At 69.4% G+C, this 56,290-nt stretch carries 55 protein-coding genes and 1 tRNA gene (1 of these 56 cut by a window edge); 42 read left to right on the plus strand and 14 right to left on the minus strand.

All coding sequences use genetic code 11. The features are described 5' to 3' along the window. Window positions 1-283: 283 nt before the first annotated feature. From I6N91_RS13415 to I6N91_RS13435, 5 genes are all read left to right on the plus strand, one after another. Window positions 284-1,636, plus strand: a complete 1,353-nt coding sequence (locus I6N91_RS13415; RefSeq protein WP_198813463.1) for a hemolysin family protein — start codon at window positions 284-286, stop codon at window positions 1,634-1,636. Continuing rightward, entirely contained in the window at window positions 1,633-2,739 is a 1,107-nt protein-coding gene (locus I6N91_RS13420; RefSeq protein ID WP_198813465.1) for a hemolysin family protein, read from the plus strand. Before I6N91_RS13415 ends, I6N91_RS13420 begins: the two co-directional genes overlap by 4 nt. A gap of 75 nt (window positions 2,740-2,814) precedes the next feature. Beyond that, window positions 2,815-3,807: a metal ABC transporter solute-binding protein, Zn/Mn family gene (locus I6N91_RS13425; protein ID WP_233091849.1), complete on the plus strand. Its 993-nt coding sequence runs from the start codon at window positions 2,815-2,817 to the stop codon at window positions 3,805-3,807. A gap of 41 nt (window positions 3,808-3,848) precedes the next feature. After that, window positions 3,849-4,637: a metal ABC transporter ATP-binding protein gene (locus I6N91_RS13430; RefSeq protein ID WP_198813466.1), complete on the plus strand. Its 789-nt coding sequence runs from the start codon at window positions 3,849-3,851 to the stop codon at window positions 4,635-4,637. Window positions 4,638-4,639: 2 nt separating this feature from the next. After that, on the plus strand, window positions 4,640-5,512 hold the full coding sequence (locus I6N91_RS13435; RefSeq protein ID WP_198813467.1) for a metal ABC transporter permease: 873 nt from the start codon (window positions 4,640-4,642) through the stop codon (window positions 5,510-5,512). Window positions 5,513-5,534: 22 nt separating this feature from the next. Here the strand turns inward: I6N91_RS13435 and I6N91_RS13440 are convergent, their stop codons facing one another. After that, window positions 5,535-5,969: a Fur family transcriptional regulator gene (locus tag I6N91_RS13440; RefSeq protein ID WP_198813468.1), complete on the minus strand. Its 435-nt coding sequence runs from the start codon at window positions 5,967-5,969 to the stop codon at window positions 5,535-5,537. 77 nt (window positions 5,970-6,046) lie between these two features. On the opposite strand from I6N91_RS13440, the gene I6N91_RS13445 reads away from it, so the two are divergent. From I6N91_RS13445 to I6N91_RS13455, 3 genes are all read left to right on the plus strand, one after another. Next, window positions 6,047-6,706, plus strand: coding sequence for an MBL fold metallo-hydrolase (locus I6N91_RS13445; protein WP_198813470.1), 660 nt, complete (start codon window positions 6,047-6,049; stop codon window positions 6,704-6,706). A gap of 123 nt (window positions 6,707-6,829) precedes the next feature. Further along, window positions 6,830-7,009, plus strand: a complete 180-nt coding sequence (locus I6N91_RS13450) for a DUF1508 domain-containing protein (protein WP_198813472.1) — start codon at window positions 6,830-6,832, stop codon at window positions 7,007-7,009. 146 nt (window positions 7,010-7,155) lie between these two features. Continuing rightward, window positions 7,156-7,590, plus strand: coding sequence for a hypothetical protein (locus tag I6N91_RS13455; protein ID WP_198813475.1), 435 nt, complete (start codon window positions 7,156-7,158; stop codon window positions 7,588-7,590). 193 nt (window positions 7,591-7,783) lie between these two features. Here I6N91_RS13455 and I6N91_RS13460 read toward each other — a convergent pair whose 3' ends face one another. Together I6N91_RS13460 and I6N91_RS13465 are read right to left on the minus strand one after the other, a co-directional pair. Then, window positions 7,784-8,467: a response regulator transcription factor gene (locus tag I6N91_RS13460; RefSeq protein WP_198813479.1), complete on the minus strand. Its 684-nt coding sequence runs from the start codon at window positions 8,465-8,467 to the stop codon at window positions 7,784-7,786. 213 nt (window positions 8,468-8,680) lie between these two features. Beyond that, on the minus strand, window positions 8,681-9,130 hold the full coding sequence (locus I6N91_RS13465; protein WP_198813482.1) for a DUF4383 domain-containing protein: 450 nt from the start codon (window positions 9,128-9,130) through the stop codon (window positions 8,681-8,683). 170 nt (window positions 9,131-9,300) lie between these two features. On the opposite strand from I6N91_RS13465, the gene I6N91_RS13470 reads away from it, so the two are divergent. After that, window positions 9,301-9,564 carry a DUF6221 family protein gene (locus tag I6N91_RS13470; RefSeq protein WP_198813484.1) on the plus strand — a complete coding sequence of 88 codons (264 nt, stop codon included), beginning with the start codon at window positions 9,301-9,303 and terminating at the stop codon, window positions 9,562-9,564. 52 nt (window positions 9,565-9,616) lie between these two features. Here I6N91_RS13470 and I6N91_RS13475 read toward each other — a convergent pair whose 3' ends face one another. After that, window positions 9,617-10,699 (minus strand): PLP-dependent cysteine synthase family protein, encoded by a 1,083-nt coding sequence (locus tag I6N91_RS13475; RefSeq protein ID WP_198813486.1) that lies wholly within the window; start codon window positions 10,697-10,699, stop codon window positions 9,617-9,619. 103 nt (window positions 10,700-10,802) lie between these two features. Between I6N91_RS13475 and I6N91_RS13480 the strand changes: the two genes are divergently transcribed. The 3 genes from I6N91_RS13480 to I6N91_RS13490 all read left to right on the plus strand — a co-directional run bounded on the left by I6N91_RS13480 (window position 10,803) and on the right by I6N91_RS13490 (window position 12,572). Beyond that, window positions 10,803-11,636: a sulfurtransferase gene (locus I6N91_RS13480; protein ID WP_198813488.1), complete on the plus strand. Its 834-nt coding sequence runs from the start codon at window positions 10,803-10,805 to the stop codon at window positions 11,634-11,636. 164 nt (window positions 11,637-11,800) lie between these two features. After that, window positions 11,801-12,226, plus strand: a complete 426-nt coding sequence (locus I6N91_RS13485; protein WP_198813491.1) for an HIT family protein — start codon at window positions 11,801-11,803, stop codon at window positions 12,224-12,226. Window positions 12,227-12,272: 46 nt separating this feature from the next. Then, window positions 12,273-12,572 (plus strand): DUF503 domain-containing protein, encoded by a 300-nt coding sequence (locus tag I6N91_RS13490; RefSeq protein ID WP_198813493.1) that lies wholly within the window; start codon window positions 12,273-12,275, stop codon window positions 12,570-12,572. Between the two features lie 31 nt (window positions 12,573-12,603). On the opposite strand, the gene hrpA is transcribed toward I6N91_RS13490, so the two are convergent. Continuing rightward, window positions 12,604-16,572, minus strand: coding sequence for an ATP-dependent RNA helicase HrpA (gene hrpA, locus I6N91_RS13495; RefSeq protein ID WP_198813495.1), 3,969 nt, complete (start codon window positions 16,570-16,572; stop codon window positions 12,604-12,606). Window positions 16,573-16,694: 122 nt separating this feature from the next. Further along, window positions 16,695-17,672: a YafY family protein gene (locus I6N91_RS13500; RefSeq protein ID WP_198813498.1), complete on the minus strand. Its 978-nt coding sequence runs from the start codon at window positions 17,670-17,672 to the stop codon at window positions 16,695-16,697. Window positions 17,673-17,784: 112 nt separating this feature from the next. Between I6N91_RS13500 and I6N91_RS13505 the strand changes: the two genes are divergently transcribed. Further along, a complete protein-coding gene (locus tag I6N91_RS13505; RefSeq protein WP_198813501.1) occupies window positions 17,785-18,414 on the plus strand; it encodes a type 1 glutamine amidotransferase family protein in 630 nt (209 codons plus the stop codon). Further along, the gene (locus I6N91_RS13510; RefSeq protein WP_198813503.1) at window positions 18,411-18,971 is read left to right on the plus strand and encodes a DinB family protein; all 561 of its coding nucleotides are present in this window, start codon (window positions 18,411-18,413) and stop codon (window positions 18,969-18,971) included. The genes I6N91_RS13505 and I6N91_RS13510 overlap by 4 nt, the downstream gene beginning before the upstream one ends. Before the next feature lie 86 nt (window positions 18,972-19,057). Here the strand turns inward: I6N91_RS13510 and I6N91_RS13515 are convergent. The 4 genes from I6N91_RS13515 to I6N91_RS13530 all read right to left on the minus strand — a co-directional run bounded on the left by I6N91_RS13515 (window position 19,058) and on the right by I6N91_RS13530 (window position 22,155). Further along, window positions 19,058-19,133 (minus strand) — tRNA-Arg (locus I6N91_RS13515). 98 nt (window positions 19,134-19,231) lie between these two features. Then, complete coding sequence (locus I6N91_RS13520) at window positions 19,232-20,749, minus strand: FAD-dependent oxidoreductase (protein ID WP_198813505.1); 1,518 nt, start codon at window positions 20,747-20,749, stop codon at window positions 19,232-19,234. Beyond that, window positions 20,746-21,615 (minus strand): FAD:protein FMN transferase, encoded by an 870-nt coding sequence (locus I6N91_RS13525; protein WP_198813507.1) that lies wholly within the window; start codon window positions 21,613-21,615, stop codon window positions 20,746-20,748. Before I6N91_RS13525 ends, I6N91_RS13520 begins: the two co-directional genes overlap by 4 nt. A gap of 3 nt (window positions 21,616-21,618) precedes the next feature. Then, complete coding sequence (locus I6N91_RS13530; protein ID WP_307843360.1) at window positions 21,619-22,155, minus strand: hypothetical protein; 537 nt, start codon at window positions 22,153-22,155, stop codon at window positions 21,619-21,621. Between the two features lie 225 nt (window positions 22,156-22,380). Between I6N91_RS13530 and argS the strand changes: the two genes are divergently transcribed. From argS to I6N91_RS13580, 10 genes are all read left to right on the plus strand, one after another. Beyond that, complete coding sequence (argS, locus tag I6N91_RS13535; protein WP_198813509.1) at window positions 22,381-24,030, plus strand: arginine--tRNA ligase; 1,650 nt, start codon at window positions 22,381-22,383, stop codon at window positions 24,028-24,030. 2 nt (window positions 24,031-24,032) lie between these two features. Beyond that, entirely contained in the window at window positions 24,033-25,517 is a 1,485-nt protein-coding gene (gene lysA, locus I6N91_RS13540) for a diaminopimelate decarboxylase (RefSeq protein WP_198813511.1), read from the plus strand. Then, on the plus strand, window positions 25,514-26,842 hold the full coding sequence (locus I6N91_RS13545; RefSeq protein ID WP_198813516.1) for a homoserine dehydrogenase: 1,329 nt from the start codon (window positions 25,514-25,516) through the stop codon (window positions 26,840-26,842). The genes lysA and I6N91_RS13545 overlap by 4 nt, the downstream gene beginning before the upstream one ends. After that, the gene (gene thrC, locus I6N91_RS13550) at window positions 26,843-27,964 is read left to right on the plus strand and encodes a threonine synthase (protein WP_198813519.1); all 1,122 of its coding nucleotides are present in this window, start codon (window positions 26,843-26,845) and stop codon (window positions 27,962-27,964) included. Further along, window positions 27,957-28,931 (plus strand): homoserine kinase, encoded by a 975-nt coding sequence (gene thrB / locus I6N91_RS13555; protein ID WP_198813522.1) that lies wholly within the window; start codon window positions 27,957-27,959, stop codon window positions 28,929-28,931. Before thrC ends, thrB begins: the two co-directional genes overlap by 8 nt. A 294-nt stretch (window positions 28,932-29,225) precedes the next feature. After that, the gene (gene rho / locus I6N91_RS13560; protein ID WP_198813524.1) at window positions 29,226-31,310 is read left to right on the plus strand and encodes a transcription termination factor Rho; all 2,085 of its coding nucleotides are present in this window, start codon (window positions 29,226-29,228) and stop codon (window positions 31,308-31,310) included. Between the two features lie 222 nt (window positions 31,311-31,532). Continuing rightward, on the plus strand, window positions 31,533-32,612 hold the full coding sequence (prfA, locus tag I6N91_RS13565; protein WP_198813526.1) for a peptide chain release factor 1: 1,080 nt from the start codon (window positions 31,533-31,535) through the stop codon (window positions 32,610-32,612). 4 nt (window positions 32,613-32,616) lie between these two features. Then, window positions 32,617-33,606: a peptide chain release factor N(5)-glutamine methyltransferase gene (prmC, locus tag I6N91_RS13570; RefSeq protein WP_198813529.1), complete on the plus strand. Its 990-nt coding sequence runs from the start codon at window positions 32,617-32,619 to the stop codon at window positions 33,604-33,606. Beyond that, complete coding sequence (locus I6N91_RS13575; protein WP_198813531.1) at window positions 33,603-34,511, plus strand: glycosyltransferase; 909 nt, start codon at window positions 33,603-33,605, stop codon at window positions 34,509-34,511. Before prmC ends, I6N91_RS13575 begins: the two co-directional genes overlap by 4 nt. 96 nt (window positions 34,512-34,607) lie before the next feature. Beyond that, a complete protein-coding gene (locus I6N91_RS13580; protein WP_198813532.1) occupies window positions 34,608-35,468 on the plus strand; it encodes an L-threonylcarbamoyladenylate synthase in 861 nt (286 codons plus the stop codon). A 5-nt stretch (window positions 35,469-35,473) separates the two neighbouring features. Here the strand turns inward: I6N91_RS13580 and I6N91_RS13585 are convergent, their stop codons facing one another. After that, the gene (locus I6N91_RS13585) at window positions 35,474-36,460 is read right to left on the minus strand and encodes a glycosyltransferase (protein ID WP_198813533.1); all 987 of its coding nucleotides are present in this window, start codon (window positions 36,458-36,460) and stop codon (window positions 35,474-35,476) included. Between the two features lie 170 nt (window positions 36,461-36,630). Between I6N91_RS13585 and I6N91_RS13590 the strand changes: the two genes are divergently transcribed. The 13 genes from I6N91_RS13590 (at window position 36,631) to I6N91_RS13645 (ending at window position 48,009) form a co-directional block, all read left to right on the plus strand. After that, window positions 36,631-38,496, plus strand: a complete 1,866-nt coding sequence (locus I6N91_RS13590; RefSeq protein ID WP_198813534.1) for a nucleoside-diphosphate sugar epimerase/dehydratase — start codon at window positions 36,631-36,633, stop codon at window positions 38,494-38,496. Further along, the gene (locus tag I6N91_RS13595) at window positions 38,493-39,512 is read left to right on the plus strand and encodes a UDP-phosphate glycosyltransferase (RefSeq protein WP_307843361.1); all 1,020 of its coding nucleotides are present in this window, start codon (window positions 38,493-38,495) and stop codon (window positions 39,510-39,512) included. The genes I6N91_RS13590 and I6N91_RS13595 overlap by 4 nt, the downstream gene beginning before the upstream one ends. A gap of 142 nt (window positions 39,513-39,654) precedes the next feature. Continuing rightward, window positions 39,655-40,134, plus strand: a complete 480-nt coding sequence (locus tag I6N91_RS13600; protein ID WP_198813536.1) for a hypothetical protein — start codon at window positions 39,655-39,657, stop codon at window positions 40,132-40,134. Further along, a complete protein-coding gene (locus I6N91_RS17200) occupies window positions 40,124-40,432 on the plus strand; it encodes a hypothetical protein (RefSeq protein WP_307843362.1) in 309 nt (102 codons plus the stop codon). Before I6N91_RS13600 ends, I6N91_RS17200 begins: the two co-directional genes overlap by 11 nt. Window positions 40,433-40,517: 85 nt before the next feature. Continuing rightward, the gene (gene atpB / locus I6N91_RS13605) at window positions 40,518-41,339 is read left to right on the plus strand and encodes a F0F1 ATP synthase subunit A (RefSeq protein WP_198813537.1); all 822 of its coding nucleotides are present in this window, start codon (window positions 40,518-40,520) and stop codon (window positions 41,337-41,339) included. Between the two features lie 73 nt (window positions 41,340-41,412). Continuing rightward, window positions 41,413-41,628 (plus strand): ATP synthase F0 subunit C, encoded by a 216-nt coding sequence (locus I6N91_RS13610; RefSeq protein WP_019481292.1) that lies wholly within the window; start codon window positions 41,413-41,415, stop codon window positions 41,626-41,628. A 50-nt stretch (window positions 41,629-41,678) separates the two neighbouring features. Beyond that, on the plus strand, window positions 41,679-42,227 hold the full coding sequence (locus I6N91_RS13615; protein ID WP_120165201.1) for a F0F1 ATP synthase subunit B: 549 nt from the start codon (window positions 41,679-41,681) through the stop codon (window positions 42,225-42,227). After that, window positions 42,227-43,042, plus strand: a complete 816-nt coding sequence (locus I6N91_RS13620; protein WP_198813539.1) for a F0F1 ATP synthase subunit delta — start codon at window positions 42,227-42,229, stop codon at window positions 43,040-43,042. The genes I6N91_RS13615 and I6N91_RS13620 overlap by 1 nt, the downstream gene beginning before the upstream one ends. A 93-nt stretch (window positions 43,043-43,135) precedes the next feature. After that, window positions 43,136-44,767, plus strand: a complete 1,632-nt coding sequence (gene atpA / locus I6N91_RS13625) for a F0F1 ATP synthase subunit alpha (protein WP_120165203.1) — start codon at window positions 43,136-43,138, stop codon at window positions 44,765-44,767. Window positions 44,768-44,862: 95 nt separating this feature from the next. Next, window positions 44,863-45,756, plus strand: a complete 894-nt coding sequence (locus tag I6N91_RS13630) for a F0F1 ATP synthase subunit gamma (protein ID WP_198813540.1) — start codon at window positions 44,863-44,865, stop codon at window positions 45,754-45,756. Between the two features lie 51 nt (window positions 45,757-45,807). After that, window positions 45,808-47,271 (plus strand): F0F1 ATP synthase subunit beta, encoded by a 1,464-nt coding sequence (gene atpD / locus I6N91_RS13635; protein WP_120165205.1) that lies wholly within the window; start codon window positions 45,808-45,810, stop codon window positions 47,269-47,271. A gap of 5 nt (window positions 47,272-47,276) precedes the next feature. After that, complete coding sequence (locus I6N91_RS13640; protein ID WP_198813541.1) at window positions 47,277-47,567, plus strand: F0F1 ATP synthase subunit epsilon; 291 nt, start codon at window positions 47,277-47,279, stop codon at window positions 47,565-47,567. Between the two features lie 10 nt (window positions 47,568-47,577). Then, window positions 47,578-48,009 carry a DUF2550 domain-containing protein gene (locus I6N91_RS13645; RefSeq protein WP_120165207.1) on the plus strand — a complete coding sequence of 144 codons (432 nt, stop codon included), beginning with the start codon at window positions 47,578-47,580 and terminating at the stop codon, window positions 48,007-48,009. Window positions 48,010-48,023: 14 nt separating this feature from the next. Here the strand turns inward: I6N91_RS13645 and I6N91_RS13650 are convergent, their stop codons facing one another. Together I6N91_RS13650 and nucS are read right to left on the minus strand one after the other, a co-directional pair. Beyond that, window positions 48,024-49,232, minus strand: coding sequence for an N-acetylglucosamine-6-phosphate deacetylase (locus tag I6N91_RS13650; protein ID WP_198813542.1), 1,209 nt, complete (start codon window positions 49,230-49,232; stop codon window positions 48,024-48,026). A 50-nt stretch (window positions 49,233-49,282) separates the two neighbouring features. After that, on the minus strand, window positions 49,283-49,978 hold the full coding sequence (gene nucS, locus I6N91_RS13655; RefSeq protein WP_198813543.1) for an endonuclease NucS: 696 nt from the start codon (window positions 49,976-49,978) through the stop codon (window positions 49,283-49,285). A gap of 123 nt (window positions 49,979-50,101) precedes the next feature. On the opposite strand from nucS, the gene I6N91_RS13660 reads away from it, so the two are divergent. Together I6N91_RS13660 and I6N91_RS13665 are read left to right on the plus strand one after the other, a co-directional pair. Beyond that, window positions 50,102-50,425 carry a hypothetical protein gene (locus I6N91_RS13660; protein ID WP_198813544.1) on the plus strand — a complete coding sequence of 108 codons (324 nt, stop codon included), beginning with the start codon at window positions 50,102-50,104 and terminating at the stop codon, window positions 50,423-50,425. A 52-nt stretch (window positions 50,426-50,477) separates the two neighbouring features. Continuing rightward, entirely contained in the window at window positions 50,478-51,269 is a 792-nt protein-coding gene (locus tag I6N91_RS13665) for an alpha/beta hydrolase (protein WP_198813545.1), read from the plus strand. Between the two features lie 16 nt (window positions 51,270-51,285). On the opposite strand, the gene I6N91_RS13670 is transcribed toward I6N91_RS13665, so the two are convergent. Then, window positions 51,286-52,644 (minus strand): AI-2E family transporter, encoded by a 1,359-nt coding sequence (locus I6N91_RS13670; RefSeq protein WP_374058951.1) that lies wholly within the window; start codon window positions 52,642-52,644, stop codon window positions 51,286-51,288. Window positions 52,645-52,937: 293 nt separating this feature from the next. Between I6N91_RS13670 and I6N91_RS13675 the strand changes: the two genes are divergently transcribed. The 3 genes in view from I6N91_RS13675 to I6N91_RS13685 are tightly spaced (at most 49 nt apart) and all read left to right on the plus strand, a layout consistent with a single transcriptional unit that may run on beyond the window. Continuing rightward, window positions 52,938-54,656: a hypothetical protein gene (locus tag I6N91_RS13675; RefSeq protein ID WP_198813547.1), complete on the plus strand. Its 1,719-nt coding sequence runs from the start codon at window positions 52,938-52,940 to the stop codon at window positions 54,654-54,656. 49 nt (window positions 54,657-54,705) lie between these two features. Continuing rightward, the gene (locus I6N91_RS13680; protein WP_198813549.1) at window positions 54,706-55,656 is read left to right on the plus strand and encodes a co-chaperone YbbN; all 951 of its coding nucleotides are present in this window, start codon (window positions 54,706-54,708) and stop codon (window positions 55,654-55,656) included. A gap of 45 nt (window positions 55,657-55,701) precedes the next feature. Beyond that, a protein-coding gene (locus I6N91_RS13685) for an NADH:flavin oxidoreductase/NADH oxidase (RefSeq protein WP_198813551.1) crosses the window boundary here: on the plus strand, window positions 55,702-56,290 show its 5' portion. 527 nt of this gene lie beyond the right edge of the window; 589 of the gene's 1,116 nt are visible here — the first part of the coding sequence; its start codon is at window positions 55,702-55,704; its stop codon lies beyond the right edge, outside the window.

Here is a 56,290-nt window from a genome sequence, read left to right on the forward strand (position 1 = left end):
GCGCCCTGGTCGGCATCCAATCCGCCGCCGGCTACGAAGAAGGCCGCCCCCTCCCACAAAGCTGGTAACCGCACCGCCCCGGGCGGGAATCCGTTTCCCGCCCGGGGGGCCTGGGGTAAACTGAAGCCCTTATGGACAGCTCCTCTAGGGGCCGGCCGACGAAGCAGCAGGCGTCACGGAACCGTGACCGCGCCCGCCGGGCTTCGTCCGAGGCCGGCGAACCCCGACTTAATGCCCATCACCCTCTTTCTGCTGCCGTCCCCGGCCGGGCGGTGAACCGTTCATGGAGTGGCTCTATCTAGCGGCGGGCCTCCTGCTGATCCTCGGCACCGGCTTTTTCGTCGCCGTCGAGTTCGCCCTCGTCGCCCTCGACCAGACCTCCGTCCAGCGGGCCGTCGAGCAGGGCGATAAGAAGGCCGAACCGCTGCTGCGCTGCCTCAAGTCGCTCTCCACCCAGCTCTCGAGCTGCCAGATCGGCATCACCCTGACCACGCTGCTCACCGGCTATGTCATGGAGCCGTCGGTCGGCCGCCTCCTGGAGGGCCCGCTGGCCGCGCTCGGGCTTTCCGAGGGCCTGGCGTCTTCGGCGTCGCTGATCATCGCGATCGCCCTGGCAACGCTGCTCTCCATGCTGCTGGGCGAACTGGTGCCCAAGAACATGTCGATTGCCCTGCCCTTCAAGATCGGCCGCGCCCTGGCGCGGCCGCAGCTGATGGTCACGGCGGTCTTCCGGCCGGCTATCTTCGTGCTCAACGGGTTCTCCAACCGCGTGCTGAACATCTTCGGGCTCGAGGCCAAGGAGGAGATTTCCGGTGCGCGTTCGCCGGCCGAACTCTCCTCGCTGGTGCGCCGGTCGGCCCAGTTGGGCACGCTCGACCAGGGCACGGCGAACTTCCTTGCCCGCACCTTCAGCTTTTCCGACCGGACGGCGGCCGATGTCATGACCCCGCGCATCCGGATGGAAACCATCGATTCCGAGCAGACCGTCGCCGACGTCGTCGAGGCGGCCCGGCGCACCGGGTACTCCCGGTTCCCCCTGATCGGGGAGTCGGCCGACGACATCCGGGGCGTCGTCCACGTCAAGAAGGCCGTTGCGGTGCCGCGCGACCGCCGGGCGTCCCTGCCGGCGGGCACCATCATGACCGATGTCCTGCGGGTCCCCGAGACCGTCCACCTTGACTCCCTGCTGCGCGAGCTGCGCGACGCGAACCTGCAGCTGGCCGTGGTGCTCGATGAGTACGGCGGAACCGCGGGGGTTGCGACGCTTGAGGACCTCGTCGAGGAGATCGTCGGCGAGGTCGCGGACGAGCACGACAAGCTCAAGCCCGGGGTGCTGCAGAGCGCCTCCGGCACCTGGTACTTCCCGGGAATGCTTCGCCCCGATGAGGTCACCGAGCAGATTCCCCTGCTCACCGTGCCCGACGATGCGGGCTACGAAACCGTTGGAGGCTTCATGATGGCCGAACTCGGCCGGATCGCCGCCGTGGGGGACACCGTCCCGGTCTCCGGAGGCACCCTCGAGGTGGAGCGGATGGACGGGCGCCGGATCGACCGCGTCCGCTTCCTGCCCGGCCCGCCCGGGGAGCAGGCCACCCGCACCGGCGCCCACGCCCTGGGCGAGGGGGGCCTCCGATGAGCGACTGGGCCGGAATTGCCTGGCTGGTGGTGCTGCTGATCGGCAATGCGTTCTTCGTGGGTGCCGAATTCGCCATCATGTCCGCGCGGCGGAGCCAGATCGAGCCGCGTGCCGATGCGGGGTCCAAACCTGCCCAGACCACGCTGTGGGCCATGGAGCACGTCTCACTCATGCTGGCCTGCGCACAGCTGGGCATCACCGTGTGTTCGCTGCTCATCCTCCAGGTCGCCGAACCCGCGATCCACCACCTCTTCGTGGTGCCGCTGGAAGCGCTGGGGATTCCCGCAGGGGTGGCCGACGGCGCCGCCTTCGGCATCGCCCTGCTGATCGTGACCTTCCTCCACGTCACCTTCGGCGAGATGGTGCCGAAGAACATCTCGGTCTCCGCGGCCGACCGGGCGGCGCTGATCCTTGCGCCGCCGCTGGTGATGATCGCCCGCATCGTGCATCCGGTGATCTCGACGCTGAACTGGCTGGCGAACCAGATCCTGCGCGCCTTGAAGGTCGAGCCGAAGGACGAGGTCACCTCCTCGTACACGCTCGAGGAGGTGCAGTCGATGGTTGAGGAGTCGACCAAGCACGGCCTCGTCGACGACGATTCCGGCCTGATCACCAGCGCCCTGGAATTCTCCGGCCAGACCGCCGAGACGACGATGGTGCCCCTGGATAACCTCGTCACCCTCAGCACCGACGCAACGCCGGAGGAGTTCGAGCGGGCCGTAGGGCGCACCGGCTTTTCGCGGTTCGCCCTGGTTGACGAGAAGGAGAATCTCACCGGATACCTGCACCTGAAGGACATCATGTCCATTCCGCAGGCGCTCTACCAGAAGCCGATCACGGAGAACAAGGTCCGGGCCCTTGCCAACCTGAGTCTCTCCGACGAGATCGAGGACGCCCTCGCGGTAATGCAGAAGACCGGCTCCCACCTCGCGCGGGTGCTCGGCCCGGGCGGGGAGACCAGAGGCGTCCTCTTCCTCGAGGACGTGATCGAACAGCTCGTTGGGGAGATCCGCGACGCCACCCAGAACCAGGGTGCACGCCGGCTCGGCGAGGCGATGACGGAGCACAGCGGCAACCCGCTGCAGGAGGGGCGGCTGCCGTAGGGCGGGCGTGCGGCGATCTAGGCTAGACTTGATCCGCTAACGTAAACAATTCTCATTAGAGTGGATCGAGGCAGTATGTCCCGCGCACCCATGCGCCGCACGGCTTCACTGGCAGGACTCGCCGTACTGGCACTGACGGCTTCGGCCTGTGGAGGGAACGCCGGCGCGGGGAACGCCGCGGACACCGGATCGCAGCCGCTTCAGGTGGTTACCGGCACCAATGTGTACGGGAGCATCGTCGAAGCGATCGGCGGGGACCGGGTGAAGGTCACGGCGATCGTCGACAGCCTGAGCCAGGACCCGCACTCGTACGAGGCGACCGTCCAGGACAAGCTTGCGGTCTCGAAGGCCGACCTGCTGGTGGAGAACGGCGGAGGGTACGACGCCTTCCTGCACCGCCTCGCCGACGAGACAGGCCTCGACCACGACCGGGTGGTGACCGCCGTCAGCGTCTCAGGCATTGAGGGCGCACCGGCGGAGGACGAGCATGCTGCAGAGGACGAGCATGCCGAGGAGCAGCACGCCGAAGGCGAGGAGGGTCACGGACACGGCTCGTTCAACGAGCACGTCTGGTACAGCCCGACGGCGATGAAGGCCCTCGCCGGTGCCATCGGCGACAGGCTCGGCTCCCTCGATGAAGCGAATGCCGCCGACTACGAGGAGCGGGCGGAGAGCTTCCAAAACTCCCTCACGGAAATTGAGGACCGTCTCGCGGCAGGGGGCGAGGGCAAATTCGCGGCCACCGAGCCCGTCCCGGTCTACCTCCTGGAGGCGGCCGGGCTCACCGACGCCACGGTGCCCGAGTACACCGAGGCGGTCGAGGAGGGTAACGACGTGCCGGTGGGGGTGCTGAACGAGATGCGGGAACTGCTCGGCTCGGGGAGCGTTGAATTCCTCGCCTACAACGAACAGACCGAAGGGCCGCAGACGCAGTCAGTGCGTTCGGCCGCGGAGCAGGCCGGCGTGCCCGTCGTGGACTTCACCGAGACACTGCCGGAGGGACAGGACTACCTGGCCTGGATGGAGGCCAACGCGGAGTCGGTCCTCGAGGCGATGAACGCCGGGTGAGCGCCGAAGCGGGCCCCGGAGGGCCGGGACGTGCACCGGTTGTGAGCCTGCGAAACGCCGGACTTTCCTTCGGTGAGCGCGTGCTGTGGGAGGGCCTGGACCTCGACATCCACCCGGGCGAGTTCTTCGCCGTGCTGGGTCCGAACGGCTCCGGCAAGACAAGCTTCCTCAAGGTGCTCCTGGGGCTGCAGGCCCTCGGCTCCGGCACCGCCACCATCAATGGCGGACCGCTGCAGCGCGGCAACCGCGGCATCGGCTACATCCCCCAGCAGCGTCCGTTCGCCCCTGACACGCCGCTGCGGGCGCGGGACCTCGTGGGCCTGGGCGTGGACGGCCACCGCTGGGGGGTCCGCCTCGGGGGCCGCGGACACCGGGACACGGTCGACGCGCTGCTCGCCGAGGTCGGCTCCTCCTCCTACGCCGACGCCCCCGTCGGAAGGCTGTCGGGCGGGGAACAGCAGCGCCTGCGCGTGGCCCAGGCGCTGGCCACCGAGCCGCGCGTCCTGCTGTGCGACGAACCGCTGCTCTCCCTCGACCTGCACCACCAGCAGGCGGTCAGCGGGCTGATCAACCGCCAGTGCCACGAGAAGAACAGCGCTGTCGTCTTCGTCACCCACGAGATCAATCCCATCATCGACTACGTCGACCGCGTGCTCTACCTTGCCGGCGGCCGGTTCAGGGTCGGGGCGCCGGAGGAAGTGATGACCAGCGAGGTGCTCTCCGACCTTTACGGCAGCCCCGTGGAGGTGCTCCACCACGAGGGGCGGATCATCGTGGTCGGGCTGCCGGGCACTGAAGCCCACCACCACCATCCCGCGGGAGAGGTCTGATCATGGATTTCCAGTCGTTCATGGAGGCGGCCTTCAACTTCGACAACTATTCCGAGCTGCTGCCGCTGGTGCGCAACTCGATCTGGGCGGGCGCCGTGCTGGGCCTGCTCGGCGGGCTGATCGGGACCTTCGTGATGATGCGGGATCTCGCCTTCGCCGTCCACGGCATCGCCGAGCTCTCCTTTGCGGGGGCGGCCTTCGCGCTCCTGGTCGGGGCGAACGTCGTCCTGGGTTCGCTGGTGGGTTCGGTGCTCGCGGCCCTGGTGCTCGGGGTGATGGGGATCCGGGCCCGGGACCGCAACTCGATCATCGGCGTCGTCATGCCCTTCGGGCTGGGGCTTGGCATCCTGTTCCTCGCCCTGTACGAGGGGCGGGCGGCGAACAAGTTCGGCCTGCTCACCGGGCAGATCGTCTCCGTGGACAATGTGCAGCTGAACCTGCTCGCGGGCTGCGCCGTCGTAGTGATGGCCGCCCTGGCCCTGATCTGGCGTCCGTTGACCTTCGCGAGCGCCGACCCGGACCTGGCCGAGGCCCGCGGCGTGCCGGTGCGGGCCCTGTCCATCCTGTTCATGGTGCTGCTGGGCGTTTCGGTCGCGCTGTCCATCCAGGTGGTGGGTGCGCTGCTGGTGCTGGCGCTGCTGATCACCCCGGCCGCGGCCGCGCTGAAGGTCACCTCAACGCCGCTGTTCGTAGTGCTCCTGAGCATCGCGTTCGCCTGCGTGTCGGTGGTCGGCGGGATCCTGCTGGCCCTCGGCGGCCGCATCCCGATCAGCCCCTACGTGACGACGATTTCCTTCGCGATCTACCTCGGGTGCCGGATCCTGGGCAACCGGAGGAGCAGCGCCCGGCCGGCGCGCGTCCGCGCGGCGGCCTGACCCGGGCCCCTGGCGTTCGAGGTCAGCGCATCGCCTTCGCCGCGGTGCACTCGGGGCACAGCCCGAAGATCTCGACGGTGTGGGCCGCCTCGGTGAATCCGTGCGCGGCCGCCGTCCGTACCGCCCACTGCTCCACCGCAGGGGCCTCGACCTCCACGGTGCGCCCGCAGTTCCGGCACAGCAGGTGGTGGTGGTGATGCTGGACGGCGCACCGGCGGTAGACGACCTCGCCGTCGCCCCGGCGCAGGACATCCACCAGGCCGTCGTCGGCCATCGACTGGAGGACCCGGTAGACCGTGGGGAGGGAGACTGAGTCTCCCCGGGTGCCCAGGAGCCGGTGGAGTTCCTGGGTGCTCACGAAGTCCTCGAGCTCGTCAAGGGCGGCGCTGACGGCCAGCCGCTGACGGGTGACCCGCTGTTCGGAGCCCTTGCGCGGGTGCTCCACTTCGGATCGCATGGTGTGCCCTTTCGGCGGAGAGTAAGGAGGAACCAGCATCAAGATTATCAGCAGGGGCTGGAGGTATCCTGTGCGCTATGAAGCTCACCAAGTACACCCACGCCTGCGTCCGGCTCGACCAGGACGGATCGGCCCTCGTGATCGACCCAGGGAGCTTCTCCGAGGTCGAGGAGGCGCTCCGGGGAGCGTCGGCGGTGCTCATCACCCATGAACACCCCGACCACCTCGACGTCGAACGGGTCGCGGAGGCAATGGCCGCCGACCCGGGGCTGCAGCTGTGGGCCCCCGCAGCGGCGGCAGCCGCCTTGAGTGCGCGGCTCGGAGCCGGTGCCGCGGACCGCGTGCACGTCAGCGAGCCTGCCATCCAGTTCACCGCGGGGGGATTCAACGTCCGGACCTTCGGCGGCCAGCATGCGCTGATCCATCCGCACGTGCCCATGATCGCGAACGTCGGCTACCTCATCAACGACAACGTGTACCATCCGGGGGATTCCTTCATCGTGCCCGACGCCACCGAGGTGCGGACCCTGCTGGTCCCGGTCCACGCGCCGTGGTCGAAGACCGCTGAGGTGATCGACTTCATTGCCTCCGTCCGTGCGGCCAAGGCATACCCCATCCACGACTCGCTGCTCACGGTCGGCGGGATCGGTCTGGTCGAGTCCCTGGTCTCCCGGTTCGGGGGGTCCGCCGGATCGCGCTACGAGCACCTGTCGCCCGGCCAGACCACCGAGGTGTAGGAGGCCCGGGACAGCGCCGACCCGGCCGGTCAAGCAGGAATTCCGGGCGGGGCGGGCCTTCCTTCCGTTGCGGGCCGCGGTTAGCCTCGGGGGACAACGGCAGTTGGGACGCAAGGGGGCGTGATGGCAGGCAGGTTCGAAATCTTCCGCGACGACGAGGAACGGTTTCGCTTCCGGCTCACGGATGAGGACGGGGCGACCCTCATCACCAGCGAGCCCTTTCAGGACAAGGAGACGACGGTCGACGGAATCAATGGGCTCCGGGACTGCGCGTCGATGGCCCTGGTCGCCGATCTGACCTGACCCGCCCGCTCCGCAGGCCTTCGCAGCGGAGCGGAAGCGGGCCGGTCGAGGCGAATTAGGGCCTTTCGCCCCTGTAGTTCCGGGCGGTGCGCAGACGAACCTTAGAAGGGATCGTTGCGCACGCACGAACCGGAAGAGGAACTGCAATGGCACAAACGACCCCGCCCGGTGGACGGATCGGCCGGGACGCAGGGTTTGCCCGGCCCGCCCTTGACGGGAGCCCGGGGGGCCATGCCCGGCGGCGGGCGATGGAGAACCACCCATCGAGCATCGGGGCGCGCAAGCTAAGGATCCTTGTACGCCTGGATCCGGAACTCGCGTCGGCGCGCATCTGCGTCCGGGGCGTTCTCACCCCGGCCAACCTTTATGCGCTCTACTGCATTGCCCGGCGCACCAACGGCCTGCAGCCTGGGATGCCCATCACTGTTGACCTCACAGGAGCCCAGGCCCAGGCCGACGCGCTCGAGGCGCTCCACCTGAGCGCGGCCGAACGGCGCCTTCCGGCCACCGTCGATCCGACCGGCAGCCCCTGCTGGCTCACCGTGCTCGAGCCGGGTCCCGGGACCGGCAGCCCGCGGTAGTCCACGCCTCGTCCGCCCCTGCCGTACCCGCGCGTCAGGGCGATCGGGGTGAGGAGGGTCAGGCGAGGAGGGTCAGGCGGGGAGGGTCAGGCGAGGACGGGCAAGGGACCCGGCCCGGCCTCAGTCCCCGGGGTCCGTCAGTCGTCGAGGCCCGCGGTCAGTCCCCGGGCCGCTGTCACTCTTGGGGCCGCCGTCACTCTTCGGGCCAGCCGCGCGCGGTCGCGATGAAGACGGCGGCCTGGGTCCGGCGTTGGAACCCGAGTTTGGCCAGCAGCGAGGACACATAGTTCTTCACGGTCTTCTCCGCAAGGAACATGGTCTGGCCGATTTCCTTATTGGTCAGCCCCTCGCCGATGTAATGGAGCACCTTGCGTTCCTGTGCCGTCAGGGCATCGAACCGGGGGTCTTCGCCCTCCGACTCGGCGAGTCCGGCGGAGATCTTCGCCTTGACCTCCGGGTTGAACAGCGATTCGCCCAGGGCGGCCCGGCGCACCTTGTGCACCAGATCGGTGCCCAGGACCTCCTTGAGGATGTACCCGGCGGCACCGGCCAGGACCGCACCGCGCAGGGCCTGCTCGTCGTCGTAACTGGTGAGGATCACGCAGCGGAGGCTTTCGTCGACGGAGCGGACGTTGCGGCACACTTCGATGCCGGTGCCGTCGGGCAGCCGGGCGTCAAGGATGGCGACGTCGGGGTTCAGGGCGGGGATCCGGCGGGCGGCCTCCTCGGCGGACCCGGACTCGCCCAGGACGGCGAATCCCTCGCCCTCGAGCAGGTCCCGCAGGCCGCGCCGCACCAGTTCGTGGTCGTCGAGGATGAACACCGTGGTGGCTCCGGTCGGCTCCGGCTGCGGGTCGCCCGGTTCGTGGCGGTTCATCGCGCCTCCTCATCCAGCATCGGATTCCCGGCACATCCGGAATTCCGGACGCTGCCGTGCTCCCCATGATCCACCCGGACGGGCGGTTGCGGCAGGGCCAAAAGTCCGCAGGGCCCCGGGGCGGCCGGGCGGTCGTTGGAGGCGCGCGGACGGTTAACGCACAGCGGCCGGGTACCGGATGCAGACCCCGGTCCCCGGCCGCTGCGGGTTTCCTCAGACGCGGGCGGTGGTCTTCTTGCCCAGCACCAGGGCAAGGGCGATCATGCCGACGCCGAGGAGCAGGTGCAGCCAGTTATCGGCCGCATTCAGCGGTACGAAGTTGCCCGCCGACTCCTGGTCGATTACGAGGCCGTAGATCCAGAGCACGAGGTAGATGATGCCCCCGACGAGCAGGTAGGACCGGGCACCCGACGCGCTGCGGGCGAGCATAATCCCGGCGACGCCGAACAGCAGGTGGACGACGTTGTGCAGCACGGAAACCTGGAACAGGCCCAGCAGCAGCGCGCCGGAGTGGTGTCCGGCGAAGGCGAGCTGGTCGTACTGAGCGGTGATCCCCGGAACGAAGCCGAGGAGCCCGACGAGAAGGAAGACGGCGCCGACGGCCAGGGCCGCCTTCTGGACGGCCGTCCTCGAGGTTGTGCGCGAGTGCTGTGATGTTGTCATTAGTCTTCTCCTGAAGGTGTGCGGAATGGGAACTTGTGGTTTCCACCGCTTATTCGCACTCGGGCGGGCTCCGGATGGGACAGTGAGGCAATCATCGGCGGACTGTTGCAGGACCGTTACCGCACCGGTTCAGGGAGACGCGCGGGCGGAGGGTCTGTAGGGTCGGAGGCATGAGCGACCTCATCGAGTTCCTCCTGGCGCGCATCGAGGAGGACGAAGAGAACGTCCACTCCTGGTGGCACCAGCAGTCGGTCGCCGTGCTGGACCGGGCGCTCGCCGAATGCGAGGCCAAGCGCCGGATGGTGACCCACTACTGCAGCATCGACTGGACCGGGAGCAAGCCGGACGGACGGGACGACGCCGTCGTCTTCATGCGGCTGCTGGCCCTGCCGTATGCCGGGCACCCCGGCTACCGCAGGGAATGGCGCCCCTAGTACGGAGCCGGGGCCGGGTGCCCGCCCTGCCCTCCCGCGGTGCAGGCGGCCCTCACTCGGGCCAGCGGCCGGTGGCGAAGAACTCCTCAAGGACCGCCTCGAACGGTTCCGGGTCCAGCCCCCGGCCCTTCAGCCAGGCGTCGTCCTCGTAGGACCCGGCATATCGATCCCCGGAATCGCACATCAGCGACACGATGCTCCCGGCCCGCCCCTCGGCCCGCAGGGCCGCGGCGAGCTGCCACACCCCCCACAGGTTCGTTCCCGTCGACGGCCCGGCGTGCAGCCCGGTGAGGCGCTTGAGGTGCCGCGCAGCCGCCACGGAGGCCGAATCGGGGACCTGGATCATTGCATCGATGACCCCGGGGACGAAGCTCGGCTCCTGCCGCGGCCGCCCGATGCCCTCGATCCGCGACGCTCGGCCGGCCGCCGGCACCGACGGGTCCGCCCAGGCGGGAAAGAACGCCGAGTTTTCGGGGTCGACCACGGCAAGCCGCGTCGAGTGGCAGTTGTAGCGCAGGTATCTGCCGATGGTCGCCGAGGTGCCGCCCGTGCCCGCGCCGACGACGATCCACTCGGGGATCGGGTGCTCCTCGAGGGCCAGCTGGCCGAAGATCGACTCGGCGATGTTGTTGTTTCCCCGCCAGTCCGTGGCGCGCTCGGCGTAGGTGAACTGGTCCAGGTAGTGGCCCCCGGTCTCGCGGGCGATCCGCTCGGCCTCGGCGTAGACCTGGCCGGCGTCGTCGACGAAGGAGCAGGTCCCGCCGTACTGCTGGATCAGGGAGATCTTCTCGGAGCTCGTGGTGCGGGGCATCACCGCGACGAACGGCAGGCCGAGCAGCTGGGCGAAGTAGGCCTCGGAGACGGCGGTCGACCCGCTTGAGGCCTCAACGATGGTCGTGCCCTCGGTGATCCACCCGTTGACCAGCCCGAAGAGGAACAGGGAACGGGCCAGCCGGTGCTTCAGGCTACCGGTGCGGTGCGTCGATTCGTCCTTCAGGTAGACCGAGATCTGCCAGCCGGGCGGGAGGGGGACGGCGAAGAGGTGCGTGTCGGCGGACCGGCGATTTTCGGCCTCGATCCTTTGGACAGCGTCTGCGGTCCAGGTGCGGCCGGCGGAGGCGCTATAGGTGATCATTGGATCAGCCTACAAGCGCTACTGGTGTCGGCCCGGTGCCTGTGGTGGACTGGCGTGCATCAGGACCGGCCCGGTGCCGGCTCAATTTTCTAAGGAGATCTTGATGAAGACTCTGATGGACGTGCAGACGCTGCGGGACCGGATGACCTCCGGGCTGCAGACAGTGCTGCTCGATGTCCGGTGGTCGCTGGGTGATCCCCACGGCCATGGGCATTACCGCTCATCGCATATCCCCGGGGCCATGTACGTGGATCTGGAGGAGCAGCTGTGCTCCCGCCCGGCTCCGGCCCTGGGACGGCACCCGCTCCCGGACCCGGATGCGTTCCAGGAGACGGCCCGGCAGTGGGGCATCAACCGGCCCGACGACGTCGTCGTCGCCTACGATGACTCGGGCAACCTCGCCGCCGCACGCCTGTGGTGGCTGCTGCGCGATGCCGGGCTGCGCTCGGTCCACCTCCTTGACGGCGGCCTGACCGCTTGGCGCGCCGCAGGGTACGAACTCGAGGGCGGCGAGGAACAGCACTGCCTGGGTTCGGTCGAACTCGGCCGGGGCGCGATGCCCGTGGTCGACCTCGACGGCGTGCGCCGCGGCGGGGAGGACCTGCTGCTGCTCGACGCGCGGGCCCCGGAACGCTTCAGCGGCGAATACGAGCCTGTCGATTCCAAGGCCGGGCACATCCCCGGGGCGCGCAGCGCACCCACGACGGACAACCTTCGGGCCGACAAGACCTTCCGGCCGCCAGCGGAGCTGCGGGAGCGGTTCGCCCGCCTCGGAGTAGCGGGAACCGGCAGCGTCGCCGTCTACTGCGGCTCCGGCATCACGGCCGCCCACGAGATCGCCGCCCTGGAGATCGCCGGCATCCCCGCCGCCCTCTACCCGGGCTCCTGGTCCCAGTGGTCCTCCCGGCCCGACCTTCCGGTCGCCACGGGAGCCTGAGCTCCAGGCCGGGGCGGGGACGGGCGCCGTCTCCGCCCCGGCTGGCAGGGACGGTGCCCAGCGAGTAGCGTCGAGGCATGAACCCCGGACGTCCCTCGCCCCCGCCGCTGCGGGGAACCATCCCGCCCAGGGGAGCGGGGCGCGCCCCTGGCGAAGGAGAGCCTGTGAGCACTGTTTTTACCCGGATCATCCGCGGCGAGATCCCCGGCCGCTTCGTCTGGGCCGACGACGACGTCGTCGCGTTCCTCACCGCCGCCCCGATCACCCCCGGACACACCCTGGTGGTGCCGCGCCGGGAGGTTCCGCACTGGCTCGAGGCCGACCCGGAGACGCTCACCCGGGTGATGGCCGTGGCCCAGGCCATCGGCAAGGCCCAGGAGCAGGCGTTCGGCGCCAAGCGGGTGGGAGTGCTGCTCGAAGGCTTCGAGGTGCCCCACCTCCACGTGCACGTCTGGCCGGCACAGGGCCCTGAGGACTTCGACGTCCACAACGTCGACCGGAACCCGGACCCGGCCGCCCTCGACGCTGCCGCCGACTCCCTCCGGCAGGCGCTGCGCGCGGCCGGCTCCACCGCCGTCCCCTCGGCCTGAGCCGTCCGGTGCCCCTCGTCCCGCACCGCCGGTGGAAGGAGCTGACATGTGGATCGGCACCATCGAATTCGACCTGCTGCTCGGCGACGTCCATTCGCTCAAGGGCAAACGCTCGGTGGTCCGCCCGCTGGTGGCCGACCTGCGGCGCAGGTTCGACGTCGCCGCAGCGGAGGTCGAAAGCCTCGACCTGCACCGCCGCGCCGGGATCGGCGCCTCGGTCGTGGCGGCCGACCGGCGGCACGCCGTCGACGTGCTCGACGCCGTTGAGCGTTTCGTCGCGGCCCGCCCCGAACTGGACCTGCTCAGCGCCCGCCGCCGGCTGCTGAGCTCGGAGGACCTCGGCTGAACCCGCCTGGGATTCTCGGCCGCTGGTACCCTCAGGCGGCGAGTGCTTCGCCGAGGGCTGCCCGGATGCGCTTTTCGGAGACGCTGTAGGCGGTGCCCAGCTCCTGGGCGAACAGGCTGATCCGCAGCTCCTCAAGCATCCAGCGCACCCGCTGCAGGTCCGGCGCAGTCTTGCGCGCGCCGGCCGCCAGCGCCGCCACGGCGTCGTCGTATTCGTCCTCGAGCCGCTGCACGACGGCGGTGCCCGCATTGTCGCGGGCGACGTTCGATGCGAGCTTCTCGAGGCGCATCTCGATTCCCCGGAGATAGCGGGGGAGATGGCTGAGCTGGGCGTAGCCGGTCTTCGCGACGAAGCCCGGGTAGACGAGGTGTTCGAGCTGGCTGCGGATGTCGTTGAGTGCGGTGATCATCGCCAGGCTCGTGGTGCCCTTGAGCTGCTTGGAGATCCTGCGGTGGCTTGAGAGGATCTTCTCCACCGTGGCCGTCACGGTGAACACCGTGTCGATCAGCTCGGCCCGCACGAGCTCGTAGAGGGCGTCGAACTCCTTCTGTGTCCAGGGCAGCTGTTCCGGGACCAGCTTGTCGATCGCGGCCAGCGAGCAGTCGGAGATGAGCGCCGCGACGGACCCGTGCGGGTTCTGGCTGAAGGTGAGCTTCTCGGTGTTGCTCAGGTGCTCAAGGACGTACTTTGCCGGGCTGGGCACGCGCAGGGACAGCAGCCGGATGACGCCGCCGCGCATGGCCCCGGCCTGTTCGGCCGGACTCGGGAGGACCCGCAGGCCCACCGAGGTGGTCTCGTCGACGAGGGCGGGATAGCCGGTCACGAGGTGCCCGGCTACGGTGCGGGACACCTCGCGCGGCACGGTCCCGAAGGTCCACGCCGTCGCCCCGGCCACTTCCGCAAGTCCCGGCGTGCCACCGGCCGACGGCGTGCCGCGTCCGGGCCCACCGGCAGCCTGCGGCGCCGCGGCGGTGCCGCCGTCTGCCGCCGCTGCCCGGCCGCCGCGGCTGCCCTTGCCGCCGGCCGCGCCCGCGCCTTCCGGGCGGGTGCTCGACGGGGTCGCCCCGAGGGACGCGGCGATGGCCCGGCTCACGGCGGGCGCCAGGGTGGCCTTGAGGGCGTCAAGGTCCTGGCCCTCGTCGAGGACCTTCCCCGTTGAATCGACGACGGAGAAGGTCATCGACAGGTGCGGGGGCAGCACCGACCAGTTCCACGAACCGGGCGGGATGATGTGCCCCTTCAGGCGGCGCAGGACGAGTTCGAGGGAGGCCTCGAGGTCGTCCCGCGCCGGGTCGAAGTCGGCCTCGAGCGCGGCGACGGCGGACCGGGCGACGTCCGGCGCCGGGATGAAGTTCTTGCGGATGCCCTTGGGCAGGGACTTGATGAGCGCCGTGACCAGCTCCACCCGCAGGCCGGGGATCTGCCAGCGGAACGGCGCGGACTCCAGCTGGTTGAGGAACAGCACGGGGATGCGCACCGTGACGCCGTCGGCAGCGCCGGGAGCGCCGGGGGAGAATTCGTAGTTCAGGGGCAGTTCGAATCCGCCCTGGTGCCAGGTGGTAGGGAAGGCCGAATCGTCGAGCGCGTCGGCGTCCTCGGCGAGCAGGTCCTCCGGATCGAAGTCGAGCAGGTCCGGGTCCGCCTGGCGGGCCTGCTTCCACCACGAGTCGAAGTGCCGTTCGGAGACGACCTCCCGGCCCACCCGGGCGTTGTAGAAGTCGAAGAGGGTCTCGTCGTCGACCCTCAGGTCGCGGCGGCGCAGCCGGTTCTCGAGCTCCTCGATCTCCGCCAGCCGGGCCTTGTTGCGGTGGAAGAACTTGTGGTGGGTCTTCCAGTCGCCTTCAACCAGGGCGTGCCGGATGAACAGTTCGCGCGCGACCTCCCGGTCGACTCGGCCGTAGTTGATGCGCCGCTGCGGCACGATCGGCACCCCGTAGAGGGTGACCTTCTCGTACGCCATGACCGACCCCTGCCGGCTTGACCAGTGCGGTTCGCTGTAGCTGCGCTTCACCAGGTGGGGAGCGACCTGCTCGGCCCACAGCGGGTCGAACCGGGCCGCGACCCGGGCCCACAGCCGCGAGGTCTCGACGAGTTCGGCGGCCATGACCCAGTCGGGGGACTTCTTGAACAGGGCCGAGCCGGGGAAGACCGCGAAGCGGGTCCCGCGGGCGCCGGCGTACTCGCGCTTGCGCTGGTCGTAGAGCCCGATGTGGCTCAGCAGGCCCGAGAGCAGGCTGATATGGATGGCGTCGCTGTTGCCCACCGGGTCGACGGCGCCCGGGGCGAGGGTGATGCCCAGCGGCTTGGCGAGCTGGCGCAGCTGCGCGAAGAGGTCCTGCCACTCGCGCACCCGAAGGTAGTTGATGAACTCATTGCGGCACAGCCTGCGGAACTGGGTCGAGGACAGTTCCTTCTGCTGCTCCTCGAGGTAGCGCCACAGGTTCAGGAAGCCGGTGAAGTCGGAGTGTTCGTCGACGAAGCGCTTGTGTTTCTCGGCGGCGCTCTGCTGCTTGGCCGGCTGGTCGGCGGACGGGCGCTCGCGGGGGTCCTGGATGGTCAGGGCCGCCGCCAGGATCATGACCTCCTTGGCGCAGCCCCGGCCGGCCGCCTCGACGATCATGCGGCCCAGCCGCGGATCGACCGGCAGCTGGGCGAGCTTGCGGCCGACGCCGGAGAGCCCGCCGTCGTCGTTCAGGGCACCGAGTTCACGCAGCAGGGCCACGCCGTCGGTGATGGCCTTTGCGTCGGGGGGCTCGACGAAGGGGAACTCGGCGATGTCGCGCGGGCTCTTCGTGACGCCCATGGCGGTCATCTGCAGGATCACCGCGGCCAGGCTGGTCCTCAGGATCTCGGGCTCGGTGAACGGGCGCCGGGACTCGAAGTCCTCCTCGGAGTAGAGGCGGATCGCGATGCCGTCGGAGACACGGCCCGAACGCCCGGAGCGCTGGTTGGCCGAGGCCTGCGACACGCGTTCGATCGGCAGCCGCTGCACCTTGGTGCGGTGGGAGTACCGGGAGATGCGGGCCGTGCCGGTGTCGATCACGTACTTGATGCCCGGAACGGTCAGGGAGGTTTCGGCGACGTTCGTGGCCAGCACGATCCGCCGGTTGGAGCCGCCGGCGCTGAACACGCGGTGCTGCTCCTGCAGGGACAGGCGGGCGAACAGGGGCAGCACCTCGGTGCCGCGCAGGCGCTGCGTGTTCTGGATCCGGGCCCGAAGGGCGTCGGCCGCGTCGCGGATCTCGCGCTCGCCGGAGAAGAACACGAGGATGTCCCCGGGGGCCTCGCGGGACAGTTCGTCGACGGCGTCGCACACCGCGTCGACCGGGTCGCGTGCCTCCTCGAGGTCATCGTCGGAGTCATTGTCCCCGACGGGCTGATCCAGCGGCCGGTACCGGATCTCCACCGGGAAGGTGCGCCCGGAGACCTCGATGATCGGTGCCGGTGAGGTGTCCTCGACGGCGGCGTCGGCGGCGAAGTGCTTGGCGAAGCGCTCGGGGTCGATGGTCGCCGAGGTGATGATGACCTTTAGATCCGGGCGCTGCGGCAGGATGCGCTTCAGGTAGCCGAGGATGAAGTCGATATTGAGGCTGCGCTCGTGGGCCTCGTCGATGATGATGGTGCTGTACTTACGCAGCATGCGGTCGTGCTGGATCTCCGCCAGGAGGATGCCGTCGGTCATGATCTTGATCTTGGTGCTGCGGCCCATCTGGCCGGTGAACCGGACCTGGAAGCCGACCTCCTCGCCGAGCTGGACGTCGAGCTCCTCGGCGATGCGTTCGGCCACGGTGCGTGCCGCGAGGCGGCGAGGCTGGGTGTGGCCGATCAGCCCGGAGTCGGCCAGGCCGAGCTCCAGGCACATCTTGGGGATCTGGGTGGTCTTACCCGAGCCGGTCTCGCCGGCGATGATGGTGACCTGGTTCGCGGCGATGGCCGCCATGATGTCCGAGCGGCGGGCCGAGACGGGAAGATCCGCGGGGTAGGAAATTGTCAGTGCCATAGTTGCCTCCCAGTCTAGTGCTCCGGCGCCGGAAGGGCCGGGGCGGGAAGGCGAGCGGCCGGAAGGGAGCGTGCCCGGCGTCCGGGATCCCTGCGGCGTACCTCTCCGCCGTCCGGAACCCGTCAGCGGGCGTACACGGTTCCGGCGCGGCCGGCGGCCCGCCGCAGCCGCCCCGCGAGCTCGGCGGCCCGTACCCTCATGGCCTCGGGCTCCAGAATCTCAAACTCGACATCGAGGGAGGCCAGCTGCATCAGGGGGTAGTCGAGCGAATCGAAGCCCGCCCGAAGGATCGTGGCGTCGGGGCCGTCGCTGGTCAGCTCGGCGATCTCCGCCGGAATCCGCTGTTCAATCTCCCGGATCCCCGCCGAGAGGCGGATGACGGCGTCGTAGCTGTAGGGGGAGCGGGTGATCGACTTCTGCACATACCGGGCCAGGTCCGTCGCCGGCAGCGGCCGGCCCGTGAACCGCGCGCGGGGGGAGGGGATGCTCCGGCAGCGGTCCACCCGGAACGTGCGCCAGTCCTCCCGGACCGTGTCCCAGGCCACCAGGTACCAGCGCCGCCCGGTGTCCACGAGCCGGTACGGTTCGGCGAGGCGGCGGGAGGATTCGCCGTCGTGCCGCTCATAGCGGAAGGCCACGATACGGCGTTCCGTGATTGCGGCCGACAGGGCTGTCAGGACCGCAGGATCGACCGGGGTGCTGGGCGCGGCCATGCGGGTCACCGCCGACCGCAGTCCGGAAAAGCGGGGCCGCAGCCGCGCGGGCAGCACCTGTTCCAGCTTGGTGAGCGCCCGCACCGAGGCTTCCCCAACGCCGGCCACGGGGCTGGCGGTGACGGCGGTCAGCCCGATCGCCACGGCGAGGGCCTCGTCATCATCGAGCAGCAGCGGCGGAAGCTGCGCCCCGGCACCGAGCTGATAGCCGCCGGCGATACCCGGCGACGCCGAAATGGGGTAGCCAAGGGTGCGCAGCTTGCCGATGTCCCGGCGCACCGTCCGCTCGGTCACCTCCATGCGCTGGGCGAGGGCGGGGCCCGTCCACTCCCTGCGCATCTGCAGGAGGGAGAGCAGGTGGAGGAGGCGGGCCGAGGTTTCCAGCATGAACCCAAAATACCGCGGACCGAGGACAGAACCTGTCCTCATCGCTTTTTAGGCTGGGGGAAGATTCACACCGGGTGGCCTGCGCCGCAGGCCCACGACTCTAGGAGACGCCATGGGCTCACCATTGAACGTTCTGCTGTACCTTCCCGAGGGGATGGCCGACTGGGAGGTCGGGTATGCGTCCGCGGAACTCTCCGGCGGACAGTTCCTGCGCCCGGAGCGGCAGGTGTCCCTCTCCACCGCATCCGCCGGCGGCGGCCCGATCCGCACCATGGGCGGCATGACGGTCGTCCCGGACACGGCGCTCGCCGACACCCCAGGCGAGCAGATCGACGCGCTGATCCTGCCCGGCGGGACGAGCTGGGACTCCGCCGCCAACGCCGACGTGCTCGACCTCGCCGCGCGGCTGAAGGACCGGGGTGCCCCCGTAGCGGCCATCTGCGGCGCCGTCGATGCCCTGGCCGGCGCGGGGCTGCTCAACGACGTCGCGCACACCGGCAACAGCGCCGACTCCCTCGCGTCCCACGAGGGGTACTCGGGGTCCGCACTGTACCGGGAGGAACTCACCGTGAGCGACGGCGGGGTCGTCACCGCGGGGTCCTGGGCACCCGTGGAGTTCGCCGCCGAAATCTTTCGCACGCTCGACGTGATGGACGAGGAAATCCTCGGAAGCTGGCTGCTGTTCTGGGGAAAGCGCGATGTCCGCGGGATCTACCAGCTGATGGAGGCGCAGGCCGAATGAGCACCGCCGGAGAACTCGCCGAGCAGCTCTCCTGGCACTGGGAGAACCAGGCGCGGCCGCGGCTCGAGGGGCTGACCGACGCCGAGTACTTCTGGGAACCCGTACCCGGCTGCTGGAGCCTTCGTCCGCGGGAGGAGGCGCGCGCGCCGGTCGCCGCGGGCGTAGGACGGTTCGTCCTCGAGTACGCGGTTCCGGCGCCCGAGCCCGCCCCGGTCACCACCATCGCCTGGCGGCTGTGCCACCTGATCGTGGGTGTGCTGGGGGAGCGGGTCGGCTCGCACTTCGGCGGGGAACCGATCACCTACCGCGGTTTCGACTACCCGGAAACCGCCGAGGCCGCCCTGGCGCGCCTCGACGGGCTTTACGGGCAGTGGATCGGTGCCGTGTCGGGCCTCAGCGGGGAGGAACTCGCCCGCCCCGTCGGTCCCGCCGAGGGCCCGTTCGCCGAGTACCCGATGTCGGCCCTGGTGCTCCATATCAACCGGGAGATGATCCACCACCTCGCGGAGGTCGCCCTGCTGCGCGACCTGTACCGCGACGGCCCGGCAAAGGAGTAAGGGCGCAAGGGCGCACCGGGGGAAAACAAAGCGCCGCCGTCCCGAAGGACGGCGGCGCTTGAATGCCGGTTTTTCCACCCGGCCGGTGGTGCCCTCGATAGGATTCGAACCTACGACCTTCTGCTCCGGAGGCAGACGCTCTATCCCCTGAGCTACGAAGGCATGGGACGGTTTTTCTCCGTCTCCGTAAGGGACTTAATGAGCTTAGCAGGTGCACTCGGCGGAGTGGAAACGCGCGGTTCCCCGGCGCGCGGACGGGGCTAGTAGCCGAGGAACGCGTCGGTGGTGACCCTGCCTCCGCCGGCCTTCCGCACCGCGGCGCGCAGGTGCGAAATGATCAGCGGCGAGCCCGAGACGTAGACCCGCCGGGAGGCCAGGTCGGGCACCTCGGCGGACAGCTGTTCCGCGCTCGGGTAGCCCGCCCCGGCGTAGCGCCAGCGCGCCGGCAGGCTGACGCCGTCGTCGGCCGGGTCGTGCGGGGCGAAGAGGATGACGGGCGTGCCGAGCTCCGCGAGCTCCTCCCGGTAGGCGATCTCGTCCGCCGACCGCACCACGTACACCAGCACGACGTCGCGGTCCTGGCCGCGCCGGGCCACGTCGCGGAGCTGGCTGATGAACGGGGTGATGCCGATCCCGCCCGCCGCGAGCAGCAGCGGAACCGATGGGTCCTTCGGCAGCCGGAAGTCTCCGCCGACCAGGGTGCCGGTCACCATGGCGCCTGACTTCAGGCCCAGCAGCGCCTTTTTGAAGCTGCTTCCCGGTTCGCTGACGCGCAGCCCGAAGCTGAGGGTGTCCCGGTCCTGCGGGGCGGAGGTGATGCTGAAGACGCGCCGGGAGCCGCGCCCGTCGGTGCGTTCGTGCGGCAGGTTCAGCTCCATGTACTGGCCCGCCTCGAACCGCACCGGGTGCGACGGGGCGAACACCAGCTCCGAACTCGTCGGGGTGAGGTCCCGGCGGGCGGTGAACCTCAGGCGGACGCTGCGCCGCTGCCCCATGAGGAAGGCGACGGCGTTGCCGATGACGAGCGCGAATTCCGGCCCGAGGAACACCGGGCCGAGCGAGGGCTGGGCGGCGAAGACGAGGGCGACGACGGCGGCGGTGACGAGCTGCTGCCAGCGCAGCGGCGGCAGGGTGAGCGGTTCGGTCAGCATGAACCCGACGAGGAAGAGCACCGGGTAGGAGACCAGGACCAGCTGCACTGCGGCCAGCGGCGCAAGTCCGCCCGCGGCCAGGCCCGCGACGAGGATGCCGGCGCTCAGCACCACGAAGACGGCGCCCATGATGAGCTTGCGCGTCCGGTACAGGAGCACAAGGGTGCCTACCAGCACGAAGGGGAGCAGGTAAGGGTTCGCTACCCACCAGCCGGCTGCGGACAGTCCGAACAGCGTCGCGACAACGGCGCCGGCGGCCGCCGGGTTGAAGATGTGCCGGCCGCGGACCGCGAGGAGGAATTTCGAGGCCGCGGCGGCGAACCCGGCGACGGCGATACCGCCGAGCCCGGGCCCGTCCAGGGTGGGGAACATGATGAAGAACAGGATGAAGCCGGTGATCAGCGCCGACTCATTGTGCGGGCGCATCCGCAGAATCATCGCCATGATCCGGGTGCCGCCCCAGGTGGAGACCAGGGCGGTGGCCAGGGTGGCGGTGAGCTCCGCGGGGCGGAAGGCGAGCAGTCCCGCGGCCGAGAAGCCCAGCGAGGCCACAGTGAGCAGGATCAGGAGGGAGAGGGTCAGCCGGTACATCGAGATCCGGCCCAGCAGCTGGTCGATACCGTTCATGGGGTGAACAGTGCTCCGTTCAGGGTCGGGGAAAAGCGGGCGTGCCCGTCGGAGAACACCTGCACGAAATCGAAGGCGAATTCCGCGGCCAGCACTTCGGGTTCGGCGAGGAACAGTGCCGTGGCCAGGGCATCGGCGGTCATGGTGTCCGCCGCGAGGACCCAGGTCGCCACCACGGTCGAGACGCTGGTGCCGGTGCGGGCGTCGATCACGTGGTGGAGGCCGTCGCCCCAGGCCCTGCGGTTCGAGGCGGAGGCGCACAGCGCCCGGCCGTGGAGCTGCACGGTGCCGATTGCCCGCGCGGGATCATAGGGATGTTCGAGCCCCACGGTGAGGGCCGTGGCGCCCGTGTGGAGCATATCGCCGCTGGCGTCGACGAGGAATTCGGTATGGCCCGCGTCGGTGAGCAGCCCGCCCACGAGGTCGACGAGCTGGCCTTTTCCGGCGGCGCCGACGTCGAGGGTGACGGGCCCGTGCGCCGTGACGACCGGGCCCTCCCAGTCGAGTGCCTCATCCCAGACCCGGGCAGGGGCGGGCGGGCCCTTGGGGGTGAAGCTGTAGAGAGCGTCGTAGCCCTGGTGCTCGAGGACGGACCCGACCAGGGGTGACATCGAGCCGTTCGTGAGCCGGTACAGCTTTTGGTACAGCCGGCCCAGCGCCGCGCCGTGTGCGGGAAGCGCGAGCCGCCCGCCGCCGGCGGCGAGGGCGGCCACCGCGGAGTCGGGGCGGAAGCGCGAATACAGGGCGTCGTAGTCCTCAATGAGTCCGGCGATGGCGGCCCGGACCTCTGGCTCCAGCGCAACGGCAGTGTCGATCTGCCAGCGGGTCCCGATGGCCTCGAAGATGAAGCTGCCCCCGACCGCCATGAACTAGAGCTTGGCTTCGCTCTTGATTCGATCCGTCGCCTCGGCGAAGCCACCGCTGGTGAGGGAGGACCCGGCCACCTTGTCGACCTTCAGCTCGTCGAGCTTCTTGCCGACGATCTCCTCCTGGATGCCGCCGCTGAAACGCTCCTGGTACAGCTTGGCCGTGGGGTTGGACGGCATCGGCTCGGTGGTCACCGCCGTCACGACGTCCTTCTCCAGGGTCAGGGTCACCCCGATCTCCTCGGTGCCGCCGGGGGAGACATACGAGCCGACCTGGGTGAAGTCGCCGTCCTCGTACGCCTGGTCGGACGCGGCGGGCGCCGCTTCGGTGGGCTCGGCGCTGGCCGGTGCCTCGGGTGCCGCGCTGCTGGCCGGGGCACTGCTCGCGCCCTCCCCTGCGGGTTCCGAGCCCGGCGAGGGGGCCGTTCCGGCGCAGCCCGCCACACCCAGGAGCGACGCCGCCGCCAGTGCGTGGAGCATGCGCTTCCCGGTGATGCTGCGGGTGCGGGTGTCGGCGGGTCCGGCTTCGAGGTCTTTCACGGCGGTTCTCTCCTTGACGGTAGGGCCCGGGGATCGCCCGGCTGGTTGTGCCGGGCGGACACTGGTAACTCAACAATTGTGCAGCAGCCCGGCGGGGAACAACCCGGCTGACCTGTATTCGTTCCCGGAGGGGGTCCGGATGGCGTCCGGAGGCCCAATGCTGCCCCGGCTGTCCCACCCGTCACACAAAACGGCAGCCGCGGCGCACGCCGTTATGCTGGACGGGTGACTCCTGAAGAACTCTCCTCCGCTATTTCCGCCTGCCTGAAGACCGCCGTCGCCGACGGGGAGTTCGACATCGAGCTCCCGGCGGAAGTGCGCGTCGAGCGGCCGAAGAACCGCGAGCACGGGGACTGGGCCACGAACATCGCCCTGCAGCTGTCCAAGAAGGCCGGCATGAACCCCCGCGAGTTCGCCGGGATCCTCAAGAACCGCCTCGAGGCGATCGACGGCGTCGCCTCGGTGGACATCGCCGGACCGGGCTTCCTCAACATCACCCTCGACGCCGGAGCCGCCGGCGAACTCGCCCGCACCATCGTCGAGGCGGGCCCCGCCTACGGGACGAACACCACCCTTGCCGGCCGCAGGATCAACCTCGAGTTTGTCTCGGCCAACCCGACCGGGCCGATCCACATCGGCGGCACCCGCTGGGCGGCCGTGGGCGATGCGCTGGCGCGCATCCTTCAGTCGCAGGGCGCCGACGTCACCCGCGAGTACTACTTCAACGACCACGGGGCGCAGATCGACCGTTTCGCCCGCTCCCTCTACGCCAGCGCGCTGGGCCAGCCGGCGCCCGAGGACGGCTATGGCGGGGACTACATCGTCGACATCGCCAACCGGGTGCTCGCGAAGGACCCCTCGATTCCGTCCCTGGACGAGGCCGACGCGCTCGAGCAGTTCCGCGCCATCGGCGTGGACCTCATGTTCGGCGACATCAAGAAGTCACTCCACGAGTTCGGCGTCGACTTCGACGTCTACTTCCACGAGCACTCCCTGTTCGAGAACAACTTCGTCGAGGGCCTGCTCGAGCAGCTCAAGGGCTCGGGCAACCTCTTCTTCGAGGACGGCGCCTGGTGGCTGAAGTCGACCGACTTCGGCGACGACCGCGACCGCGTCGTCATCCGCTCCGACGGCACGCCCGCCTACATCGCCGGCGACATCGGCTACATGGTGAGCAAGCGCCAGCGCGGGTTCGACCTGAACATCATCATGCTCGGCGCCGACCACCACGGCTACGTGGCCCGGCTCAAGGCCGCCGCCGCGGCGCTCGGCGACGATCCCGACACCATCGAGGTGATGATCGGCCAGCTCGTGAACCTGGTGAAGGACGGCACGCCCGTGCGGATGTCCAAGCGTGCCGGAACGGTCGTCTCTTTGGAGGACCTCGTCGAGGCGGTGGGCGTCGACGCCGCCCGCTACACCCTCGCGCGGTTCTCGGCCGATTCGAACATCGACATTGACCTCGACCTGCTGACCAAGCGCAGCAACGAGAACCCCGTCTTCTACGTCCAGTACGCCCACGCCCGCACCCACGCCGTGGAGCGCAACGCCGTCTCCGCCGGTGTCGACACGAGCAGCTTCGACGCCTCGACCCTGGGCCACCCCACCGAGGGCGAGCTCCTGGCCGCCCTCGGACAGTTCCCCGGCGTGGTGGCGCAGGCTGCGGCCTTCCGGGAGCCGCACCGCGTCGCCCGCCACCTCGAGGTCATCGCCGGCACCTACCACCGCTGGTACGACGCCTGCCGCATCGCGCCCATCGGCGGGGAGCCCGTCGAGGAGGTCCACCGCAGCCGGCTCTGGCTGAACAACGCCACCCAGCAGGTGCTTGCGAACGGACTGTCGCTGCTCGGCGTCTCCGCCCCGGAAAGGATGTAGGCATGGCGGCCGGATCACCCCTCGCCCCGGACTGGCTCACGGTCCCCGCCGACCCCGCCGCGCTGGAGCGCAAGCTGTGGGCCCGCGACGTGGCGCGCTCCGCCGACGGGGTGCTCGCCGTCGGCGGCGTGTCCGTCAAGGAGTTGGCCGCCGAGTTCGGCACGCCGCTGTTCGTGGTCTCGGAGGCCGACTTCCGCGCCCGCGCCGCCGGCTTCCGGGACGCGTTCCGTGCCGCCTTCGCCGCCATCGGCGGGGAAGTGGACGTCTACTACGCCGGCAAGTCCTTCCTCTGCTCGGAGATCGCCCACTGGGTGTCCGAGGAGGGGCTGAACCTCGACACCTGCTCCGGCGGTGAGCTCGCCGTCGCCATGCGCGCCGGGCTGCCCGGGGAGCGGCTGGGCCTTCACGGGAACAACAAGTCGGCCGCGGAGATCGGCCGGGCGCTGGACCTGGACCTTGGCCGGATCGTCGTCGACAGTCTCCAGGAGATCGCGATCGTCGGCGACCTGGCCGCGGCCCGCGGGGTGCGTGCCAACGTGCTGCTGCGCCTGACCCCGGGCGTCCACGCCTCCACCCACGAATTCATCGCCACCGCGCATGAGGACCAGAAGTTCGGCCTGTCCCTGGGCGCGGACCCCTTCGATGCCGAGGGCGCCTCCCCGGCCTCCCGCGCCGTCGACGCCGCGCTCGCCCACCCCGGCCTGCGCCTGCTCGGGGTCCACTGCCACATCGGCTCGCAGATCTTCGAGGCCGAAGGCTTCGAACTCGCCGCCCGCCGCCTGCTCGGCTTCCTGGCCGCCGTCCGGGACCGGCACGGCGTCGAACTTCCCGAACTCGACCTCGGCGGCGGCTACGGCATCGCCTACACCGAGGCCGACGAGCCGCGCGGACCGGAGGAGATCGCCGGGGCGATGGCCGCCGTCGTCGGCTCCACCTGCGCCGACCTTGGGCTCGCCGTCCCGCGGATCTCGATCGAGCCGGGGCGGGCGATCGTCGGCCCGTCGACCTTCACCCTCTACACCACCGGCACGACAAAGACGGTCCACGTCGACACCGTCCCGGCGGGGCCCGGGCAGCCGTCCACCGAGCCGCGGCGCTACGTCTCGGTCGACGGCGGAATGAGCGACAACGCCCGGCCCGTGCTCTACGACGCCGACTACTCCGCGGTGCTCGCCTCGCGCGTCTCCGGCGCCGACCCGGCGCTGTCCCGCGTCGTCGGCAAGCACTGCGAAAGCGGAGACATCGTGGTGCGCGATGTCTACCTTCCCGGCGACACCGGGGCGGGGGACCTGCTCGCCGTGCCCGGCACCGGTGCCTACTGCTGGGCGCTCTCGAGCAACTACAACTACCTCGGCCGCCCGCCGGTGGTGGCCGTCGCCGGCGGCACCGCCCGGCTGATCGTCCGCGGCGAGACCGAGGCGGACCTGCTGGCCCGCGACGTCCAGCGCGCCGCCACCCCAACCCCAGGAGCCCGATCCAGCGCATGAATCTCACCGATGCCCCCGCCAAGCCCCTGCGCGTCGCCCTGCTCGGCGCCGGAAACGTCGGCTCCCAGGTCGCCCGCATCCTCCTCGACGACGCCGCGGCACTCGGCTCCCGTGCCGGCGCGCCCCTTGAGCTCATCGGCATCGCCGTGCGCTCGCTCGAGGGCGACCGCGGCCCCGGAATTCCCCGCGCCCTGCTGACCACCGACGCGGAGTCCCTCGTCGAGGACGCCGACATCGTCATCGAGCTGATGGGCGGCATCGAACCGGCCCGCACGCTGATCCTGCGGGCCATCGAGCACGGGGCCACGGTGGTCAGCGGCAACAAGGCGCTGTTCGCCCAGGACGGCCCGGCCCTCTATGAGAAGGCCGACGCCGCCGGCGTGCAGCTCTCCTACGAGGCCGCGGTCGCCGGGGCGATCCCGATCCTGAGGCCCATCCGCGACAGCCTCTCGGGGGACCGCATCACCCGGGTGCTCGGCATTGTCAACGGCACCACGAACTACATCCTCGACCAGATGGACACCACCGGGGCGCAGTTCGCCGACGCCCTGCGCGCCGCACAGGAGCTCGGCTACGCGGAGGCCGATCCCACCGCCGACGTCGAGGGGCACGACGCCGCGGCCAAGGCCGCGATCCTCGCCTCGCTGTCCTTCCACACGCGCTTCGCCCTGGAGAACGTGTACTGCGAGGGCATCACGCAGGTCACCGCCGACGACATCGCCGCGGCGAAGGCCGACGGGTACGTCATCAAGCTGCTCGCCATCGCCGAACTGCTCTCCGACGAAGCCGGCGACCCCGGGGTCAGCGTGCGGGTGCATCCCACGCTCCTGCCCCGGGACCACCCGCTGGCCGCGGTGCACGGCGCGTTCAATGCGGTGTTCGTCGAGGCCGAAAACGCTGGGGAACTGATGTTCTACGGCCAGGGCGCCGGCGGCACCCCCACCGCGTCGGCCGTGCTCGGCGACGTCGTGAGCGCCGCCCGCCGCATGGTCCTCGGCGGGCCGGGCCGCACCGAGACCACCACCGGGCACGTCCCGGCGCTGAGCATCGACACCGTGAGCACCAGCTACTGCATCGGGCTCGACGTCGCCGACCAGCCGGGGGTGCTGGCGCGGATCGCGGCGATCTTCGCCGACAACGGCGTCTCCATCGAAACCATGAGGCAGAGCATCCACCAGCCGGACCCCGGCGCGGAGGGGACCGCGGAGCTGCGGATCGTGACCCACCGCGCCACCGAGGCCTCGCTCGCGGCGACCGTCAAGCAGGTCGCGGCGCTGCCCGTCATCAATTCAGTGACATCCGTTCTTCGAGTAGAGGGAATCTAAGTGGCCCACCAGTGGCGCGGGGTAATCCGCGAATACGCCGACCGACTGCCCGTGACCGAGTCCACCGAGGTCGTCACGCTCGGCGAGGGAGGCACCCCGCTCGTGCGGGCCCGGGCCCTCTCGGAGCTCACCGGCTCCGAGGTCTACCTCAAGGTCGAGGGGATGAACCCCACCGGCTCCTTCAAGGACCGCGGCATGACCATGGCGATGACGGCGGCCGTGGCCGCCGGCGCCAAGGCCGTCGTCTGCGCCTCCACCGGCAACACCTCGGCCTCCGCCGCGGCCTACGCCACCCAGGCCGGCATCACCTGCGCCGTACTGGTGCCCGACGGCAAGATCTCGATGGGCAAGCTCAGCCAGGCCATCGCCCACGGCGCCCAGCTGCTGCAGGTCAACGGCAACTTCGACAACTGCCTCGACGTTGCCCGCAAGCTCGCCGAGGCCTACCCGGTGTTCCTCGTGAATTCGGTGAACCCGGCGCGGCTCGAGGGCCAGAAGACCGCCGCCTTCGAGGTGGTCGACAGCCTCGGGGACGCCCCCGACTACCACCTGCTTCCGGTCGGGAACGCGGGCAACATCAGCGCGTACTGGAAGGGCTACAAGGAGTACGCGGCGCCCTACGCCACCGCGGACGGCGAACTCGCCCCGGTGGCGACGAAGACCCCCGTGATGTGGGGCTTCCAGGCCGAGGGCGCCTCGCCGCTGGTGAAGGGCCACCCCGTCACCGAGCCCGACACCATCGCCACGGCCATCCGCATCGGCAACCCGGCCTCCTGGGACCTCGCCGTCGCCGCGCGGGATGAATCCGGCGGCCTGATCGAGGCCGTCAGCGACGACGAGATCCTCGAGGCGCACCGCTGGCTGTCCGCACGTGAAGGCGTCTTCGTCGAACCGGCCTCCGCCGCCGGCGTGGCCGGGCTGCTGAAGAAGCACGGCCAGGGCCTCGCGCCCAAGGGCAAGACCATCGTCATCACCGTCACCGGCCACGGGCTGAAGGACCCCCAGTGGGCCCTGCGCACCGCCGACGGCTCCGACGTCGAGCCCACCAAGGTCGAGTTCGACGTCGTGAGCGTCGCGGCCGCCCTGGGGCTCGAAGAGACCGCGGACCGGGCACGTGCCTGAGGACGCCTTGCTCTCGGCCCCCGCACGCCTCGTCGACTCCGGCCAGGCCGTTCGGGTCACCGTGCCGGCGACGAGCGCGAACCTCGGCCCCGGGTTCGACAGCCTGGGGCTGGCCCTCGGCCTGTTCGATACGGTGCGCGTGCGCACCCTCGACTCCGGCACGACCGCGGTGCTCCCCACGGGGGAGGGCGCCGGGGTCCTGCCCACCGACGGCTCCCACCTCGTGGCCCGCGCCCTCCTCGAAACCCTCGCCAACGCCGGCTGGTCGGCGCCCGGCCTGGAGATCGAGACGGTCAATGTGATCCCCCACGGGCGCGGGCTGGGCTCCTCCGCCGCGGCCATCGTGTCCGGTGTGCTCGCTGCGAACGCGCTGCTGCCCGAAGCCCACCGGCTCGACGACGCGGCGGTGCTTCAGTGGTGTTCAACCCTTGAGGGCCACCCCGACAATGTCGCCCCGGCGCTGCTCGGCTCCCTCGCCATCTCCTGGGAGACCGGCAGGGCCTTCCAGAGCACCCGGGTGGAGGTCCACCCCGACATCATCCCGATCGCCGCCATCCCCGACACCGCCCTGTCCACCGAGAGCGCCCGCGGGCTGCTGCCGACGTCGGTGCCGCACGGGAGCGCCTCGGCAAACGCCGGCCGCGCGGCGCTGCTCGTTCACGCCCTGACCGTGAGGCCGGACCTGCTCCATCCCGGCACCCGCGATGCGCTGCACCAGGAGTACCGCGCCTCGGCCATGCTCCCGAGCGCAGCGCTGATGCAGGCACTGCGGGCGCAGGGGTTCGCGTCGGTGATATCCGGTGCCGGGCCGACCGTCATGACCTTCGCCGTCGGCGAGGAGGAGGCAGCACGGGCACTCGGGGCCGCCCGCGCCCTCGCCGCCGCGTCCGACACGCCGGGCGGCTGGCGGATTCTTCGGCTCGATGTTGCGCGGGAAGGTGCTAAAGTGGAAGTGCACCAAAGGTAGGAACCGTACTTACAGTTCTGAAGAGTGCCTCTGTTGAGCCGGCCGTCCTTGTCTTAGACCGCCGAGAAACTGCAGGTTTATCAGCAGTGGCGCAATCTCCGGTGTAGCCTCCGAAATCATCGTTGTGCGGCCAGGTCCGACCTGACGCGCAGAATTCCCCAGGCTTCAAGCACATGCGGCGAACCCGTCCATAACGGGTCAGCCGAACTCCTCCTGTCCATCTAGAGCGGCAGCGGGGCTAACCTACGCGGCACACTTCGAAAGTGGCCGCCCGACGAGGGGGAAGGATCCTTCGTGACTGATACCACTGACCTGTTGCCAGGTGTGGATACATCCAGCGCTGAACCAGTCAGCGCACCGGCTTCAAAGAGCAGCGGACTAGCTGGCCTGAAGCTGGCCCAGCTCCAGGCGCTTGCCGGACAGCTGGGAATCACCGGCGGTTCGCGGATGCGCAAGAGCGACCTGGTTTCCGCGATTTCGGACCACCAGCGCGGTTCCGCCGTCGCCGACCGCCAGCAGGCACCGGCCGTTGACCGCCAGCAGGCCCCGGCCGTACGCCAGGACGCCGCCCCCGAGGCCGCCGAAAGCGCCGCCCTGGCCGAGCGCGCGCCGCGCACCCGCAACCGCAACCGCCGCGCCGGAAGCGACGGCGTCGTCACCACCCAGGGCGCACCCGAGGCCGCTTCCGACACCGCTGTCGAGACCGCCGCCGCCGAAGCCCCCGCCGAGACCGCAGACCGCGGCAACGGCGACCGCGAAGGCTCGGGACGCAACCAGCGCAACCGGCGTGGACGCCGGGGCGATGACCGCGGCGAGGTCTCGACGCCCGAGGGCGCCGACGTCGAGGAGACCCGCACTGCCGGCGACTCCGGCAATGCGCAGCAGGGGGAGGGCCGTGACCGCAACGAGCGCCGCAGCCGCAACCGGGGCGAGCGCGACGACGACACCCGCGGTGAGCGCAACGGTGACACCCGTAACGACAACCGTAACGACACCCGCAACGACACCCGCAACGACACCCGGGCCGATTCCCGGAACGACAACCGGGCCGACCGTGGCGGGGACAGCCAGGACGAGGGCCGCGGCCGCAACCGCCGCAACCGCACCGGGCGCAACTCCCGCGAGGAGGAGCGCACCAGCAGGTTCCGCGACCGCAACGAGCGCAGCGACCGCCGCCGCGGCCGCAACGCCAACCCGGACGTCGACGACGTCGAGGTCACCGAGGACGACGTGCTGCTGCCCGTCGCCGGCGTGCTCGACATCCTGGAGAACTACGCCTTCGTGCGCACCTCCGGCTACCTGCCCGGCCCGAACGACGTCTATGTCTCCCTGGCCCAGGTCAAGAAGTACAACCTCCGCAAGGGCGACGCCGTTGTCGGCGCCATCCGCGCACCCCGCGACGGCGAGACGCAGGCCAGTACCCGCCAGAAGTTCAACGCCCTGGTGCGGGTGACCTCGGTCAACGCCATCCCCGCCGAGGACCTTCGGGACCGGGTGGAGTTCGCCAAGCTGGTGCCGCTCTACCCGTCCGAGCGGCTGCGCCTGGAGACCGAGCCTAAGAAGATCGGTCCGCGCGTGATCGACCTCGTGGCTCCGATCGGCAAGGGCCAGCGTGGACTGATCGTGTCCCCGCCCAAGGCCGGTAAGACGCTGATCCTGCAGGCCATCGCCAATGCGATCACCATCAACAACCCCGAGGTCCACCTCATGATGGTCCTCGTTGACGAACGTCCCGAAGAAGTCACGGACATGCAGCGCACGGTCAAGGGCGAGGTCATTGCTTCGACCTTCGACCGTCCCGCCGACGACCACACCACAGTGGCCGAACTCTCCATCGAACGCGCCAAGCGCCTCGTGGAGATGGGCAAGGATGTCGTCGTCCTCCTCGACTCGATGACCCGTCTGGGACGCGCCTACAACCTGGCCGCCCCGGCCTCGGGCCGCATCCTCTCCGGCGGCGTCGACTCGGCGGCGCTGTACCCGCCGAAGCGCTTCTTCGGTGCGGCACGCAACATCGAGAACGGGGGCTCGCTGACCATCCTCGCCACCGCGCTGGTGGAGACCGGGTCCAAGATGGACGAGGTCATCTTCGAGGAGTTCAAGGGCACCGGCAACATGGAGCTCCGCCTGTCGCGCCACCTGGCCGACAAGCGCATCTTCCCGGCCGTTGACGTCAACGCCTCCGGTACCCGGCGCGAGGAGAACCTCCTGTCGCCGGACGAGGTCAAGATCATGTGGAAGCTCCGCCGGGTGCTCTCCGGGCTCGAGCAGCAGCAGGCACTCGAGCTGCTGACCAACAAGATCCGGGAGACGCAGTCCAACGTCGAGTTCCTGATGCAGGTCCAGAAGACCACCCTGGGGTCCAAAGACTCGGATTAGCGTCCGTCCAGCCGCCCACGGGCGTGCAGGCCACTTCCGTGGTCAGCACGCCCTGGGCGGCTGTTTCGTTAACGCGGCGCCATTGCCGCATCGACCCGGCACCGCGTCGAGGCCCCAGCATCGAGGGCGCAGCAGATACCGGCCCGCCGGGGTTCCCCTGCGATTTCTGCGTCCCCGAGTAATCACTAGACTGGCTTGCACGAGCCGAAAGAGGTAGCACCAATGTTTGAGTCCATCCAGGGCCTGCTCGACGAGCACGCGGAACTGCAGCTTCAGCTGTCCGACCCCGCCGTCCATGCCGACCAGTCGCTGGCACGGAAACTCGGACGCAGGTACGCCGAGCTCGGCCGCATCGTCGACGCGCACAACCGCTGGAGCGCCCTCGAGGACGACCTCGAGGCGGCCCGCGAGATGGCAGGGGAGGACCCCGAACTGGCCGCCGAGGTGCCCGTGCTCGAGGAGCAGCTCGCGGCAGCGCAGGAACGCCTGCGCCGCCTGCTGATCCCCCGGGACCCCAACGACAGCCGCAACGTCATCATCGAGGTCAAGGGCGGCGAGGGCGGCGACGAGGCGGCCCTGTTCGCCGGGGACCTGCTGCGCATGTACGTCCGGTACGCCGAATCCCGCGGCTGGAAGACCGAGCTCATCTCCGCCAACGAGTCCGACCTCGGCGGCTACAAGGATGTGCAGATGGCCATCAAGGGCAGCTCCAACGACCCCGCCGAGGGCGTGTACGCCCGTCTGAAGTTCGAAGGCGGCGTCCACCGCGTCCAGCGGGTTCCGGTCACCGAGTCCCAGGGCCGCATTCACACCTCCGCCGCCGGCGTCCTCGTCCTGCCCGAGGTCGACGAGCCCGAAGAGGTCGAGATCAGCCAGAATGACCTGAAGATCGACGTCTACCGCTCCTCCGGGCCGGGCGGCCAGTCGGTCAACACCACCGACTCCGCGGTGCGCATCACCCACCTTCCCACTGGGATCGTGGTGGCCATGCAGAATGAGAAGTCCCAGCTGCAGAACCGCGAGGCGGCCATGCGCGTGCTTCGCTCGCGCATCCTCGCGCACGAGCAGGAGAAGATCGACGCGGCGAACTCCGACATCCGCAAGTCGCAGATCCGCACCATGGACCGCTCCGAGCGCATCCGCACCTATAACTACCCCGAGAACCGGATTGCCGACCACCGCACCGGGTACAAGGCCTACAACCTCGACGCCGTTATGAACGGCGACCTCGAGCCGGTGGTGCAGTCCGCCATCGAGATGGACGAGCAGGCCCGCCTCGACGCCATCGGCACGGACGACTGACTCGGTGGATCCCGACACGCCGCTGAACGACGGGCTGCGCGCCGCCGCGGCCACGCTGGCCGCGGCGGGGGTGCCCAGCCCCCGCGTCGACGCCGAACTGCTGGCGGCGCACCTCCTGGGTGTGGGCGTCGGACGGGTCCGCGCCCTCGCGCTGACCGGGGCAACGGTCCCCGCCGGCTTCGCCGAACTCGTCGCCGAGCGGGCCCAGCGGATCCCGCTGCAGCACCTGACCGGGACGGCCTACTTCCGGCACGTCGAACTGGCCGTAGGGCCCGGAGTGTTCATCCCGCGGCCCGAAACCGAGTCGGTGGTGCAGTTGGTGGTCGACCACGCGGCCGCCTTCTCCGCCTCGTCCACCGTCCGCACCGACGGGAACGGGCAGGGTGCCGCGGGGGGGGAGCGGCCGGCCCTGAAGATCGTCGACCTGGGAACGGGGTCCGGGGCCATCGCCGCCGCCCTCGCCGACGAGGTCCCCGGTGCGCAGATCTACGCCGTCGAACTCAGCGAACTCGCCGCCGCCTGGGCCGAGGTCAACCTCCGGCCGCGCGGAGTGAGGCTCGTCCTAGGCGACCTCGCGACGGCGCTTCCCGAGCATGACGGCAGCTTCGACATCGTCGTGTCGAACCCTCCCTACATTCCCGCCGCGGCCATTCCCCACGAACCCGAGGTGGCCCTCCACGATCCGCCCGAGGCCCTGTACGGCGGGGGAGAGGACGGCATGCTGCTCCCCACCGCGGCGGCGGCCTCGGCGGCGCGGCTGCTGAAGCCCGGCGGCTTCTTCGTGATGGAGCACGCCGAAGTGCAGGCCGAAGCCATTGCGGCGATGCTCCGGCGGGCCGGCACGTTCTCGCACGTCACCACCCACCTCGACCTCAACGGCAGGCAGCGGGCCACCAGCGCCGTGCTGGCTCCGCCCGGACAGACCCTTCACCCCGCCCAACCCGCCGGCACCTCCGCGGCGGCAGGCCTCCCCGACCCAAGGACGAATGCATGACCAACGTAGCCGTAGCGGCCGTCACCTTTGACCGCCACGAGGAACTCGGGCTGCTGCTCAAGGGCCTCGCCCAGCAGAGCGTTCCCGTTTCTTCGGTCGCCCTCGTCGATTCGGGCACCCGCCCGGCGGCCGACGTCGTTGCGGCGGCGGACGGCAACATCAACTACCTCCGCTCGGAGGCAAACCTGGGCGGAGCCGGGGGCTTCGCCTACGCCATCCTCGCCGCGCTGGCCAGCGGCGCCGACTGGATCTGGCTGATGGACGACGACGGGCACCCCGAGGACGCCCGCTGCCTCGAGGTCCTCCTGGCCGCGGCCGAGGAACACGGCCTGGACATCGTCAGCCCCCTCGTCGTCGCCACCGAGGACCCGAACCGGCTCTCGTTCAACTTCCGCATCAACGGCCTGCTGACCAACGACCGCACCCGGCTCGAACCACTGGGGTACCTGCCGGACATGCTGCACTTCTTCAATGGGGCGCTGATCCGCCGTGAGGTCTTCCACACCGTGGGCCTGCCGGACCTGAAGTTCTTCATCCGCGGCGACGAGGTGGACTTCCTTGCCAAGGTCAAGAAGGCCGGCCTGAAGTACGGAACGGTGGCGACCGTCGCGGTGCGCCACCCCGCCTCCTGGGCCGAGATGAAGCCGATCTTCCGCGGTTTCATCACCCCGGTCATCCCCGAGGGTGACTTCAAGCGGTACTGCTACTTCCGCAACCGCGGCTACCTCACCCGCCGCTACCGCAACCTGCGCTGGTTCGCCGCGGACATCGTCGGCTTCCCGTACTACTTCCTCTCGGTCCGGGACGTCGGAGGCCTGGTGCGTTGGGCCCGGGCCTATTCGGCGGGCTTCCGCGGCAGGGGCTTCGGGGCGCCGGAGGAGCTGATGAAAAGCACGGCCGGCTGAGTCCTCGAACCACCGGTCGGCGGGCCCGTGCGCCCGCCGGCCCGCCGCTGTAATGGCCCGCGCTGGTATTGACCCGCGCAGTGAAAGAATGGTCCCGTGACAACTACCTACGACTGCACCGATCCCGGCCAGCGCGGCGAGGGACTCGCCGCCGCCCAGCGGGCCCTTGCCTCCCAGCAGTGCGTGGTCCTACCGACTGACACGGTGTACGGAATCGCCGCCGACGCCTTCTCGCCCCGCGCGGTCGCCGCCCTGCTCGCCGCGAAGGGCCGGGGACGCAACATGCCGCCCCCGGTGCTCATTCCCCGCCCGCAGACGATGGAAGGCCTCGCCACCGGAATCCACCCCGACGCCCGAGCCCTGGCCGAGGCGTTCTGGCCCGGCGGGCTGACGCTCATCTTCCACGCCCAGCCCTCGCTCACCTGGGACCTCGGGGAAACCTTCGGCACCGTTGCCCTGCGGATGCCCGATGACCGGGTGGCGCTTGACCTGCTGACGCTCACCGGCCCGCTCGCCGTCTCCTCGGCCAACCGCACCGGACAGCCCGCCGCGCGGACCGCGGACGAGGCCCTCGGGCAGCTCGGCGGCTCGGTGGCCGTCTACCTCGAGGACGGCCCGCGTGCCGAGGATGCTGTGGGCTCAACGATCGTCGATGCCACCGCCGGGGTGCTGCGGGTCGTCCGACAGGGCACGCTGTCCCTTGAGCGGCTGCGCGAGGTGGTGCCCTCGATCGTGGGGGCCGACGGGCAGGCTCCGGATCCGGCCGGTGGAGCTACCCCCGCGTCGGGAGCGCACGCCGCGGGGGCAGACGTACCCGCGGCCGCAGATGCTCACACCGTAGGAGCAGACCTGCCCGCCGCGGCAGCAGACGTGCAGACCGGGGGAACGGCTGCGGACGCCGCGCCGGCCGGGGAGCCCGGCCGGGGCCCGGTGCGGCACCAGCCGGACCGGGGCTGATCAGCTCAGCGGGCAGCCCCGGTCAGCGGGGGCATCGGCTGCCAGGTCGGGTCCCGGCGGATCCGCCGCCCTTCCCGCCAGCCGCGGGCCAGGGCGGGAAGTCCGCTCACCGAGCGTTCGACGGCCACGAGGCGCAGCACTTCCTTGCCCGCCGTGAGCAGGGTGCCGAGGGCGAAACCCGCAGGGGCATACCGTCCCCGGGTGCGCAGGTACTGGGCGACCAGGCCGCGGTTGCGCATCGAGTAGAACCTGCTGAGGTCGCTTGAGTCGTTGAGGTGCCGGATCCCGAGGTTGATCTGGCGCTGCGGGCGCGCTTTGGACAGCACGTACGCGTCGACGTAGGCCACCTCATGGGTCTGGGAGATGAGCCACCCGTAGGTCGAGTCGTCGCCGCCGAGGAAGAACCGGGCGTCGGGCAGCCCCACCTCGCGGACAACGCTTGAGTGCACAAGCATCCCCTCAAAGCAGCCGACGTTGGTGCGGAAGACGGGGGAGTCCCGGAAGACATCGCCGGGCACCGGCAGGTGGACCCCGAGGAAGTCGACGAACCGGTGCTGCCAGAAGAACGGCCGCCCGGCGGCGTCCCAGCGGCGGCCGTGGAGGCACTTGTACTGCTCGGTGAACGGGGCGAGGGCCGCCAGGGCGCCGGGCACCGCGGTGACGTCGTCGTCCATGATCCACAGCCAGTCCGCGCCCTCGGCCAGTGCCCGCTCCATGCCGGCCGCAAACCCGCCGGCGCCGCCGGTGTTGGTGGCGAGCCGGTGGTGAAGCACCGGGAAGGGTGCCTGCGCCGCCGCCTCGGCGATGATCCCGGGCGTGTCGTCGGTGCTGGCGTTGTCGACGACGACCACCGCGGTGGGCGCGGGACGAAGCGCCCGGACCGAGTCCAGCAGGCCTTTGAGATAGCCCGAGCGGTTGTAGGTGGTGATTACGAGCATCAGGTTCTGCCCCTGCAGCGCACCGGGTGCAGCGGCGGCCTCGATGTCGTTCAAGCTGTTCCTTCCGGACCCGCGGCGCGCGCCCGGCAAGGGGCGTGCGGAGGTTGTGCGGCTAGTATTCTCGGGTAGAACGAGTCTATTACACCGCCACAGGCCGCCGGCCGGGCCTGCCGATGCGGGAGCGCGTCGGCGCTGAACCTTCTGCACGACGTTGATTAGGAACCATGAGACGAACCGACGGCACCAGTGAATCCAGGGGCCCGGGCACCGAGCCCGGACGGCCGAGGACAGACAAGCCCGCGCTCTGGCTCTGGTCCCAGTACCTGCTCGACGCCGCCGCCTGGGTTGTCGCGATCCTCCTCGCGCTGGTCCTGCGGTACGAGCTGATCGTCAACGACATCAATGCCGAGGGGGTCGTGGTCTTCTGCGCCGCCGCGGTCGTGGCGCAGCTCTTCGTGGGCCTCAGCTTCGCCCTGTACCGCGGGCGGTACAGTTTCGGCAGTTTCCACGAGGCGAAACTGCTGGTGATCGTCACGGTGATCGTGTCGGTGCTGCTGGTGCTCATCAGCGTCGCCTTCTTCACGGTCATCGAGATCCCCCGCAGCATCGGCATCATCGCGTTCCCGTTCGCGTGCATCTTCCTTGCCTCGACGCGCTACCTCAAGCGCATGTACGTCGAAAGCAAGGCCCGGCCCGGGGAAAACGCCCAGCGCACCCTGATCTACGGTGCCGGGTTCCTCGGCAACTCGCTGGTCTCGCGCATGATGCAGGACCCCGAGTCGCCCTACTTCCCGGTCGGGCTGATCGACGACGACCCGGCCAAGAAGCACCTGCGGCTTGCCACGGTTCCCGTGCTCGGCCGGCTTGATGACCTCCCCGAGGTCGTGGCCCGCACCCGGCCCTCGGTGCTGGTGATCGCGTTCTCCGACGTCGAGGCCGCCACGGTGCGCCGGGTCTCGGACCTGGTCGCCGGGCTGAACATCAAGGTGCTCGTGCTGCCGCCGCTGCGCGAGATGCTCGACGCCGGCTCCGGGCTTTCGGATTTCCGCGAGGTGGCCGTCGAGGACCTCATCGGACGCCGCCCGGTGGATATCCACGCCGACGAGGTCTCCGGCTACATCACCGGCCGGCGGGTGCTCGTCACCGGCGCCGGCGGCTCGATCGGCTCCGAGCTGTGCCGCCAGCTGGCAGGCTTCCACCCCGCCGAACTGATCATGCTCGACCGCGACGAGACGGGCCTGCAGACCACCCAGATCTCCATGACCGGACGGGGGCTGCTCACCGGGCGGGACACGGTGCTCGCGGACATCCGGGACGCCGACACGCTGCTCAATATCTTCGAGGACCGCCGCCCCGAGGTCGTCTTCCATGCCGCGGCACTCAAGCACGTCTCGCTGCTTGAGCAGTACCCCGAGGAGGCGTGGAAGACTAACGTGCAGGGCACGGTGAACGTGCTGCGCGCCGCCGCCGCGGCGGGCGTCACCAACTTCGTCAATATCTCCACCGACAAGGCCGCCGACCCCACCTCGGTCCTTGGCCACTCCAAGCGCGTGGCCGAGAAGGTCACCGCGTGGCACGCGGCGAGCACCGGGCAGAAATACGTCTCGGTGCGCTTCGGCAATGTGATCGGCAGCCGGGGTTCGATGCTTCCCCTGTTCACCGAGCAGATCCGCAGCGGCGGGCCCGTCACCGTCACCGACCCGGAGGTGACGCGGTTCTTCATGACGATTCCCGAGGCCTGCCAGCTCGTGGTCCAGGCCGGTGCCATCGGGCGCGGCGGAGAGGTGCTCATCCTCGACATGGGGGAGCCGGTGAAGATCCTCGACGTCGCCCAGCGCATGATCGCGATGTCCGGCAAGGAGGTCCCGATCGTCTTCACCGGCCTGCGGCCGGGGGAGAAGCTGCACGAGGACCTCGTCGGGGTCGACGAGAACGACTCGCGCCCGCTGCACCCGAAAATCTCGCACACCCCGGTCGCCCCGCTTGACCCGGCCCGGTTGGACCTTCAGGAATGGAAGAGCCGCGGCTCCTTCACCGCGGTGGCGCAGGCGGGCTTCCCGAAGACCCCCGAGGGCAGGGCGCTGTCGTGAGCCTCCTGTTCGTCCTCGTCGCCGGCGCGGCCTTCGCCGTCAGCGCCGTGCTTCCCTTCGCCGTGAAGCCCCTCCTGGGGCGGCTGGGGGTCCTTGACGTCCCCAACGACCGCTCCTCGCACACCACCGTGGTTATCCGTGGGATGGGCATCGCCGTCGCCGGTGGAATCACCGCGGGCCTGGTGCTCGCCCTGCTCACCGGTCTCCTCGCGGTCGACCGGTCGCTGCTCCTGATCATCCTGGCCATGCTCGGCGCGGCCGCCGTGCTGGGCTGGATCGAGGACCTGCGCGGGGTCTCGATCCTCAGCCGCGCGGGCCTTCAGCTGCTCATCGGCGCGCTCGGCACGGCCGCCCTGGCCGCCGCCATCGGCCAGAGCTACTGGTGGGTGCCCGTCGGCGCCGTGGCCGTGGCGGCCTACATCAATGCGGCGAACTTCATGGACGGCATCAACGGCATCTCCGGCATGCACGGGGCCGTCGTCGGAATCTTCTACGCCATCGGGGGAGTCCTGAGCGGCCAGCAGTGGCTCACCGTGACGGGCGTCGTCATCGCGATGGCGTTCCTCGCCTTCCTGCCATGGAACCTCGGCCGCGGCTTCGTCTTCCTCGGTGATGTCGGAAGCTACCTGCTTGGCGCCTCGATCGCGGCAACGGCCGTCACCGGGCTGCTCGCCGGGGTGTACCTCGAGTACCTGCTCTCCCCGGTGCTCATCTACCTCGCCGATACCTTCACCACGTTCCTGCGCCGCGCCCGCCGCGGGGAGCGCCTCTACGCCTCCCACCGCTCCCATGTGTACCAGCGGCTGACCGACACGGGCCTGAGCCACGTCCAGGTGGCCCTGCTGGTCACGCTCTGCTCGGCGCTGACCGGCGCCGCGGGCTTCGCCGTCGCGACCGCCCAAGCGCCGGTGGCCGTGGCAGGCTCACTGTTCGCGGCGGCCGTCGTCGCCCTCTATGTGAACTCGCCGCGGATGTTCGCCGCCCGCGCGGCCCGCCGCGTGCGCCGCACCGCCTAGGTTCCCGGGCCGGCCCGCCCGCAGCGGCAGGCGAATTCTATCTGCTGTAGAATAAAATGGCCTGCGGAAGCGCCGGCCGCTGCCCCGGCCGCGGCCCAGCGGGGCCCGCAGTCCACCAACTCCCCTCCACGGACGGAATGCATTGAGTACATCGGACGCCCCGGGTGTCAACGGGAGCCCGGCACCGCCCGGTGTCTCCGGCCCCACGGCTTCGCCGTGGCTGGACATCCTTAAGAAGTGCCTGCTCGCCACCGGCGCCGCCGCACTCCTGCTGTCGGTCGCGGCCGGCCTGACCGCCGGAGGCGGGGGAGCGCTTAGCGCCGCCTTCGGCTACGCCGTCGTCGCCCTCTTTTTCGGTATCAGCCTCCTCATCGGCCACTTCGCGGGCAAGACCAACCCCTCGGGGGCCCTCGGGCTCTTCGCCGTGACCTACGCGATCAAGGTCGTGGGCTTCGCCGCGGTCCTGTTCCTGCTGGGCACCCCGCCGTGGCTCGAGAGCACCTGGTTCTTCGGCGCCGCCGTCGGCACCGTCGTCCTCTGGCAGGTCGTCGAGGTCTTCGTCTTCTCGAAGGCGCGCCACCAGCTCTATAACGACGATTTGGAGGCCGGCAGTGAGCCGTGAACCAGGGCCCGCCGCGGGCCGAGGGCAGGACGATCGGGGCCGGTACGGCGAGGGCGGTTACAACGCTGGAATCGCCGTGTTCAGCTACATCGCTGGCGGGATCCTGGTCTGGAGTTTGATAGGGTGGGGGCTGGATAATCTTCTGGGAACACGTTGGATAGTGCTCGCAGGGGCTCTCTTGGGTGCCGGGGGCGGTTTCTACCTCTCCCACATGCACAACCTCACCCGATCGCAACTCTCTGATTCCGGCAGCGCGCCGCAGGGCCGCCCCGAGCCTCCAGAGAACAGCCCGAAGTGATGCCTAAAAACTTAATTAGCCGGAGCAGTGTCGCTGTCACCGGTGGAATCATGCCCAACGATGGACACTGCAGAGAGGAAACGCGTTGATCGCGCTTGCGCTCCCGGCCGAAACAACCGATGAGGGTTTCGTCGCCCCCACGATTGAAGACACCCACTATCCGGACATCCTCCCCTGGGGCGGTGAATACGGCGTCTGGTTCGAAGGTGGCTTCGGCAAGCAGATGCTCCTTGTCATCTTCTCCGTCATCCTGATCGCCTCCTTCTTCATGGCCGCTTCACGCCGCCGCCAGATGGTTCCGGGCAAGCTGCAGTTCCTTGGGGAGTCCGCCTACGGGTTCGTCCGCAACTCCATCGGCAAGGACATCATCGGCGGCCGGGACTACCTGAAGTACGTCCCCTGGCTGTTCGCCGCATTCTTCTTCATCCTGGTCAACAACATCTTCGGCGCCATCCCGCTGCTGCAGATCCCGACCTTCTCCCACCCGGGCAGCGCCTACGCCATCGCCGCGATCTTCTACATTTTGTGGATCGCCATCGGCGTCAAGAAGCACGGCCTGCGCTACTTCAAGCTGGCCGTCGTGCCCTCGGGCGTGCCGTGGTACATCATGCCGCTGCTGATTCCCATCGAGATCATCTCCAACTTCCTCGTCCGGCCCGTCACGCACTCGCTCCGGCTCTTCGCGACCATGCTCGCCGGCCACCTGATCATCACCCTTGCGGGCTCCGCAATCGAGTACATGGCGCTCTCGGGCAGCATTCTGCTGCAGGGAACCGGTGTGCTCGTCCTGGGCGGCGCGGTGGCGATGTATATGCTCGAAGCTCTGATCATGGTCCTCCAGGCGTACGTCTTCACCCTGCTGGCCGCGATCTACATCGAGGGCGCGCTTCACGCCGACGCCCACTGATCACAAATTCTTCCCCGTCGGGGATGATCCCAAACAACCTGCCGCACCAAGGCGGCATCTTGAAAGGAACACAATGGAAGTACAGGGTAGCCTCAACCTCGTTGGATACGGTCTCTCCGCAATCGGCGGTGGTATCGGCGTGGGTCTCGTATTCGCCGCCTACATCAACGGCGTAGCACGTCAGCCCGAGGCACAGCGCGTTCTTCAGCCGATCGCCTTCCTGGGCCTGGCTCTGACCGAAGCCCTCGCGATCCTCGGTCTGGTCTTCGCCTTCGTCATCGGCGCCTAAGAACTCCAGGCTGGAAATCCGAAGACCAGTTGAAGAAAGACGGGTGAAACATGTTTAATGCAGCCATTATGGCAGCGGAAGAGGGCGCAAACCCGCTCATCCCGAACGGGTGGGAAATCCTTGTCACGCTAGCGGGCTTCGCGGTCCTGATGTTCATCGTCATCAAGTTCGTCATGCCGGCGTTCGAGAAGACGTTCGCAGAACGCACGGAGGCCATCGAGGGTGGTATCGCCAAGGCAGAAGCCGCCCAGGCCGAAGCCAACGCGGCACGCGAGGAGTACAAGCAGCAGCTTGTGGACGCTCGCGCGGAGGCCAACCGCATCCGCGAGGAGGCCCGCGCCGAAGGTGCACAGATCCTCGCCTCGCTCAAGGAGAAGGCGGCCGCCGAGTCGGCACGCATCACCGAGCAGGCCCACGTCCAGATCGAGGCCGAACGCCAGGCCGCCGTGGTGTCCCTGCGGGCCGAGGTCGGCACGCTCGCCACCGAGCTTGCAAGCCGCATCGTCGGGGAGTCCCTGGCCGATGACGCACGCTCTGCGCGCGTCGTTGACCGTTTCCTCGCCGATCTGGACAACCAGAGCGCAGGTGCAGCGAAATAATGGCCGGTGTATCAAGCCAGTCCCTCGCCACGGTCCGCCGGGAGCTCGAAACGCGGCTCCCCGGCGCCCCGCTGTCACTGGCCGAGGAGCTTTTCGGAGTCCTCTCCATCCTCGACAGCAATGCGGGCCTGCGCCGTGCGCTGACCGACCCTTCCCGCACGGGCGGGGACAAAGCCACGCTGGTGGACCAGCTCGTGGCGGGCAGGGTCTCGGCTGACGCCGTTGCAGTGGTCAAGGAGCTCGTCGCCGAACGGTGGGCCAACGCCCGCGACATCGGCGATGCCTTGGAGACGCTCGCTGCGACGGTGGCCATCTCGGTGGCGGAGTCCCAGGGGAGCGGCCCTCAGGGGCTGGAAAAGCTGGAAAGCGACCTGTTCTCCTTCATCGCCGTCGTCGATTCGAACCACGATCTTCAGCGTGCGCTGTCCGACCGCCAGGCTGGCCCGGAGGCGAAGGCAGCCCTTGCGCTGCGTCTCGTCCCCAAGGCCGGTGATGCGGCCAAACTCCTCATCCGCCAGGCTGTGACCGCACCGCGCGGCCTCAAGCCGGCGGCGCTCGTCAAGCGCTTCGTTGAACTGGTTGCCGCCCGGCAGCAGCGCTGGATTGCCACTGTCAGCGTCACCCGTCCGCTGACGGCGGAGCAGCAGTCCAGGCTTGCTGCGGGCCTCAACCGCCTTTACGGGCGCGAACTGCAGGTCAACATCAACGTTGATCCTTCCCTGATCGGCGGTGTGCGGGTCAGCGTGGGCGACGAAATGGTCGATTCCACGGTGGTCACGAGGCTGTCCGAGCTCCGCCGCAGGCTGGCGGGATAGGCGCCTTTTCGCGCCAAGCAACATCCAATATTGAATTACACACAGATCACCGCCGTCGGCGGTGATCGCAACACAGGAGAGCAGGGACTGCAGATGGCCGAATTGACCATCAACGCCGAAGATGTCCGTAATGCGTTGAACGAATTTGCGGCGTCCTACGAACCCGGAAATGCGGAGCGCGTCGAAGTTGGCCGCGTCACCACCGCAAGCGACGGCATTGCCAAGGTTGAGGGTCTGCCTTCGGTCATGGCGAACGAGCTGCTGCGTTTTCAGGACGGCACGCTGGGCCTGGCCCAGAACCTTGATACCCGCGAGATCGGCGTGGTCGTCCTCGGCGACTACGGCGGCATCGAAGAGGGCCAGGAAGTCCACCGCACCGGGGAGATCCTTTCGGTTCCCGTCGGTGACGCCTTCCTCGGCCGCGTCGTCGACCCCCTCGGCCAGCCGCTCGACGAGCTGGGCGAGATCGCTGCGGAGGGCCGCCGTGCCCTCGAGCTCCAGGCCCCCGGCGTCACCATGCGCAAGTCGGTCCACGAGCCGATGCAGACCGGCCTGAAGGCCATCGACGCGATGATCCCGATCGGCCGCGGCCAGCGCCAGCTGATCATCGGCGACCGCCAGACCGGCAAGTCCGCGATCGCGATCGACACGATCATCAACCAGCGTGACAACTGGGCCTCCGGAGACGTGAACAAGCAGGTCCGCTGCATCTACGTCGCCATCGGCCAGAAGGCCTCGACCATCGCCGCCGTGCGCCAGACCCTCGAGGACAAGGGCGCCCTGGAGTACACGACGATCGTGGCCTCCCCGGCCTCCGACCCCGCCGGCTTCAAGTACCTCGCCCCCTACGCAGGTTCGGCCATCGGCCAGCACTGGATGTACGGCGGCAAGCACGTCCTGATCGTGTTTGACGACCTGTCCAAGCAGGCCGAGGCCTACCGTGCGGTGTCGCTGCTGCTGCGCCGCCCGCCGGGACGCGAAGCCTACCCGGGCGACGTGTTCTACCTGCACTCCCGCCTGCTCGAGCGTTGTGCCAAGCTCTCCGACGAGCTCGGCGCCGGCTCGATGACGGGTCTGCCGCTCATCGAGACGAAGGCCAACGACGTCTCGGCGTACATCCCGACCAACGTCATCTCCATCACCGACGGTCAGATCTTCCTCCAGTCCGACCTCTTCAACGCCAACCAGCGTCCAGCGGTCGACGTCGGTGTGTCGGTGTCCCGCGTCGGTGGTGCGGCCCAGGTCAAGTCCATGAAGAAGGTCTCGGGCACGTTGAAGCTCGACCTGGCGCAGTACCGCGACATGCAGGCCTTCGCCATGTTCGCCTCGGACCTGGATGCGGCCTCGCGCCAGCAGCTGACCCGCGGCTCGCGCCTGACCGAACTGCTGAAGCAGGGCCAGTACTCCCCGATGCCCGTCGAGGAGCAGGTTGTCTCGATCTGGGCCGGCACCAACGGCCACCTCGACGAGGTTCCCGTCAGCGACGTCCGGAAGTTCGAAAGCGAATTCCTTGACCACCTGCGGAACCGCTCGTCGGTCCTGACGACCCTCGCCCAGACGAACAAGCTCGAGGACTCGACGGTCCAGGAGCTTGAGAGCCAGGTCGAGGCCTTCAAGCAGGGCTTCTTCGGCCAGGGTCCCGAAAGCCTCACGGCCAACGAGAAGCACGACGCCCTTTCCGAGGACGCAGTGGACCAGGAAAAGATCGTCAAGCAGAAGCGCTAAGGGCCACCGGCCGCCGTCCCGCAGGAATGCGGGACGGCGGCCGGCGCCTGGAGCCTTAGTCGCTCCCCGGACGGGGAGCGAAGGAAAGGACAAGTATGGGAGCCCAGATTCGGGTCTACCGCCAGAAGATCTCCTCAACGACCTCGATGCGGAAGATCTTCAAGGCGATGGAACTGATCGCGACTTCTCGCATCGGCAAGGCGCGCACCCGCGTCGCGGCGTCGCTGCCCTACGCCAATGCGATCACCCGTGCCGTTTCCGCAGTGGCGTCGCAGTCGGAGATCGACCACCCGCTGACCACCGAGCACACCGAGGTGCGCCGTGCGGCGGTCCTGGTGATGACCTCGGACCGCGGCCTCGCCGGTTCGTACTCGGCGAGCGTGCTCAAGCAGGCTGAATCCCTGCTTGAGATGCTCCGCAGCGAGGGCAAGGAAGTGAAGGCCTTCCTCGTCGGACGCAAGGCGCAGGCCTACTTCGACTTCCGCCACCGTCCCTACGAGAAGTCCTGGACCGGGGGCACCGACGCACCGGAGTTCGCCACCGCCCGTGAGATCGGCACCACGCTGGTCGAGCAGTTCATCACCGCGTACGAGGACGGCGGTGTCGACGAGATCCACGTCGTGTACATGCGCTTCCGTTCAATGGTGACGCAGGAGCCGACAGTCATCCGGCTGCTTCCGCTCGAGGTCGTTGAAGAGGAGACCTCGAACGCTTCCGATCTGCTGCCGCTCTACGAGTATGAGCCGGAGCCGGAGCGTGTCCTTGACGCACTCCTGCCGCGGTACATCGAGTCCCGGATCTTCGCGGCTCTGCTGCAGGCGGCCGCCAGCGAGCTCGCGGCCCGTCAGCGTGCGATGAAGTCGGCGGGGGACAACGCCACCGAACTGATCAAGAAGTACACGCGCCTGAGGAACACCGCCCGCCAGGCGGAGATCACGCAGGAGCTTTCGGAGATCGTTGCCGGCGCCGACGCGCTCAGCGCCTCCTGATCCACAAGATAAACTTAGTTCCACGCCATCTACGTAAATGAAGTGAGAGAGATGACTGCCCAGACTGTTGAACACGGTACGGACTCAGTTGCCCCCGGAGCTACCGGCCGTATTGCACGTGTCATTGGCCCGGTTGTCGACGTCGAGTTTCCGGCTGACGCGATCCCCGCAATCTACAACGCGCTGACCTGCGAGATCACCCTCAATGGTGAGACGCACATGATCACCTTCGAGACCTCGCAGCACCTCGGCGACAACCTGGTCCGGGCGATCTCGCTCCAGGCGACCGACGGCCTCGTCCGCGGCACCGTGGTGCAGGACACCGGCTCGGCGATTTCCGTGCCTGTCGGCGACGGCGTCAAGGGCCACATCTTCAACGTGCTGGGCAAGCCCCTCGACGTCGAGGAATCCGCCCTGGAGATCACCGAGCGCTGGCCCATCCACCGCAAGGCTCCTTCATTTGCCTCCCTCGAGGGCTCGACCGAGATGCTCGAGACGGGCATCAAGAGCATCGACCTCCTGACCCCCTACATCAAGGGTGGAAAGATCGGCCTGTTCGGCGGCGCCGGCGTCGGCAAGACGGTGCTGATCCAGGAAATGATCACCCGTGTTGCCCGGAACTTCGGCGGCACCTCGGTGTTCGCCGGTGTGGGCGAGCGTACCCGCGAGGGCAACGACCTCTGGGTCGAAATGGAAGAGGCGGGCGTCCTCAAGGACACCGCGCTCGTGTTCGGCCAGATGGACGAGCCGCCGGGAACGCGCCTGCGCGTCGCGCTGTCGGCCCTGACCATGGCCGAGTACTTCCGTGACGTCCAGAAGCAGGACGTGCTGCTCTTCATCGACAACATCTTCCGCTTCACCCAGGCCGGTTCCGAGGTGTCGACCCTGCTGGGCCGCATGCCTTCGGCCGTGGGCTACCAGCCGAACCTCGCCGACGAGATGGGCCTCCTGCAGGAGCGCATCACCTCGACGAAGGGCCACTCGATCACCTCGATGCAGGCGATCTACGTCCCCGCCGACGACTACACCGACCCGGCGCCGGCAACCACCTTCGCGCACCTCGACGCGACGACCGAGCTTTCCCGCGAAATCGCTTCGCGTGGACTGTACCCGGCCATCGACCCGCTCGCGTCGACCTCGCGCATCCTGGATCCGCAGTACATCGGCCACGACCACTACAACACCGCGGTCCGGGTCAAGCAGATCCTGCAGAAGAACAAGGAACTCCAGGACATCATCGCGATCCTGGGTGTCGACGAGCTGTCCGAAGAGGACAAGATCGTCGTCTCCCGTGCGCGCCGCATCCAGCAGTTCCTCTCGCAGAACACCTACACCGCCAAGCAGTTCACCGGCGTTGAAGGCTCGACCGTGAGCATCAAGGACACCATCGAAGGCTTCAGCGCCATCTGCAACGGTGACCTCGACCACATCGCCGAGCAGGCGTTCTTCAACATCGGAGGGCTCGACGACGTCGAGCGCCAGTGGGCGAAGATCCAAGAGCGGACCGGAAAGTAAAGCTCATGGCCTCTGCAGAGCTCGAAGTCGAAATCGTCGCGGCCGACCACTTCGTGTGGTCCGGCCCGGCGACCATGGTCAAGGCGCGCACCAGCGAGGGCGAGATCGGGATCCTTCCCGGTCACTCCCCGGTGCTCGCCCTGCTCGGGGAAGGCGAACTCGCCATCCAGCCGGTGAGCGGTGAACGCATCGTCGTGGCGGTCGACAGCGGATTCTTCTCCGTCGACAGCGACCGCGTGGTCATCGTTGCCGACAACGCCACGATCGGCGATTCGGTGTCCGCGGGAAACCGCTGACACCACCACCATGGACGGTCTGAGTCTGCTGTTGATTCTCATTGCGGCCGTCTTCGGCGTGCTGGTTCTGCTGGTCGGTGCCTTCCTGCTGCGCCGCTACCAGCTGGGCCGGACGCTCGGTACCTTCGACGCCTCCATCCGCCTCCCCGACAAGGGGTGGCGGATGGGGGTTTGTCGTTATACGGACACCCATCTCGAATGGCTGCGGCTGATGTCGCTCAGCCCCGTGCCGCCCCACCGCTACCTGCGCAGCTCGCTCGAGCTCAAGGGGTGGCGCCAGCCCACCGAGGCGGAGGTCGGCCGCGTACTGCCCGGCTGCATCGTGGTCACCCTGGCCTACGAGGGCTCCGAGCTGCAGCTGGCCATGAAGTATCCGGTCTATGCAGGCCTGTCCTCCTGGCTTGAGGCCGGTCCGGTGATCGGCATCGGCACCTGGCGCTAGGTAAGCCCCTGCCGTCAGGGCAGTTTCAGCCAGACCCCGGCCCTCAGGACCCCCAGCAGGTCGAGCCCGGCCGACACGATCACCGCGTCGGCGCGCAGCCCGGGGCGCAGGCTGCCCAGCTCATCGGCCAGCCCGAGCACGCCAGCCGGGACCGCCGACGCCGACACCACGGCGTCGTGCAGCCCCACGCCGGCCTCCACCGCGCAGCGCACCACCTCCAGCAGAGTCCGGGTGCCACCGGCCGGTGCCTCCGCCGCGCCCCTGCGGGCTACGCCGTTCTGCACCGTGATCTCGCTGCGGCCCAGCCAAAATACCCCTTCGCCGCGCCCTGCGGCCGCCGTCGAATCACTGACCAGGCAGATATTGGCCGGTCCGGCGAGCGTGAAGGCCATCCGTGCGGTGTCGGCGTGCAGGTGCACATTGTCGGCGATCAGTTCGACGGCGATCTCCCCGGCGCGCGCCCGCTCAAGCAGCAGCGGCACCGGCCCGGGGGAGCGGTGGTGGATGGCCGGCATCGCATTGAACAGGTGCGTGGCCATGGGCCGGCCGCTGAACCCGTCAAATCCCGTCGAGGCGAGCTCCTCATTGATCAGGTCCAGGGCGGCAGAGGCCTGTTCGGCGGTGCAGTCGGTATGGCCGATGGCTGGAATGATCCCGTGCGTGACCAGGTCGTAGACGAGCGTGTCGGTGCCCTCGAGTTCCGGGGCGTACGTCATGGAGATCAAGTGGCCCCCCGCCGCGGCCGCCAGTTCCGTCAGCAGGCCCTCATCCGGGCTCTGAAGATGCGCCGGATCGTGCATGCCCGCGCGTGCGGGGGACAGGAACGGGCCTTCGGCATGGATCCCCGCGATCAGGCCCTCGTCGGCCGCGGTGGACAGGAGCGGAAACGCCTCCAGGAGGTCCCCGGCCGGGGCGGCGCCCGTGCTGGCGAGCAGCGTCGTCGTTCCGCTGCGGTGCTGGAAGGAGACGGCCGTGCGGATGTCCTCGGCACTGCCGGAGGTGAAGTCGCCGCCCCCGCCGCCGTGGCAGTGGAGGTCGACCAGCCCGGGGAGGATCAGCGCTCCCTCGGGCAGCGGCGGGGTGCCTGCTCCGTCGGCCGGTCGAGCCGGGCCGGCGTAGGTGATGCGCGAACCCTCCCAGCTGAGCACGGCGTCCTCGATGATGCCCGAATCGGTCACCATCCGCCCGGAAAGGTGGTTGGACGTGCCCTGCAGGTTGGCCATGGTCCGATTCTATGCGCCGGAACGGCCCCGTGCCGGAGCCGGACGTACTGCTAAAACAGGCGGGACTCTTTATCGTCGACGCCGCGCATCGCGTCGTAGTCGAGCGTGAGGCAGTCGATGCCGCGGTCCGCGGCCAGGGTGCGGGCCTGGGGTTTGATCTGCTGGGCCGCGAAGACACCGCGCACCGGCGACATCAGGGGGTCGCGGTTGAGCAGTTCAAGGTACCGCGTGAGCTGTTCCACGCCGTCGATGTCGCCGCGCCGCTTCAGCTCGATGGCCACGGTGCCGCCCGAGCCGTCGCGCGCCAGAATGTCCACCGGCCCGATCGCGGTCATGTATTCGCGCCGGATCAGGGTGAAGCCCTCGCCGAGCAGCGTGATCTGCTCGGCCAGCAGGCGCTGCAGGTCCGCCTCGACCCCGTCCTTCACCAGGCCCGGGTCGACGCCGAGGTCGTGCGAGGACTCGTGGAGCTGCTCGCGGATATTGATCACCAGCCGGTCATCGCTCTTGGCGTGCTGGACGGTCCACACCTCGGTGATTCCCTCGGCGGCATCGGCCTCGTCGGGGGTGCTGACACGCAGCGAGGCCGGCGGGCTCATCCAGTTCAGCGGCTTGTAGGAGCCGCCGTCGGAGTGGACGAGGACGGAGCCGTCGGCCTTGACCATCAGCAGGCGGGTGGCCAGCGGCAGGTGGGCGCGGAGGCGGCCGATGTAATCGACGGAGCAGCGGGCAATGACTAGACGCACACGCTTCACTGTACCGTTTGGCGGCCGGTCACCGGGCCGGCCGCCCGGGAGTGCGTCCGCGGCGCGCCGGCCGGGCCGCGGGCGGGGTTTCGGCCCGGACGGAAGTTCGGGCAGACTTGGACCATGCCCCGCTCGAACCGTCCCCGCCGCACCAAGGGGCACTCCCGCGGCACGGCGCCGGTCCCGGCGGAGCTCGACCTGGAGCGGGCACGGGCCGGATTTCCGCTGCGCGTGAGCGCCCCCGACGGCGAATGGTCGGTGCGCCGGATCACCGAGCGCAACGCGGCCAAGGAGTACACCTGCCCCGGGTGCCACCGGGTGATTCCGCTCGGGGTCGCCCATCTCGTGGTGTGGCGTGAGGATTCGCTGCTCGGGGCGGAGTCGGCCCTGGCGGACCGCAGGCACTGGCATGTGCACTGCTGGAACACCCGCAGCTACCGGTACTGAGGGCGCCCCGGCGGCGCACTGCGGGCCGCCGGCGGGCACCTAGAATGGGGAAATGGCCAGTGATCCCCAGAACTACGAGTTCACCCCAAGCACCGGACCGATCGACATCCGCGCCTCGACGGTGCTGCCCGCCGACCGGCGGAACATCGAGCTGAAGACAGCCGACGGCCTGACGCTCGTCGGCGAGTTCGCCGCACCCCTGGACGGGGAGCCGAAGGCGACCCTGGTCACGCTCCACCCGCTGCCGACCCACGGCGGGTTCATGGATTCCCACCTGTTCCGCAAGGCCTCCTTCCGGCTGCCGGCCCTCGCCGGGATCGCCGTGCTGCGGTTCAACACGCGCGGCACCTGCTCACCGCGGGGATGCAGCGAGGGAACCTTCGACGGCGGCGGCGCCGAACGCCTGGACGTCGAGGCGGCGGTCCGGTGGGCGGTCGATCAGGGCCTGAAGAACATCTGGCTCGTGGGCTGGTCCTTCGGCACCGAGCTGTGCCTGAAGTACGGCGCCTCCGACCCGGTCGCCGAGCACATCGAGGGCGCGGTCCTGATCTCCCCGCCGCTCCACCGCGCGGACGACGCCGACCTGGACACCTGGGCCGCCTCGGGGCTGCCCCTGACGGTGCTGGTCCCCGAGCTTGACGACTACCTCCGCCCGCCGGCCGCGCAGGAACGCTTCGCCGCCGTCCCGCAGGCGGTGGTGACCCCGGTCGACGGTGCCAAGCACCTGTGGGTGGGGGAGAAGTACGCCGCGCGGGCGCTGAACGAGATCGTCGAGGTCGTCCTTCCCGGGCAGGCCTCATCGCTGCCCACCCAGTGGGAGGGCGAGGCGGCCACCGCCTCCTGACCGCAGGCCGTTGGCCCTACTGCTGGTCCTGCCGGGCGATGAAGACCTCTTTGAGCAGCAGCATGATCGCCGCCGCGGTGGGGATGGCGATGAGGGCGCCGAGCACGCCGAGCAGGCTGCCTCCCGCGATCACCGCGATGACGGCGACGGCGCCGGGCACCGCCACGGCCCGCTGCATGATGCGCGGTGAGATGAAGTAGGCCTCGAACTGCAGGTAGGCGAGGTATGGGATGGCGAACAGCAGTGCGGTCTGCCACCCGACGGTCAGGGCCACCAGGCTGACGAAGCAGGCGGCGATAAGCGCCCCGACCAGCGGGATGAACGCCAGCAGGACGACGACGAAGGCCAGCAGCACCGAGAACGGCACGCCCACGAGGGACATGACGATGAAGGCGAACGCGCCGTTGAGCAGGGCCACGCAGGCCTGCCCGATCACGTACATGCCCACGCTGCGGGTGATCTCCTCGGACAGGGACTGCACACGGGCCCGCCGCGACCGGGGTGCGAGCCGGTAGGCCCATTTCTTCATCGAGGGGAGCGAGGCCAGGAAGTAAAGGGTCAGGACCAGCACGATCAGGGTGCCGAACAGGCCGTTGAGGATGACGGTGCCCACCCCCAGGACGCCGCCGAAGATCCCGCTGACGATGCCGTCCTCGGCGAAGAAGTTGTTGATTTCCGCCGTGGCCCGGTCGCGGACCTGGAACTGCTGGTCCAGGGTGCGGAAGAAATCGGAGTTCAGGAAGGTCTGGGCGTAGGCAGGGCCCCGCTCGATGATCTGGGAGGTCTGGTTCACGATGGTGGGGATCAGCGTGGCGAAGAACCCCACCACCAGTCCTACCAGGAGCGTCAGGGACAGGGTGATGCCGGCGGGGCGCGGCACCCCGCGTTCGTCGAGCCACCTCACGATCGGGTCAAGTCCCAGCGCGATGAACAGGGCCGCGCCGATCCACAGCAGCAACTGCCCGACGTTCATGATCATGAAGTAGGCCAGCAGCGCCAGGCCCACCCCGACGCTGGCCATGAACCCGAAGTGGATCGGGTGCTGGCGCATCGAGCGGGGAGGCAGCCCGCCGAACTTCAGCCGCTCGTCGGTGAGCTGGACCGAGGGATCCACGGGCACGGCCAGCGGCTCCACCTCGGGCGGGAACTCGAAGCGCCGCCGCGGCTGGGCTCCGGGGATCGGCCGCCGCAGCCGGGTGAACAGCGTCGCCATCCGGCCCTGGGCGAGGGCAGGGTCGCCTCCGAGCTCGGCAGGGTCGATTCCGCCGCCGCCGCCGCCGCCGCCGTTGCGGTCCGCGGGGTCCCCGTCGGGCCGCGGCAGCGGCTCGTTGACGGGCACTTCCTCATTGTTCGTCACGGTGCGGTCTGCTTTCACTGGTGCTGCATTCCACTTTGAATCACAAGCGAAACACTACAGCCGGGCTCCCGGTAAGACAGGCCTTTCCGCGCACGGCGGGCGGGCGTGGTGCCCCGCACCCGGCGGAAGCCGCCGCCGGGCCGGAGTGAGCCGGTGCACACGAATCAGTTCCCCACGGGCAACTTAGTTACCATGGGAAGACTAATCGAGAGAAAGTGCAGCCTGGCCCGTGCGTGCCCGCGGACGGCCGGCGGTGCGCCGCGGATCGGGAGGTCCGCTCCACAAGACAACGAATAGGTACCCGCGTGCGCGTGAAAACTGCAGTCCCGATCATTATTGCCGGCGTGCTGCTGATGCTGATTGGCATCGGCCAGCGCACCTTCTGGGCCCCACCGGAGACGGTGACCTTCAGCGTGCCCGCCGGGGCGGAGGCCGGGCCGGTGACGGTCATCGACGCCGCGGCCCGGAACGACGACGCCGGCGACGTCGATATCACCGTCAAGAGCGGCGGTCCGTTCACCCTTGCCGTGGGCAGGGCAGCGGACGTCGACGCGTGGGTCGGCGACGCCGCCCACCTGCGGGTCACCGGCGTCGGCGACGAGGAGCTTAAGACGGAATTCACCGAGGGCGAGGCCACCGTGCCCGATCCCCGCGGCGCAGACCTGTGGACGAGCGAGGAAACGGCGGAGGGCTCGGTGACCCATTCCTGGATCAATCCGGCCGAGGGCGACTTCTCCATCCTGCTCGTCTCCGACGGAACCGCAGCGGCTCCCTCGGACATCTCCATCACCGAGCCGAACGACGCCTCGACGCCGCTGGCCGTGCCCCTGATCGTCGCCGGCGCCCTGCTCGCGGTGCTGGGGATCGCACTGCTCTTCATCTCACCGCGCAGCACCGGATCCGGCCGCGGCCGCCCGACCCCTGCGCCCGAGGGTTCGCGGGCCTACCTCCGGCAGCAACGCGCCGGAGCGGACCGCGGGGTCCGTGCGCGCCGCATGGTCCATCCGGTGGCCGTGGCCGCCGCAGCACTGCTGGCGGGAACGGCCGTTGCCGGCCCCGCCGCCGCGCAGCCGACAGTCCAGCAGCCGGCAGTCCAGCAGAAGGACAAGGCCGCCCCGGACGGCGCCGGGAAGGCAAAGCCGGGTGCTCCGGCCGTGCTCGAACCCCAGCTCGAGCGGATCCTTGAGTCCGTCGCGACCACGGTGGCCGAGGCCGACGCCGCGGCCGACTCCAAGCTGCTCCAACCCCGCGCAGGCGGTGCGGCGCTCGAGCTGCGCACCGCGGGATACGCGGTGCGCGCCAAGGACAAGAAGGCCTCGGCCCCCGCGCCGGTGGCCGGGTCACCGTTGCTCACCCGCGTCATTCCCACTGCCGGGGAGTGGCCGCGCACGGTCGTGGCCCTGACCCAGGGCGAGGGGAACCCCGTTCCGCAGGCGCTGGTGCTGACCCAGGACAACCCGCGGACCAACTACAAGCTGGTCTCCGCCATCCAGATGCTTCCGGGCACCACCTTCCCGGCCTCCGCAGCCGACGGAGCGCTGAAGGAACTCGCGCCCGATGCCGAGGAAGGGCTCGCCATGGCACCGCAGACCGCGGTGGCCGCGATCGCCGACTTCCTGACCTCGCCTAAGGGCAAGCACAAGGGAACCTTCGAGGCGAACTCTTTCGCCGACGCCATCACCGGATTCCAGGCAGGTGTCGTCGCCGATCGTGACAACGCCGCGGCCACCATCTCCTTCCGCCACGTCGCCCAGGCTCCGAACACCCGGGCGCTGGGCACCGAGGACGGCGGCGCCGTTGTCTTTGGATACCTCAAGCACACCTACTCGAGCGTGCCCAAGGGCAGGGGCGATTCCATCGACCTCAACGGGACGATTTACGAGACCCTCACCGGCCGGGAAAAGACCGAAAAAGGAATTGACGTCAACTACGGTGAGGCCGTGATGATGTACGTACCACCGGCCGGCAGCAAGGACAAGATCCGCGTGATCGGTGCCGCGCAGCAGCTGCTGGCCGCCAAGCTCAAGTAGACGCCCCCTGCACCCCGGTGCACGAACCCCCGATCCGAAAGGCAAGCCATTGTCCACACCAGCCGGCCGCGGCAACGTGCCGCCGTCAATGAACCTTCACGGTGCCGTCGACCTTGCCGCTGTCAAGGCCCGCGCGGAGGCGGCGGCCCGGCCGGCCGCGGACCGGCCCGCCGCCGCCAGCCCGTACATCGTCCAGGTGACCGAGCAGACGTTCCCGCAGCTGATCCAGCTCTCCGCCACGGTCCCGGTGATCGTCGACCTCGGTGCGTCCTGGAGTGAGCAGTCCGCCCAGGTCAGCGCCGTCCTCGAGGCGGCGGCCATCGACTTCGACGGCCGGTTCCTGCTGGCCAAGGCAGACCTCCAGGCCCAGCCGCAGATCGCCCAGGCGTTCCAGGCCCAGGCCGCGCCCACGGTCGTGGCGGTGGTCAAGGGCCAGCCGGTGCCCATGTTCGAGGGTGCGCTGCCGGCCGAGCAGATCCGCGCCTTCATCGACGAACTGCTCAAGGTCGCCGAGGCCAACGGCGTCACCGGCACCCTCAACGACGGCGCACAGGCGCCGGCCGCGGCGCCCGCGCCGGAACCCGAACTGCCGCCGCTGCACCAGGAGGCCTTCGACGCCATCGAGGCCGGGAACTACGCTGCAGCCGCCGCGGCCTACCGCCGGGCGCTGGCCGAACAGCCGGCCGACGCCGACGCGAAGGCCGGGCTCGCGCAGGTCGAACTCATGCAGCGCCTCGAAGGAGCCGACGCTGCCGCTATCCGCACCGCCGGTGCCGAGCGGCCCGACGACGTCGAGGCGCAGCTCGCCGTGGCCGACCTCGACCTGAGCGGGGGACACGTCGAGGACGCCTTCGCACGCGTCACCTCCTTCATCGCCCGCAGCGGCGGTGAAGACAAGGAAACGGCCCGGAAACGGCTCCTCGAACTGTTCGAGATCGTCGGACCCACCGACCCCCGCGTCACCAAGGCACGGGCCGCCCTCGCCCGGGCGCTCTTCTAGGCCGCCTCGCCGGCCGTTCCGCAGCACCCACTTCGTTAGGACTCCATGACCTCCGGCACCACCACCCCCGGCCTGTTCGACCCGATCACCCTGCGCTCACTGACAGTGCCCCACCGGGGGTGGGTGGCCGCGATGTGCCAGTACTCCTGCGATCCGGTCGGTGCCCCGGGGGTCCCGACGGACTGGCATCTGGTGCACCTCGGCCAGTTCGCGACCGGCGGCGCGGCGATGATAATCACCGAGGCCGCCGCGGTCAGCCCCGAGGGACGGATCAGCCCGCGCGATGCCGGCATCTACAACGCCGAGCAGGTCGCTGCCTGGCGCCGCATCACCGACTTCATCCACACCCAGGGGACGCCCGGCACGCTCACCGGGATCCAGCTGGCCCATGCCGGGCGGAAGGCCTCGACCTACTGGCCCTTCAGCAGGCTTCACGGGTCGGTGCCCGAGGCAGAGGGCGGCTGGGAGACACTCGGCCCCACCGATGATGCCTTCGACGGGTATGCCGCCCCGCGGGCGATGACCGAGGAGGACATCCTCGCGGTGATCCGTGACTTCGGCCAGGGTGCCCGCCGTGCCGTTGAGGCCGGCTTCGACACCGTGGAGATCCACGGTGCCCACGGCTACCTGCTGC

Source organism: Arthrobacter sp. MSA 4-2 (assembly GCF_016405885.1).
Taxonomy (GTDB): domain Bacteria; phylum Actinomycetota; class Actinomycetes; order Actinomycetales; family Micrococcaceae; genus Arthrobacter_D.

What these genes read in the sequence shown, in the direction of transcription:
- I6N91_RS13415 (WP_198813463.1), top strand. Translation starts at nt 284, where the DNA reads ATGGAGTGGCTCTATCTAGCGGCGGGCCTCCTGCTGATCCTCGGCACC.
- I6N91_RS13420 (WP_198813465.1), top strand. Translation starts at nt 1,633, where the DNA reads ATGAGCGACTGGGCCGGAATTGCCTGGCTGGTGGTGCTGCTGATCGGC.
- I6N91_RS13425 (WP_233091849.1), top strand. Translation starts at nt 2,815, where the DNA reads ATGTCCCGCGCACCCATGCGCCGCACGGCTTCACTGGCAGGACTCGCC.
- I6N91_RS13435 (WP_198813467.1), top strand. Translation starts at nt 4,640, where the DNA reads ATGGATTTCCAGTCGTTCATGGAGGCGGCCTTCAACTTCGACAACTAT.
- I6N91_RS13440 (WP_198813468.1), bottom strand. Translation starts at nt 5,969, where the DNA reads ATGCGATCCGAAGTGGAGCACCCGCGCAAGGGCTCCGAACAGCGGGTC.
- I6N91_RS13445 (WP_198813470.1), top strand. Translation starts at nt 6,047, where the DNA reads ATGAAGCTCACCAAGTACACCCACGCCTGCGTCCGGCTCGACCAGGAC.
- I6N91_RS13450 (WP_198813472.1), top strand. Translation starts at nt 6,830, where the DNA reads ATGGCAGGCAGGTTCGAAATCTTCCGCGACGACGAGGAACGGTTTCGC.
- I6N91_RS13455 (WP_198813475.1), top strand. Translation starts at nt 7,156, where the DNA reads ATGGCACAAACGACCCCGCCCGGTGGACGGATCGGCCGGGACGCAGGG.
- I6N91_RS13460 (WP_198813479.1), bottom strand. Translation starts at nt 8,467, where the DNA reads ATGAACCGCCACGAACCGGGCGACCCGCAGCCGGAGCCGACCGGAGCC.
- I6N91_RS13465 (WP_198813482.1), bottom strand. Translation starts at nt 9,130, where the DNA reads ATGACAACATCACAGCACTCGCGCACAACCTCGAGGACGGCCGTCCAG.
- I6N91_RS13470 (WP_198813484.1), top strand. Translation starts at nt 9,301, where the DNA reads ATGAGCGACCTCATCGAGTTCCTCCTGGCGCGCATCGAGGAGGACGAA.
- I6N91_RS13475 (WP_198813486.1), bottom strand. Translation starts at nt 10,699, where the DNA reads ATGATCACCTATAGCGCCTCCGCCGGCCGCACCTGGACCGCAGACGCT.
- I6N91_RS13480 (WP_198813488.1), top strand. Translation starts at nt 10,803, where the DNA reads ATGAAGACTCTGATGGACGTGCAGACGCTGCGGGACCGGATGACCTCC.
- I6N91_RS13490 (WP_198813493.1), top strand. Translation starts at nt 12,273, where the DNA reads ATGTGGATCGGCACCATCGAATTCGACCTGCTGCTCGGCGACGTCCAT.
- hrpA (WP_198813495.1), bottom strand. Translation starts at nt 16,572, where the DNA reads ATGGCACTGACAATTTCCTACCCCGCGGATCTTCCCGTCTCGGCCCGC.
- I6N91_RS13500 (WP_198813498.1), bottom strand. Translation starts at nt 17,672, where the DNA reads ATGCTGGAAACCTCGGCCCGCCTCCTCCACCTGCTCTCCCTCCTGCAG.
- I6N91_RS13505 (WP_198813501.1), top strand. Translation starts at nt 17,785, where the DNA reads ATGGGCTCACCATTGAACGTTCTGCTGTACCTTCCCGAGGGGATGGCC.
- I6N91_RS13510 (WP_198813503.1), top strand. Translation starts at nt 18,411, where the DNA reads ATGAGCACCGCCGGAGAACTCGCCGAGCAGCTCTCCTGGCACTGGGAG.
- I6N91_RS13520 (WP_198813505.1), bottom strand. Translation starts at nt 20,749, where the DNA reads ATGAACGGTATCGACCAGCTGCTGGGCCGGATCTCGATGTACCGGCTG.
- I6N91_RS13525 (WP_198813507.1), bottom strand. Translation starts at nt 21,615, where the DNA reads ATGGCGGTCGGGGGCAGCTTCATCTTCGAGGCCATCGGGACCCGCTGG.
- lysA (WP_198813511.1), top strand. Translation starts at nt 24,033, where the DNA reads ATGGCGGCCGGATCACCCCTCGCCCCGGACTGGCTCACGGTCCCCGCC.
- I6N91_RS13545 (WP_198813516.1), top strand. Translation starts at nt 25,514, where the DNA reads ATGAATCTCACCGATGCCCCCGCCAAGCCCCTGCGCGTCGCCCTGCTC.
- prfA (WP_198813526.1), top strand. Translation starts at nt 31,533, where the DNA reads ATGTTTGAGTCCATCCAGGGCCTGCTCGACGAGCACGCGGAACTGCAG.
- I6N91_RS13575 (WP_198813531.1), top strand. Translation starts at nt 33,603, where the DNA reads ATGACCAACGTAGCCGTAGCGGCCGTCACCTTTGACCGCCACGAGGAA.
- I6N91_RS13590 (WP_198813534.1), top strand. Translation starts at nt 36,631, where the DNA reads ATGAGACGAACCGACGGCACCAGTGAATCCAGGGGCCCGGGCACCGAG.
- I6N91_RS13610 (WP_019481292.1), top strand. Translation starts at nt 41,413, where the DNA reads ATGGAAGTACAGGGTAGCCTCAACCTCGTTGGATACGGTCTCTCCGCA.
- I6N91_RS13615 (WP_120165201.1), top strand. Translation starts at nt 41,679, where the DNA reads ATGTTTAATGCAGCCATTATGGCAGCGGAAGAGGGCGCAAACCCGCTC.
- I6N91_RS13620 (WP_198813539.1), top strand. Translation starts at nt 42,227, where the DNA reads ATGGCCGGTGTATCAAGCCAGTCCCTCGCCACGGTCCGCCGGGAGCTC.
- atpA (WP_120165203.1), top strand. Translation starts at nt 43,136, where the DNA reads ATGGCCGAATTGACCATCAACGCCGAAGATGTCCGTAATGCGTTGAAC.
- I6N91_RS13630 (WP_198813540.1), top strand. Translation starts at nt 44,863, where the DNA reads ATGGGAGCCCAGATTCGGGTCTACCGCCAGAAGATCTCCTCAACGACC.
- atpD (WP_120165205.1), top strand. Translation starts at nt 45,808, where the DNA reads ATGACTGCCCAGACTGTTGAACACGGTACGGACTCAGTTGCCCCCGGA.
- I6N91_RS13640 (WP_198813541.1), top strand. Translation starts at nt 47,277, where the DNA reads ATGGCCTCTGCAGAGCTCGAAGTCGAAATCGTCGCGGCCGACCACTTC.
- I6N91_RS13645 (WP_120165207.1), top strand. Translation starts at nt 47,578, where the DNA reads ATGGACGGTCTGAGTCTGCTGTTGATTCTCATTGCGGCCGTCTTCGGC.
- I6N91_RS13650 (WP_198813542.1), bottom strand. Translation starts at nt 49,232, where the DNA reads ATGGCCAACCTGCAGGGCACGTCCAACCACCTTTCCGGGCGGATGGTG.
- I6N91_RS13660 (WP_198813544.1), top strand. Translation starts at nt 50,102, where the DNA reads ATGCCCCGCTCGAACCGTCCCCGCCGCACCAAGGGGCACTCCCGCGGC.
- I6N91_RS13665 (WP_198813545.1), top strand. Translation starts at nt 50,478, where the DNA reads ATGGCCAGTGATCCCCAGAACTACGAGTTCACCCCAAGCACCGGACCG.